At 41.3% G+C, this 57671-nt stretch carries 58 protein-coding genes (1 of these 58 running past the window's edge); 21 read left to right on the forward strand and 37 right to left on the reverse strand.

What is annotated here, in order from left to right:
• Positions 1–274 precede the first annotated feature (274 nt).
• From NE848_RS15835 to NE848_RS15850, 4 genes are all read right to left on the reverse strand, one after another.
• Entirely contained in the window at positions 275–739 is a 465-nt protein-coding gene (locus NE848_RS15835) for a hypothetical protein (RefSeq protein ID WP_252115516.1), read from the reverse strand.
• A 1-nt stretch (position 740) separates the two neighbouring features.
• A complete protein-coding gene (locus NE848_RS15840; RefSeq protein WP_252115518.1) occupies positions 741–917 on the reverse strand; it encodes a hypothetical protein in 177 nt (58 codons plus the stop codon).
• A 9-nt stretch (positions 918–926) separates the two neighbouring features.
• Positions 927–1472, reverse strand: coding sequence for a hypothetical protein (locus NE848_RS15845; RefSeq protein WP_252115520.1), 546 nt, complete (start codon positions 1470–1472; stop codon positions 927–929).
• Between the two features lie 289 nt (positions 1473–1761).
• On the reverse strand, positions 1762–3072 hold the full coding sequence (locus NE848_RS15850; protein ID WP_252115522.1) for an aminotransferase class V-fold PLP-dependent enzyme: 1311 nt from the start codon (positions 3070–3072) through the stop codon (positions 1762–1764).
• Positions 3073–3450: 378 nt separating this feature from the next.
• Between NE848_RS15850 and NE848_RS15855 the strand changes: the two genes are divergently transcribed.
• Positions 3451–3801, forward strand: coding sequence for a hypothetical protein (locus NE848_RS15855; protein ID WP_252115524.1), 351 nt, complete (start codon positions 3451–3453; stop codon positions 3799–3801).
• A 97-nt stretch (positions 3802–3898) separates the two neighbouring features.
• Positions 3899–4615: a TerC family protein gene (locus NE848_RS15860; RefSeq protein WP_252115526.1), complete on the forward strand. Its 717-nt coding sequence runs from the start codon at positions 3899–3901 to the stop codon at positions 4613–4615.
• Here NE848_RS15860 and NE848_RS15865 read toward each other — a convergent pair.
• From NE848_RS15865 to gntA, 6 genes are read right to left on the reverse strand one after another with little or no spacing between them, the layout of a single operon-like run.
• Positions 4612–5193 (reverse strand): DUF1989 domain-containing protein, encoded by a 582-nt coding sequence (locus NE848_RS15865; RefSeq protein ID WP_252115528.1) that lies wholly within the window; start codon positions 5191–5193, stop codon positions 4612–4614. The genes NE848_RS15860 and NE848_RS15865 overlap by 4 nt on opposite strands.
• A gap of 1 nt (position 5194) precedes the next feature.
• Positions 5195–6115 (reverse strand): non-homologous end-joining DNA ligase, encoded by a 921-nt coding sequence (gene ligD, locus NE848_RS15870; RefSeq protein ID WP_252115537.1) that lies wholly within the window; start codon positions 6113–6115, stop codon positions 5195–5197.
• A 1-nt stretch (position 6116) separates the two neighbouring features.
• Positions 6117–7175 carry a non-homologous end-joining DNA ligase gene (gene ligD, locus NE848_RS15875; RefSeq protein WP_252115539.1) on the reverse strand — a complete coding sequence of 353 codons (1059 nt, stop codon included), beginning with the start codon at positions 7173–7175 and terminating at the stop codon, positions 6117–6119.
• The gene (locus tag NE848_RS15880; protein ID WP_252115541.1) at positions 7111–7722 is read right to left on the reverse strand and encodes a DNA polymerase ligase N-terminal domain-containing protein; all 612 of its coding nucleotides are present in this window, start codon (positions 7720–7722) and stop codon (positions 7111–7113) included. Before NE848_RS15880 ends, ligD (NE848_RS15875) begins: the two co-directional genes overlap by 65 nt.
• A 12-nt stretch (positions 7723–7734) precedes the next feature.
• Positions 7735–8352 carry an FMN-binding negative transcriptional regulator gene (locus NE848_RS15885; RefSeq protein ID WP_252115543.1) on the reverse strand — a complete coding sequence of 206 codons (618 nt, stop codon included), beginning with the start codon at positions 8350–8352 and terminating at the stop codon, positions 7735–7737.
• A 5-nt stretch (positions 8353–8357) separates the two neighbouring features.
• Positions 8358–9050 (reverse strand): guanitoxin biosynthesis heme-dependent pre-guanitoxin N-hydroxylase GntA, encoded by a 693-nt coding sequence (gene gntA / locus NE848_RS15890; protein ID WP_252115545.1) that lies wholly within the window; start codon positions 9048–9050, stop codon positions 8358–8360.
• A gap of 167 nt (positions 9051–9217) precedes the next feature.
• On the opposite strand from gntA, the gene NE848_RS15895 reads away from it, so the two are divergent.
• Together NE848_RS15895 and NE848_RS15900 are read left to right on the forward strand one after the other, a co-directional pair.
• Positions 9218–9931: a glycerophosphodiester phosphodiesterase gene (locus NE848_RS15895; RefSeq protein WP_252115547.1), complete on the forward strand. Its 714-nt coding sequence runs from the start codon at positions 9218–9220 to the stop codon at positions 9929–9931.
• Positions 9932–9987: 56 nt separating this feature from the next.
• Entirely contained in the window at positions 9988–11196 is a 1209-nt protein-coding gene (locus tag NE848_RS15900; RefSeq protein WP_252115703.1) for a BaiN/RdsA family NAD(P)/FAD-dependent oxidoreductase, read from the forward strand.
• Here the strand turns inward: NE848_RS15900 and NE848_RS15905 are convergent.
• Positions 11186–11665, reverse strand: coding sequence for a TspO/MBR family protein (locus NE848_RS15905; protein ID WP_252115549.1), 480 nt, complete (start codon positions 11663–11665; stop codon positions 11186–11188). The two genes, NE848_RS15900 and NE848_RS15905, sit on opposite strands and share 11 nt — an antisense overlap.
• A gap of 97 nt (positions 11666–11762) precedes the next feature.
• Between NE848_RS15905 and NE848_RS15910 the strand changes: the two genes are divergently transcribed.
• From NE848_RS15910 to NE848_RS15945, 8 genes are all read left to right on the forward strand, one after another.
• Positions 11763–12857, forward strand: coding sequence for a diphosphomevalonate decarboxylase (locus NE848_RS15910; RefSeq protein ID WP_252115551.1), 1095 nt, complete (start codon positions 11763–11765; stop codon positions 12855–12857).
• Between the two features lie 12 nt (positions 12858–12869).
• Positions 12870–13220 carry a four helix bundle protein gene (locus NE848_RS15915; protein WP_252115553.1) on the forward strand — a complete coding sequence of 117 codons (351 nt, stop codon included), beginning with the start codon at positions 12870–12872 and terminating at the stop codon, positions 13218–13220.
• 38 nt (positions 13221–13258) lie between these two features.
• Positions 13259–14197, forward strand: coding sequence for a mevalonate kinase family protein (locus NE848_RS15920; RefSeq protein ID WP_252115555.1), 939 nt, complete (start codon positions 13259–13261; stop codon positions 14195–14197).
• Positions 14198–14206: 9 nt separating this feature from the next.
• Positions 14207–15112, forward strand: coding sequence for a geranylgeranylglycerol-phosphate geranylgeranyltransferase (locus NE848_RS15925; RefSeq protein WP_252115556.1), 906 nt, complete (start codon positions 14207–14209; stop codon positions 15110–15112).
• A gap of 80 nt (positions 15113–15192) precedes the next feature.
• Positions 15193–16077 (forward strand): pseudouridine synthase, encoded by an 885-nt coding sequence (locus tag NE848_RS15930; RefSeq protein WP_252115558.1) that lies wholly within the window; start codon positions 15193–15195, stop codon positions 16075–16077.
• A gap of 276 nt (positions 16078–16353) precedes the next feature.
• Complete coding sequence (locus NE848_RS15935) at positions 16354–17757, forward strand: arginine decarboxylase (RefSeq protein WP_252115561.1); 1404 nt, start codon at positions 16354–16356, stop codon at positions 17755–17757.
• Positions 17758–17797: 40 nt separating this feature from the next.
• Positions 17798–18673 carry an agmatinase gene (gene speB, locus NE848_RS15940; RefSeq protein WP_252115563.1) on the forward strand — a complete coding sequence of 292 codons (876 nt, stop codon included), beginning with the start codon at positions 17798–17800 and terminating at the stop codon, positions 18671–18673.
• A complete protein-coding gene (locus NE848_RS15945; RefSeq protein ID WP_252115571.1) occupies positions 18666–19637 on the forward strand; it encodes a deoxyhypusine synthase family protein in 972 nt (323 codons plus the stop codon). The genes speB and NE848_RS15945 overlap by 8 nt, the downstream gene beginning before the upstream one ends.
• 61 nt (positions 19638–19698) lie before the next feature.
• Here the strand turns inward: NE848_RS15945 and NE848_RS15950 are convergent, their stop codons facing one another.
• From NE848_RS15950 to NE848_RS15970, 5 genes are read right to left on the reverse strand one after another with little or no spacing between them, the layout of a single operon-like run.
• Positions 19699–21144, reverse strand: coding sequence for an MptA/MptB family glycosyltransferase (locus NE848_RS15950; RefSeq protein ID WP_252115573.1), 1446 nt, complete (start codon positions 21142–21144; stop codon positions 19699–19701).
• 31 nt (positions 21145–21175) lie between these two features.
• A complete protein-coding gene (locus tag NE848_RS15955; protein ID WP_252115576.1) occupies positions 21176–22651 on the reverse strand; it encodes a cellulose synthase family protein in 1476 nt (491 codons plus the stop codon).
• On the reverse strand, positions 22648–23340 hold the full coding sequence (locus NE848_RS15960) for a glycosyltransferase family 2 protein (RefSeq protein ID WP_252115578.1): 693 nt from the start codon (positions 23338–23340) through the stop codon (positions 22648–22650). The genes NE848_RS15955 and NE848_RS15960 overlap by 4 nt, the downstream gene beginning before the upstream one ends.
• Positions 23341–23397: 57 nt before the next feature.
• Positions 23398–24981 carry a 4Fe-4S binding protein gene (locus NE848_RS15965; protein WP_252115579.1) on the reverse strand — a complete coding sequence of 528 codons (1584 nt, stop codon included), beginning with the start codon at positions 24979–24981 and terminating at the stop codon, positions 23398–23400.
• A gap of 46 nt (positions 24982–25027) precedes the next feature.
• Complete coding sequence (locus NE848_RS15970) at positions 25028–26314, reverse strand: NAD(P)/FAD-dependent oxidoreductase (RefSeq protein ID WP_252115581.1); 1287 nt, start codon at positions 26312–26314, stop codon at positions 25028–25030.
• Positions 26315–26421: 107 nt separating this feature from the next.
• Here NE848_RS15970 and NE848_RS15975 point away from each other — a divergent pair, with 107 nt between their 5' ends.
• Complete coding sequence (locus NE848_RS15975) at positions 26422–27420, forward strand: glycoside hydrolase family 113 (protein ID WP_252115583.1); 999 nt, start codon at positions 26422–26424, stop codon at positions 27418–27420.
• A 21-nt stretch (positions 27421–27441) separates the two neighbouring features.
• On the opposite strand, the gene NE848_RS15980 is transcribed toward NE848_RS15975, so the two are convergent.
• The 8 genes from NE848_RS15980 to NE848_RS16015 all read right to left on the reverse strand — a co-directional run bounded on the left by NE848_RS15980 (position 27442) and on the right by NE848_RS16015 (position 33523).
• The gene (locus NE848_RS15980) at positions 27442–28128 is read right to left on the reverse strand and encodes a TIGR04283 family arsenosugar biosynthesis glycosyltransferase (protein ID WP_252115585.1); all 687 of its coding nucleotides are present in this window, start codon (positions 28126–28128) and stop codon (positions 27442–27444) included.
• 7 nt (positions 28129–28135) lie between these two features.
• Positions 28136–28936: a DUF547 domain-containing protein gene (locus tag NE848_RS15985; protein WP_252115588.1), complete on the reverse strand. Its 801-nt coding sequence runs from the start codon at positions 28934–28936 to the stop codon at positions 28136–28138.
• A 133-nt stretch (positions 28937–29069) separates the two neighbouring features.
• Positions 29070–30038, reverse strand: coding sequence for an arsenosugar biosynthesis arsenite methyltransferase ArsM (gene arsM, locus NE848_RS15990; RefSeq protein ID WP_252115590.1), 969 nt, complete (start codon positions 30036–30038; stop codon positions 29070–29072).
• Positions 30039–30161: 123 nt separating this feature from the next.
• The gene (locus tag NE848_RS15995) at positions 30162–30974 is read right to left on the reverse strand and encodes a purine-nucleoside phosphorylase (protein ID WP_252115592.1); all 813 of its coding nucleotides are present in this window, start codon (positions 30972–30974) and stop codon (positions 30162–30164) included.
• Positions 30974–31579, reverse strand: coding sequence for a TIGR04282 family arsenosugar biosynthesis glycosyltransferase (locus NE848_RS16000; RefSeq protein ID WP_252115594.1), 606 nt, complete (start codon positions 31577–31579; stop codon positions 30974–30976). The genes NE848_RS15995 and NE848_RS16000 overlap by 1 nt, the downstream gene beginning before the upstream one ends.
• Positions 31580–32074 carry a rhodanese-like domain-containing protein gene (locus tag NE848_RS16005; RefSeq protein ID WP_252115596.1) on the reverse strand — a complete coding sequence of 165 codons (495 nt, stop codon included), beginning with the start codon at positions 32072–32074 and terminating at the stop codon, positions 31580–31582.
• Positions 32075–32084: 10 nt separating this feature from the next.
• Positions 32085–33140, reverse strand: a complete 1056-nt coding sequence (gene arsS, locus NE848_RS16010) for an arsenosugar biosynthesis radical SAM (seleno)protein ArsS (protein WP_252115598.1) — start codon at positions 33138–33140, stop codon at positions 32085–32087.
• Positions 33141–33187: 47 nt separating this feature from the next.
• Entirely contained in the window at positions 33188–33523 is a 336-nt protein-coding gene (locus NE848_RS16015) for an arsenosugar biosynthesis-associated peroxidase-like protein (RefSeq protein WP_143411608.1), read from the reverse strand.
• A 538-nt stretch (positions 33524–34061) separates the two neighbouring features.
• Here NE848_RS16015 and NE848_RS16020 point away from each other — a divergent pair.
• The 5 genes from NE848_RS16020 to NE848_RS16040 all read left to right on the forward strand — a co-directional run bounded on the left by NE848_RS16020 (position 34062) and on the right by NE848_RS16040 (position 42682).
• Positions 34062–35114 carry a helix-turn-helix domain-containing protein gene (locus NE848_RS16020; RefSeq protein ID WP_252115600.1) on the forward strand — a complete coding sequence of 351 codons (1053 nt, stop codon included), beginning with the start codon at positions 34062–34064 and terminating at the stop codon, positions 35112–35114.
• A 176-nt stretch (positions 35115–35290) separates the two neighbouring features.
• On the forward strand, positions 35291–36361 hold the full coding sequence (locus NE848_RS16025; protein ID WP_252115602.1) for a carbohydrate-binding family 9-like protein: 1071 nt from the start codon (positions 35291–35293) through the stop codon (positions 36359–36361).
• A gap of 8 nt (positions 36362–36369) precedes the next feature.
• The gene (locus NE848_RS16030) at positions 36370–37482 is read left to right on the forward strand and encodes a putative glycoside hydrolase (RefSeq protein WP_252115604.1); all 1113 of its coding nucleotides are present in this window, start codon (positions 36370–36372) and stop codon (positions 37480–37482) included.
• Between the two features lie 398 nt (positions 37483–37880).
• A complete protein-coding gene (locus tag NE848_RS16035) occupies positions 37881–40970 on the forward strand; it encodes a SusC/RagA family TonB-linked outer membrane protein (protein ID WP_252115605.1) in 3090 nt (1029 codons plus the stop codon).
• Between the two features lie 11 nt (positions 40971–40981).
• Positions 40982–42682 carry a SusD/RagB family nutrient-binding outer membrane lipoprotein gene (locus NE848_RS16040; protein ID WP_252115607.1) on the forward strand — a complete coding sequence of 567 codons (1701 nt, stop codon included), beginning with the start codon at positions 40982–40984 and terminating at the stop codon, positions 42680–42682.
• A gap of 69 nt (positions 42683–42751) precedes the next feature.
• Here the strand turns inward: NE848_RS16040 and NE848_RS16045 are convergent, their stop codons facing one another.
• A complete protein-coding gene (locus NE848_RS16045; RefSeq protein ID WP_252115609.1) occupies positions 42752–44230 on the reverse strand; it encodes an SLC13 family permease in 1479 nt (492 codons plus the stop codon).
• 136 nt (positions 44231–44366) lie between these two features.
• Here NE848_RS16045 and NE848_RS16050 point away from each other — a divergent pair, with 136 nt between their 5' ends.
• Positions 44367–44825 carry an SRPBCC domain-containing protein gene (locus NE848_RS16050; protein ID WP_252115611.1) on the forward strand — a complete coding sequence of 153 codons (459 nt, stop codon included), beginning with the start codon at positions 44367–44369 and terminating at the stop codon, positions 44823–44825.
• A gap of 91 nt (positions 44826–44916) precedes the next feature.
• Here NE848_RS16050 and groL read toward each other — a convergent pair whose 3' ends face one another.
• The 7 genes from groL to miaB all read right to left on the reverse strand — a co-directional run bounded on the left by groL (position 44917) and on the right by miaB (position 51711).
• Entirely contained in the window at positions 44917–46557 is a 1641-nt protein-coding gene (groL, locus tag NE848_RS16055; RefSeq protein ID WP_252115613.1) for a chaperonin GroEL, read from the reverse strand.
• 115 nt (positions 46558–46672) lie between these two features.
• A complete protein-coding gene (locus NE848_RS16060) occupies positions 46673–46948 on the reverse strand; it encodes a co-chaperone GroES (RefSeq protein ID WP_108170633.1) in 276 nt (91 codons plus the stop codon).
• Positions 46949–47099: 151 nt separating this feature from the next.
• Positions 47100–47444 (reverse strand): preprotein translocase subunit SecG, encoded by a 345-nt coding sequence (gene secG / locus NE848_RS16065; protein ID WP_252115616.1) that lies wholly within the window; start codon positions 47442–47444, stop codon positions 47100–47102.
• A 2-nt stretch (positions 47445–47446) separates the two neighbouring features.
• Positions 47447–48337: a hypothetical protein gene (locus NE848_RS16070; RefSeq protein ID WP_252115618.1), complete on the reverse strand. Its 891-nt coding sequence runs from the start codon at positions 48335–48337 to the stop codon at positions 47447–47449.
• Complete coding sequence (locus tag NE848_RS16075) at positions 48337–48840, reverse strand: LptE family protein (protein WP_252115619.1); 504 nt, start codon at positions 48838–48840, stop codon at positions 48337–48339. The genes NE848_RS16070 and NE848_RS16075 overlap by 1 nt, the downstream gene beginning before the upstream one ends.
• A 93-nt stretch (positions 48841–48933) precedes the next feature.
• The gene (locus NE848_RS16080) at positions 48934–50196 is read right to left on the reverse strand and encodes a sigma-54 interaction domain-containing protein (RefSeq protein WP_252115620.1); all 1263 of its coding nucleotides are present in this window, start codon (positions 50194–50196) and stop codon (positions 48934–48936) included.
• A gap of 69 nt (positions 50197–50265) precedes the next feature.
• Positions 50266–51711, reverse strand: coding sequence for a tRNA (N6-isopentenyl adenosine(37)-C2)-methylthiotransferase MiaB (miaB, locus tag NE848_RS16085; RefSeq protein WP_252115621.1), 1446 nt, complete (start codon positions 51709–51711; stop codon positions 50266–50268).
• A 143-nt stretch (positions 51712–51854) separates the two neighbouring features.
• Here miaB and NE848_RS16090 point away from each other — a divergent pair, with 143 nt between their 5' ends.
• Positions 51855–53081 (forward strand): LVIVD repeat-containing protein, encoded by a 1227-nt coding sequence (locus NE848_RS16090; RefSeq protein WP_252115622.1) that lies wholly within the window; start codon positions 51855–51857, stop codon positions 53079–53081.
• A gap of 55 nt (positions 53082–53136) precedes the next feature.
• Here NE848_RS16090 and NE848_RS16095 read toward each other — a convergent pair whose 3' ends face one another.
• The 5 genes from NE848_RS16095 to NE848_RS16115 form a co-directional block, all read right to left on the reverse strand.
• The gene (locus NE848_RS16095) at positions 53137–54714 is read right to left on the reverse strand and encodes a carboxylesterase/lipase family protein (RefSeq protein ID WP_252115623.1); all 1578 of its coding nucleotides are present in this window, start codon (positions 54712–54714) and stop codon (positions 53137–53139) included.
• Between the two features lie 38 nt (positions 54715–54752).
• Positions 54753–55049 carry a TIGR03643 family protein gene (locus NE848_RS16100; protein ID WP_252115624.1) on the reverse strand — a complete coding sequence of 99 codons (297 nt, stop codon included), beginning with the start codon at positions 55047–55049 and terminating at the stop codon, positions 54753–54755.
• Positions 55050–55160: 111 nt separating this feature from the next.
• Complete coding sequence (gene rpmA / locus NE848_RS16105) at positions 55161–55421, reverse strand: 50S ribosomal protein L27 (RefSeq protein WP_252115625.1); 261 nt, start codon at positions 55419–55421, stop codon at positions 55161–55163.
• Between the two features lie 26 nt (positions 55422–55447).
• Positions 55448–55972 (reverse strand): 50S ribosomal protein L21, encoded by a 525-nt coding sequence (rplU, locus tag NE848_RS16110; RefSeq protein WP_252115626.1) that lies wholly within the window; start codon positions 55970–55972, stop codon positions 55448–55450.
• Between the two features lie 115 nt (positions 55973–56087).
• The gene (locus NE848_RS16115) at positions 56088–56552 is read right to left on the reverse strand and encodes a DUF4199 domain-containing protein (protein WP_252115627.1); all 465 of its coding nucleotides are present in this window, start codon (positions 56550–56552) and stop codon (positions 56088–56090) included.
• 171 nt (positions 56553–56723) lie between these two features.
• Between NE848_RS16115 and NE848_RS16120 the strand changes: the two genes are divergently transcribed.
• A protein-coding gene (locus NE848_RS16120) for a M16 family metallopeptidase (protein WP_252115628.1) crosses the window boundary here: on the forward strand, positions 56724–57671 show its 5' portion. 378 nt of this gene lie beyond the right edge of the window; the window shows 948 of its 1326 coding nt (coding positions 1–948); the start codon lies at positions 56724–56726; its stop codon lies beyond the right edge, outside the window.

Genomic DNA, 57671 nt, shown 5'->3' on the forward strand with positions numbered 1-57671 from the left:
GTTTAGTTTTCCTGTGGTAAGTTCGTCTAAAATTTTGAGTTTGAAAGATTCCGAATACCGTCTGATTACTTTGTCATTTTTGTACATAACTATTTAAAATTATGTAGCCTTTATTCAGGACGGGTCAATATGCTTCACAACGGTTTCGCTTATCGCAAGTTGCGGGAGTAGGGACGCGGACTTGTCGGCTTACCAGTTTGATTCTTGGTTTCTAAATTTACACTTTTTACTCAACTACCCGTTATTTGCGATGAAGCGGTGTTGCCAAAAGTTTTTATTTTACTATTTGCATAAAATACCAATCTGCAATTTTTTTATCAGAAAGTTCATTATTTGATATATTCTCCCAATTAGAATATAGTTCTATCCATTTGCTTTTTCTTTCTTGATAGGTAGATAAAAAATCATCATTCATTTTTGTTGGGAGGCCTTTTTCTTTAAGCCTAGACCTTGTATCCAAATGTCTATCTAGTACTTCAGTCCAATCTTCTTCAGTTCCTCTTCCCGCCATTGAAAAATCAATTAATTTTTTAATGAAAAGAGCTCGTTGCACTATTTCATTATCGTCCAAATTTTCCGAATCTAGATACTCTTTAAATTTGGATAGCCTCTCATTTTCATCTAACTCTCTTTCAATAGTTTTATCAAAATGAAAATGAGATGTCAAGCTTACTAATTCAGATTGTATTTCTAATGGAAGCTCATTTATCCAATTTAAAATTTTATTTAAGGGATCCATTTTATCTAATTTTTTCTAAGTCAGTTATTATATAAGTTTCCATTCCTTGGCCTAATCTTTCAAAATCACCATAACCACATACTGCGTAATTATTTTTAATTTCAAAAACTTGCATTACTCCCTTTTTAGCATCTATTTCAGGGTTTTTATGTTTTACTCTATCTCCTTTTTGTACCATATTCTATTTTCAATCTATTAATTTTCTCTGTTGTATTTTTAAATGTTCATAAGATGTCTTTGCGTAATCTAATAAATCTGTTGGGTAATTTAAGAGTGAAAGATGTTCTTCATAATTCTTATCCTTCCATTGTTCTATAACTGGTTTATAAGACTCATAATGTGCGCATAAGTCTCTTAAAGGTTCTGGAAATTCATTTTCAATGAACAAATCTCCATTTTTCAAAACCATAGTATATATTTCTTGATTGATTGGATGAAATACGGTTGAGATCCAAGTTCTCCATATTTCCTTTTCTTTTTCCGATGGTGGATTATTAGGATTAAAATAACTTGGAGTGTAATTTCTATAGGTATTTCTAAATTGTTTCCAAGAGGCATCTGAAGAGGAGGTTAAACTTAAAAGGGGACCATATAATTCTTTTAATTGTCTATTAACTCTTTCAAGTTTATCTTTTCTTTTAGTAATTCTTAAATCATTAAAATATTTAGCAATGTATCCTATAAATGCTAATGTTACCGTAACTACTGTGGTTATTATAAATTTATTATCCATATAAAAATTATTGGCAACTGGTTATACCCCTATAAATACAACCTATCAAAATGCTGCAGGCCGGGGTACCACCAAATTCCTCATAAATCTAAGGCATTTTTAACAAAACCACTCTTAGGTGTAAAATTTATTTTTAAAGACATAAGAATGGTCTTTTTAGAAAGAACAAATCTAAAATACACAGCGTCCTTATAAGGGATTGTTAATCAGTATTTTGTCAGTCAGACAATAAACAGCATAGGCCGGGAGCTATAACCACCGGGCCTATATAATTAAAGTTACTAAAGATTTAAGCCAGTTCTTCCAGGGCCTTAAGACATTGCCTAACCTCCTCCTCGGTATTTATAACACTGGGAGTAAGCCTGGCATAGCTCTTCCGGTAAGGAGAGCTGCTCGCTATGATCTTCTTTTCATGAAGTTTTTTTACCGTCTCGTCCGGGCCCAAGCCATCCACTTCAAAGCAGTTGATGGCCTCTGAATATTCATCGGATACCGGGGTTAGCAATCTTACATGGGCCATCCCGCTCATGCCTTCCTTAAGCATCGTATTGAGCTTTTTGCTCCTCGCGGCGATATTTTCCTTGCCCGTGTTCATATGGAGTTTAAAGGCCTCGTCAAGCGACCAGCGGTGTTCGAAGGCATGGAAGCCCCCGGGGGAATTCAAATAACTAAAGTTAAGCTGGTCCTTTGGGATTACGCCCAGCCATTCCGCATACGCGGGCGAAAAGGCCGGGATCACGGGAACCACCATGTCATGGGCGTCCTTCTTTGCATATAAGATCCCCGTCCCCCGTGGGCCGAAAAGCCATTTATGGGTGCCCGCCGCTAAAAAGTCACAGCCAAGATCCTGGATATCTATATTGTCAAGGCCAAAGGCATGCACCCCGTCTACCGCGAAATAGATACGCTCTTCTTCTGCCCGCGAGCTGTTCAGCTCCTTAATGAGTCCGCTTATCTTCTTTACGGGCAGTTTTACCCCGGTACAGGAATGCACCCAGGTAACCGCCACAAGCCGGGTTTTGGGAGTGATGTTCTTTTTGATCCTGCTGAGTATCTCATCGGCCGATACTTTAGAGGGCTCATCATAGAGAGCTATCCTGTTGATCTTAGCACCGCTTCTCTCTGCCCCGAACTCCAGTGATTTTTCGGTGGAGTAATGATCGTGGGTGGTGGTAAGTATCTCCTCGCCTTCCTTAAGTTTAAAGCCCGTATACAATATTCCCAGGCCCTGGGTGGTACTGTCGGTAAGCGCGACCTCAGAGGGATCGGCATTTATATATTCCGCGGCGGCGGCTATCACCCTGGGTTCCGCGGTCATAAAATTATTCTCCCAGTACTCTGCCGGGTTATTATTAAAATTTTCCCTGTGCCTGGCGATCGCGTTCTTCACCGGCCGTGGATGGGAAGCCAGCAGCATAAGGGCCATATGTATCTTGCCCGGTTCCAGCTGGAACATATCCCTGAGATCGCCCCAGCTTTCCGGGATTTCGCGATCAAATATTTCACGCGGAGTAATGCTTTCAAAAGCGCTTAGGGTGGGGAGGCCAATTCCTGCCCCCATGGCGATTCCGGTACGGTTTAAAAAACTGCGTCTGTCCATAAGAAAAGTTTAAAAAAATAAGCATTCAATTTAGTGAATTGAAAGTAGAGAACCTACAAAAAACACCTGGTAAATATGTATAAACATTTGATTTAAAGGATTATATAAATAAAATAGCAGACCCTGATAGCCATTTTATTCCTCCCGGTGATTTATTTTAGCGCTTCACAATTCCCAATTATGACGTATCTTCATAAGCCTTTCAGAATGAACCTGTAATAGCCCCAATGTGGTCCCCGTGAAATGAAAAGACTTCTCTTCCTTTTTCTACTGCTGCTCCCGCTACAAGGATTCTCCCAGTACTGGCTTACCCGGGATGAGGATTACTTCTTTATAAGCGCCGGCGTGGATGTTCGCAACGCGATCTTTGGCGGCACGGTGAACGACGCCTCCTACGACGGCACCCTGAGCGTGGGCTACCGGAATGCCGGTTTCAGCATCCTGGCCTATTACGAGACCTTCGCTGCTATAAGATATGAATCTATGGGCATAAATCCCGGCTTCGTGGTAAGGCCCGGCAAGATACTTATCCCCGTGGCCGACATAAGCCTTTCCTTTATTCGCCGACCCTGGAAGACCTATCCCTCCATCGCGCTTAACACCCGACTGGAATACCATTTTGACCGTTTCTTTATCTATGGCCGCGCTGAATACCGTTGGCGCACCGACTATGATTTCTTCCAGGTTTCGGTATATGGCGGGGTCTCCTATAAGTTCGGTTTGGATTAACAGTATTTTACCGAAGCCACACCCTTCCTTTGCAAAATTTTAACCGAAAAGCGTTGGTTTTTCCATAATTTAGCGGCTTAGCAACCAACTTTCTAATATGGAGATCTTCTTACAACCCGATACCTGGGTGGCCCTGCTCACCCTTACTTTTCTGGAAATAGTCCTTGGGATAGACAATATCATCTTTATCTCGCTTGTAGCGGCAAAGGTCCCAAAGGAAAACCAGAAAAAGGCCCGGCTTGGAGGACTAACCGTCGCGCTGGTAATGAGGATACTCCTGCTTTTGAGCATCACCTGGATCATTGGCCTTACCGAACCCATACTAACCGTCGCGGACTTTGAGCTTAGCTGGCGGGATATCATTCTTATCGCCGGTGGTATCTTCCTGCTGGTAAAGTCTACTTTGGAGATACATCACAAAGTGGAAGGCCAGCATGAAAGTGAAGATGGACAAAAAGTAACCAAGACCATGAGCTTTACCACAGCCATCGTACAGATAGTGTTGCTGGACCTTGTGTTCTCATTCGACTCCATACTTACTGCCGTGGGCCTTACAGACCAGATCATTCTCATGGTGATCGCGGTGATCGCGGCCATTATAGTGATGATGATTTTCGCCAAACCGGTAGGAGAGTTCGTAGACAAGCACCCAACCATACAGATACTCGCGCTGTCTTTCCTTATCCTGATAGGAGTGATGCTTATCGTGGAAGGGGCGCATTACCATGTGCCTAAGGGTTATATCTATTTCGCGGTCTTCTTCTCACTTGCCATTGAGATGCTGAACATGAGGTACCGCAAAAAGAACGCTTAGTCCATGATCTCGTAGTGGATAGGCTTAAAGCTGCCGCCATTGCTGTCTTCGGCCGAGCATGCAGTAAGGCCTACGATAAGGTCCATCTGGGCTTCAAAGAGCACATGGTCGCCGGCTTTGCTTAAAGGCGGTTCCACGCTCAGCTTTCCGTCCGGCTCAAACTGAACGTTCATAAAGATGTTGAATGCCGTGGGAATATCATCTGGCTCTATCCCGTACTGCGCCAGACTGGTGTACAGGTTCTCAAAACAGCTGGGATGATATTCGTTGTTGTTGTACATGATCTTAAAGGTCTCGGGGCTGCAGGGCGCCAGCAGGAAATCGTTCCTGCCATTGGTATCCTCGAGGATCTTCATCATCTTATTGCTGCGGTTGCTCCATAGAAAATCCCCTTTTGTGATAAGTATACTTTCCTCGAAATCCAGGGTCTTGCCACTGGAGATCTTTTCCCTTTTATCTTCGGCGTTGAATAGCACCATATCGCTCACCTGCCCGCCCTCGGGATCTGTAACCTTTAGTTTCTGTCCTTTTTTTATTCTGAAAGCCGTTCCGCTTTGTTTTTCGATCACCTGCGTCATTCTAATTTTCCTTGAAAATATTATTGAGTTCCTTTTTGGCTGAAGTAAGGCTTACGGCTGAAGCGGCCATGTCTTTCCATGGGTCTTCCTTACTGCCCAGCCGTTTAAAGATGTTCTTTATGTTATAGCTCTGTGCTGAAAGTGAAGAACGTCCCAGCTCGTCCCAGTCCAACGGGGTCGCCACCGGCGCCCCTTCAATTGGCCTTACCGAATAGGGAGCCACGCCCGTTTGCCCGAAAGCATTCCTTCCAACATCCAGAAAGAGCTTATCTTCCCGCTTGTTCTTCCTTGCCGCCGTTGTCATGGTATCGGGATATTCCTGTTCCAGGAATCTCGCCGCCTTCTGCGCAAATTTGCGAACCTCATCAAAATCCCGGGTACGTTTCATGGGCACCACGATATGCAGGCCCCGTGAACCGGTGGTCATAAGATAAAGCGGTAGCCCCAGTTCCTCTCCCAGCAGCTTCCTGATCTTTTTCGCGGCATCCTTTACCTCGCCAAAATCATCATGGGAAGGGTCCAGGTCTATGATCATCCTGTCGGGGAATTCCAGCCTGTCCTGCCGGCTAAGCCAGATATGCGGAGTGATGCAGGCCTGGTTGGCCAGGTACACCAGCGTCTCCTTATCATTGCATACCACATAATTGGTGGTACCGCCCTCCTGTTTCTTAATGGCCTTTGTCTTTATCCACTTCGGGAAATAATCGGGCGCGTCTTTCTGGTAGAACTGCTTGTCTTCTATCCCGTTAGGAAACCTTATCATGGTAAGTGGCCGGTCCTTGATATACGGCAGCATGGTATCGGCTATCTTTTCGTAGTAATCTATCAGGTCGCCCTTGGTATAGCCTTCTTTTGGAAAGAAGACCTTGTCAAGGTTGCTCACCTCGAAACTGTGTTTCCCAATTTTTCTTTCCTCTCCCATCTTATGCTTCTTTTACTACATCTTTTGCTTTCTTGTCCCTTCTCAGGCCCAGGTAGCGGGGATGCCTTAATTTGTTCGTCTTTGTCCACTCGGTAAAGGCCACCTCGCCCACCATCTCGGGTTTGAGCCAGTGTACGTTCTTATCGGGCAGATCGCCGTTCTTCGCGAATGCCGGTTCGTCTACTTCTATCTCTGACATTTTCGCCTGAAGCTCTTCCAGCATCTTATCGGTATAACCAGTGCCTACCTTTCCGGCATACTGCAGCTTGTCGTCCTCATAGAATCCCAGCAATAAAGCCCCGAAGCCCTTTCTTTCTCCCTGCGGATCGGTATAGCCGCCTATCACGAATTCCTGCTGATTCTCGCATTTGAATTTAAGCCAGTTGGAAGAGCGACTGTGGGCGTAGCTGCTGTCTGCCTTCTTCGCGATAAGGCCCTCCCATTTCTTTTTGCAGGCTTCCTTATAGAATTCCTCGCCCTTCTCGTTGCGGTGAGCAGTAAATCTTAATGGATCCTCAAAACTTATATTGTTGTTGAGCAGCTTCTTTCGTTCGGTAAGCGGTAGTTTGGTAAGGTCATGGCCTTCCAGGAACATCAGGTCAAATAAGTAAAAATAGACCTTTGTTTTGCTGTTCTTTACCTCTTCCTCCTTTTTAAGGTGCATGCGCTTCTGAAGTTCAGCAAAACTGGTGACCTTTCCCTTGAAGGCCACCATCTCGCCATCGGCGATAAAGTTACCCGTCTTCTGCTCTTTCAGGGCCGAAACTATCTCTGGATAGACTTTATTCAGGTTCTTCTTGTTTCGAGACATGATGTTCACCTCTTTGCCCTTCTTAAAGATTAGGCAGCGCTCCCCGTCAAGCTTTCTCTCAAAGATCCAGTCCTCATCTGAAAACACCTCATGGGTAAGTTTTGCCAGCATAGGCGACATCCAGCCTGGCTGCTTTTTCTTTTTCAGCTTCTCCTGAAGCTCTTCCGGTATTTCCTTAAGCGCATCAGTCATCTTTTTCGCCTTCTTTTGCGATCTCTTCCATGCTCCTCCCAGTAAGCACCGATTCATTCTCGGTACTCACGGGATTCCGGCGGGCATCGGCTTCCTCGTCATCCACTTTTTTCAGGAACCATTTTTCATCATCTCCTTTAGAGGTTCTAATGAGAGTATAGGCGCCTTTGAGTTTATGTCCACGAAGAATAAAAGTTGTATGCCCATTCTTTATCTGTTCTCCCATCGGGATAAGATTCCCGTCATCGTCCTTCTTATCGTTGTCGAATTTCCCGGCATCCCAAACCATCACCGTTCCCCCGCCATACTGACTCTCGGGGATCACACCTTCAAAGTCGGCATATTCCAGCGGATGGTCTTCGGTGCGAATGGCCAGTCGTTTCACCTTTGGATCGGTGGAAGGGCCTTTGGGAACCGCCCAGCTCTTCAGTACCCCGTCTACCAGCAGCCTGAAATCGAAATGCAGGTTGGTGGCATCGTGCTTGTGTATCACGAAGATCTGCTTGTCCTTATCCTTCTTTTTGCTTTCATCGCCGAAAGGCTCAGAAGAGATATCGAAATTTCGCTTTTCGTGATACTTCTCTAAAAATCCTTTCTTTCCCATTTTTCAAAAGATTTAGTCTGTATTATTCTCCTTCCTTATGGCAGCACCCAGTTCCCGATCGCGGTAAGAGCCGGAATCGTCCAGCTTTTTAGTGACCGCCTCGATATCATATTTAGGATAGGCCTGGTGTAGTTTTGCAATTCCTTCAATTTTAAAAGGCTCCAGCCAGAAACCGGTGATAAGAGGCAAATGTTCCTTAAGCATAAGTTCAGGGATATCCTTATAATAAAGCGGACTTTCCTGCTTCCTTTCAAAGCGTTCCACCATTGTTTCAAGCGAGGTTTCCAGTTCTTCGGCTGTTTGCAATCTTATCCTGGCATTCACATGAACGGCGGTATAATCCCAGGTGCTTATGTCCTTTTCCTTATACCAGGACGAGGAAACATAAGCGTGCGGGCCATGAAAGATGATCAGCGCCTCTGCCCCGTCCTTTAGAAACGTTTTCTGTTCATTATGATTGGCGATATGCGAATACAGCCTGAAGTTTTCCGAATTGCCTTCGACCAGCACTGGAATATGGGTTGCGAGCAGTCTTTCGCCTTTGAGGATAAAGCTCGCAAAGGGATTCTCTTCTATAAATGAGAAGATGAACTCCTTATCATCTTTCCGGTATTTTGGTGGTCTGTACATATAATTTATTTGCTATGGTGAAAGGGACATTTCCATTCTTCGCCAACCTTTCTTCCACTATATTGCCTCGCTTCACTTCTTTTTCCAAAATCTTCCAGCATGGGGTTTATATTCCCCTCCAATTCCTTATCACGCTCCCTTATCTTATCCCGAACGTTCTCATAGGTTCCCATTTCCCTTAACTTCTCGAACTGCCAGTGCAGGTTGAATGCGATGGCCGTGTAAGGGCTCTGCCTTGCCTTTCTTGAGGCTCCGGGATGCATGCCTACGATATAGAATGCCCTTCCTGCTATGCTGAAACTGAAATGTTCGCTTTCAGGATCTGAACTTACCCGAGCATCCCAGTCACAGCTATCAGCTTTATTCAGCGCTTTCAACTGTTTCCAGAGCCGCTTTTCGAATTCAATTTCGGAATATTTTGGCGAATCCGGAAATACGGCCAGGAATGTCCTGAAATCGTTAGACTCAAAATCGTAGTTGGCCACATATTCTTCCAGGTCCTTTATCAGCTTCCCTGCCGCTTCCGCAGAGCCAAAATCCTTATAAGCATGCAGCTCTACCTGCTCCATACTAAAGACGGTCTGCGCCATGACACATGGATGGTCGTTCTCAAGTACAAAATTTTTAAAGGCCCTTCTAATTTCGAGATTTGCCCTGTTCCTAGTTTTCTTAGCCGGGGCTTCCTTCGTCATTTTCATAAATAAGTCTCCTTGGATTTTCTGGTTAATTATTGGTTGAATCCCTAAATTACATAGCCTTTCAGCCAAATAAATGTTAAGCAATCATAAGCCTTTGTAAATTTTAAAATCCTCTGACTAATAGCGTTAATAGATGGTTGGAATGAATTAATTGAATAAATTTGAATATGAACGATTTTTTGATGATCGGGCATCGCGGTGCGAAAGCCCATATTGCCGAAAACACACTGGAAAGTATTCAGAAAGCACTGGATATAGGTGTGGATATGATAGAGATAGACGTTCACAAATGTGCCAGTGGCGAACTGTGGGTAATCCATGATTTCACCCTGGACCGCACTACCGATGGCAGCGGTGAGATAGCCAAACGCCCCGCTGTAGAGATCAGAAAACTAAAAGTTGAAGGTTACTATAAGGTACCCCTGCTTACAGAAGTACTTGACCTCATCGAAGGTAAATGCGATATCAATATTGAACTGAAAGGGCTTAATACCGCCGCGCCTGTATGCAGGGAAGTTCAAAAAAGAGTGAGTTCGGGAAAATGGGAGTATTCCAATTTCATTATTTCCAGCTTTCAGAAAAATGAGCTTTTCCAGGTAAGGCAGTTCGATGATCATGTTCCTCTTGGAGTGCTGAGCAAGGCCAGTGTGCCGGAAGCCATCGAGCTCGGCAAACTTCTGAATGCAACCGCGATTCACCCTTCCCTTGGGATCATTACCCGGGACAATACCAAACTCTGCCAGGCCGAAGGCTTTAAGGTGAACGTATGGACGGTGAACGAACGACAGGATATTCTAAGGATGATCGATTTTGGAGTTGACGGGATCATTTCAGATTACCCCAACCGTTTGCATAATCCGCTGTTGGAACTTCATGAGTAAAGTAATTTCCGCTTCAGCATTTATCTACCTATTTTTACAGCCTTAATTGAATGGATTTGGAGAAATATGACATCATTGTAGTGGGCGGCGGAGCAGCCGGATTCTTTACGGCCATCAATGCTGCGGAAAATAACCCACAGCTAAAGATCCTTATCCTTGAACGCGGGAAAGAGGTGCTTACCAAGGTGAAGGTTTCAGGAGGTGGCCGATGCAATGTCACCCATGCCGAATTCATCCCAGCGGAACTGGTAAAAAGATATCCACGTGGCGAAAAGGAACTGCGTGGCCCTTTTCATAAATTCATGACCGGAGACACCATCGCCTGGTTCGAAGAGCGAGGTGTGGAGCTCAAGATCGAAGAAGACGGCCGTATGTTTCCGGTGACCGACAGTTCCCAAACCATCATAGACTGTTTCAAAAAAGAGTGTAAACGCCTGAATATAGAGGTCCTGAAAGGCCATAGCCTGAAGAATTTTAAACGAGACGAAGAATTATGGAAGGTTGAAACCAGCAAAGAAGAATTTGAATGTCAAAAACTGATGCTCGCTACCGGCAGCAATACCAAGGTTTGGAAGCTGCTGGAAAGAATAGGGCATACCATAGTTCCCGCGGTGCCTTCACTTTTTACCTTCAATATCCAGGATCCGAGAATAAAAGGACTGGCCGGGATCTCCACCGAAGCCGAAGTGAATGTTTTAGGAGAACAGCTTGAAAGCTCGGGCCCGCTTCTTATCACCCACTGGGGAATGAGCGGCCCCGCCATTCTGAAACTATCGGCCTGGGGCGCCAGGGAACTGAACAGGCTTGATTATCGTTTTAAGATAAAGGTGAACTGGCTGCCGGGACATTCGGCCAACGAAATGCTGGAGGAACTGAAACAGCTTAAATTCTCCTCGTCAAAACAGCAGGTTTTCACAAGGGCGCAGTTCAATCTGCCAAAGCGACTGTGGCAAAGCATAGTTAAGGCTTCAGGAATTTCAGAAGAAACAAGATGGGCCGATCTTAGTAAAGACCAGCTAAAGAAACTATCAGATGAACTTACAGGAGCCATTTTCAGGGTGAATGGAAAAAGCACCTTTAAGGAAGAATTCGTAACGGCGGGCGGGATAGACCTGAAAGAAATAGACTTCCAGACATTTGAAAGCAGGATACATAAAGACCTTTACTTCGCAGGGGAGATCCTGAACATCGATGCCATTACCGGTGGTTTCAACTTTCAGAATGCCTGGACGGGAGCTTTTCTCGCAGCCCGGGCTATGAGTTAAGTCGCCAGATCTCGAAATTATAGACGATGGTTAACAGCACCCAGATCGCATAGGGTATAAGGAGGTAAGCCGCTAGAGTATTGACTATTCGGAACCATTTAATGGTAAAAAGTATCATTATAAAAAGCACTGCCAGGTCCAGCAAAGCGATAAAAGGTTTTTCAAGCGCGAAGAAAAGCAGGAACCAGAATCCGTTAAGGAAGAGCTGAAAGCCAAAATGGTACAGGGCCGTCTTGACCCATTTATGATAAAAACCCTTGCTCCAAACTATTCCTGCGGCCAGCCCCATAAGGATGTACATAAGGATCCATACCGCACTAACAATATCTACATCCACACTAAATCGTGGTTTGGTAAGCGCCGGATACCACTCTGCAATTCCTGTTTGAGTCGCCACCGTTCCCATAAACCCAAATATGAGGCAGATCAGAACAGCAAAAGAACTCCTTATTAAAAGTTTTTTCGTCATAACTGGCCGGTTGATTCCACTAAAATAGGAATTTATTTGGATTGTTTAGAGAGGAAACAAATGCATAAAAGTTTAACTTTGGCAAAAATTTTTGAGGATGACCCAAAAGGAATTTATCCCTAAACGAAAGACTGAAAATATCGAGACGGGCGAAGTGACCTGGCAGTCACCAAGCAATATCGCTTTAGTGAAATACTGGGGCAAAAAGGAGAACCAGATCCCTGCCAACCCTTCCATAAGTTTCACACTTGATCACTGCAAAAGCACCACCAGCCTGAAGTTTTCAAAAAAGGCGGAAAGCTCGGATGATTTTGATTTCAGCTTTTATTTTGAGGGTAAGGAAAAGGAAGATTTTAAACCCAAGATCCAGAAGTTCTTCGAAAGGATCGAAGATTACTGTCCGTATCTCAGGGATTATAAATTCGAGATCCACAGTGAGAATTCCTTTCCTCATAGCAGTGGGATCGCATCCTCGGCCAGTGGAATGAGCGCCATGGCACTTTGCATCATGGACCTTGAACGCAGATTATATCCCGGTATGGACGAGAATTTCTTTAACAGAAAGGCATCCTTTCTGGCAAGACTTGGTTCCGGCAGCGCAAGCAGAAGCATTGAAGGACCTCTGGTTGTTTGGGGTGAACATGAAAGCATTGAAAAGGCTTCCGATCTTTTTGGAGTCCCTTTTCCTTATGAGGTTCATGACATATTTAAGGATTATCGCGATACCATACTGCTGGTAGACAAGGGAGAAAAACAGGTAAGCAGCAGTGTTGGTCATAACTTGATGCACGGGCATCCCTTTGCGGAAAAACGCTTTGAACAGGCCCATAATAATCTGGACAGACTTATCCCCGTACTTAAATCGGGTAACACAGAAGAATTCATAAAGATAGTCGAGAGCGAAGCCCTTACTCTTCACGCGATGATGATGAGCAGCGAACCTTATTTCATCCTGATGAAGCCAAATACACTGGAAATAATAAACAGGATCTGGGCTTACCGTGAGAAAACCGCGATCCCTGTTTGCTTTACGCTGGACGCGGGAGCTAACGTCCACCTGCTTTATCCCTCAGTTAACGAAACTAAAGTTTTAGAATTCATTAAGAATGAGTTAGTTGCGTATTGTGAGAATGGGCATTATATTTGCGACTTAGTTGGCGAAGGAGCTAAAAAATTGACAATGGAAAATTGACAATTGACAATGATGAAAGAGAATATTATCAAAACTCGCAGTTTTCTATTCTCGGTAAAAGTTGTTAATTTGTACAAGTCTCTAAGTTCCGAAAAGAAGGAATTTGTAATGTCCAGGCAATTGTTAAGATCTGGAACTGCAATTGGAGCACTGGTGAGGGAAGCGGAACATGCTGAAAGCAAAGCGGACTTCATCCATAAATTGTCAATAAGCCTCAAAGAAGCTAACGAAACAGAATACTGGCTTGACCTACTAAATGCCTCAGATTATTTAGAGGAAGGTCAATTTCAGGAATTCAAAAAAGATATTAAGGAAATATTGAGTTTACTGGTAGCGATCATTAAGACTTCCAAACAAAAGTAATATTCAATTTTCCATTATCAATTGTCAATTATTGACCTATGAAAGGACCTCTATTTTATTCGAAAATCCTCCTTTTTGGAGAGTACGGGATCATTAAGGATTCCAAGGGTTTATCCATTCCTTATAACTTTTATAACGGAGCGCTGAAACTGGATGAAAATCTCAGCGATGACTCAAAGCGATCTAACGATAATTTGAGACGATTTGCCGATTATTTAAAAAGCCTGGAAGAGAATAATCCTGAGCTGGTCCAATTCGACCTTGAAGCATTACAGAAAGACATAGATAATGGCATGTATTTCGATTCCAGTATTCCGCAGGGATACGGAGTTGGAAGTAGTGGTGCTCTCGTAGCTGCGATCTATGATAAATATGCGAATGATAAGATCACGGTACTGGAAAACCTTACCCGGGACAAGCTGTTAAAACTGAAAAAGATCTTTGGGGAAATGGAATCTTTCTTCCATGGGAAATCTTCAGGACTTGACCCTCTTAATTCTTACCTAAGCATCCCGATCCTTATCAATTCAAAAGAAAATATAGAGCCGGCGGGTATTCCATCCCAGACGGAAAATGGCACCGGAGCCGTGTTTTTACTGGATAGTGGAACCACCGGGGAGACAGGTCCTATGGTAAGCATCTTTATGGAGAACATGAAGCAGGAACCTTTCAGAAAAATGCTGAAAGAACAGTTCGTGAAACATACCGATGCCTGTGTGGAAGATTTTCTTAAGGGTGATGTAAAATCGCTGTTCAGCAACGTAAAAAAACTGTCTCATACCGTTCTTGATAATTTCAAACCTATGATCCCTGCTCAATTCCACAAGCTGTGGCAAAAAGGGATCGAAACCAACGATTACTATCTTAAACTTTGCGGTTCCGGTGGTGGCGGATATATTCTTGGGTTTACCGAAGACATCGAAAAAGCCAGAAAAGCTCTTAAAGGTTATAATCTAGAAGTAGTCTATAACTTCTAAATTAAATTCATGGCGGCCATTGCTAACAAGCGCTTGCTACTGAAAATATTCAGCCTGTTTTCGGTAGTTAGAGGTTATAATATTCTGGTAGTGGTAGTTGCCCAGTACCTGACCTCAGCTTTTATACTGGCCCATGAAAAACCTCTCAGGGAAATTCTATTTGACCCCAATCTTTTCTTCCTGATACTGGCTTCTTCCAGTGTGATCGCTTCGGGCTATATCATCAATAATTTCTACGACAGTGAAAAAGACCTGATCAACCGGCCCAAGAAGACCATGCTGGATCGTGTGGTGAGTCAGCGTACCAAGCTTTCGGTGTATTTTATCCTGAATTTTGCCTCTATCTTTTTTGCCAGTTATGTATCGTTCCGGGCTGTTGTATTCTTTTCTATATACATATTCGTTATCTGGCTTTATTCTTACCGGCTTAAAAGGATACTCTTCCTGGGAAACCTGGTAGCCTCCATACTTACCATCACCCCATTCTTTATCGTTTTTGTGTATTATAAGAACTTTGAAACGGTGATATTCATTCATGCCACATTTCTGTACCTCATGATCGTGATGCGAGAACTGGTGAAGGACCTGGAGAACATGCAGGGAGATCTGGTACAGGATTATCATACGATCCCGCTGGTATATGGTGAAAAATGGAGCAAATTTTTCCTTGCGGTATGTGCTTTTCTTACCATTCTGCCCATATATCTGCTGGTAAGCAAGTTTGAGGTGGGCTATATGGATTATTATTTCTATGCCTCCTTCCTCCTATTGATCATATTCCTCTTGCTCCTTTACTTCAGCAATGCGAAATGGCAGTACCTGTTGCTTCACAACATCCTGAAACTGATCATCGTTGCAGGGGTATTCAGCATTCTTCTTATAGATATTGATGAAGTGATAAACAGGGTTTTTTAGGTAACTTTCTCATTCTAAAACTTTTCTCAAATACTTGGCTTCCTCGTAAGCTATACCCTATCTTTGCAAAAAATTTAGCGATGAGCAGGCACGACAGATCTTCAGGCAAAAATAAGAAAGCTTCAGGAAGCAGAGGAGACCGATCTTCTGGCTCAAGACAAAGCGGAAGACAGGGTGGCGGAATGAGAAAAAAATCCTATGCCAGAGGAAATGCACCCATCAAAAAGAAAATGGAAAAGAGCCCATTTTCTAATGCTGACGGGATAAGACTGAATAAGTACATCGCAAACTCCGGAGTATGCTCACGCCGCGAAGCCGATATGTATATCGCTGCCGGAAATGTGACCGTAAATGGAGAGACCATTACCGAAATGGGATATCGCGTAAAGCTGGAAGATGATGTACGCTTTGACGGAAGACGCCTTAATCCTGAAAAACCTGAATATATCCTGCTCAACAAACCTGCCGGATTTTTCGTAACCGGGAATCCCGAAAAAGGTGGAAGAACGGTAATGGAACTGGTTTCCAAAGCTACCCAGGCTAAGGTTAGTCCTGTAGGCAAACTGGACAACCAGGCTAAGGGGTTACTGCTATTTACTAACGATGGCACCCTGGCGAAAAAACTTGCCAAGCCAAAGAATGGAATCCGCCAGATCTACCAGGTTACCTTAAATAAAAACTTTAGTCAGGAAGATATGGACGCCATGCAAAAAGGAGTCTATATAGAAGGATCTAAAGTTATAATCACCGATGTTAGTTTTATCGATAACCGTCCGCATACTGAGGTGGGTATAGAACTCAACAGCATCAAGGAGCATATAGTCACCAAGATCTTCAAGAGTATGGGATATGAGATTGAGAGCCTGGACCGCGTAGTTTTTGGCGGACTAACCAAGAAAGACCTGCCTCGGGGAAGGTTCAGGAATCTTACTGAACAGGAGGTAATTAACCTGGGAATGCTCTAGTAATTTTTTAGGTTTTTCCTTTCATTTTTTTAATACATTTACCGGGTCAAAACAGAAGTCAGTATACTGGCTTCCAGTCGATTTTTATGTAATTGAAAAAGATCTCTTTTTTATGGCCTGAAGCTTCTTCGGCCTTAAATCACCGCAGGGCTCAAAGAGCATTCTTTGACAGCCATCTGTCCCCCCACAATCTATTCTTAACATTAATTTACCAATCGATTCTTTTGACCCTATAAATTATTCTCTAATTTTTAGCCTTTAAAATTTTTTCAAAAATTGAATACCAAGTACAGCGACCTGATTGACCAGACCTATTACTTCCCGCAGGAAGAATTTACCCTAAATGGTAGCCAGTTAAAATTTCATGATATAAACCTGATGGAACTGGTAGAGAAGTATGGAGCTCCACTGAAGTTCACTTATCTTCCAAAGATCTCAGATAATATTAAACGTGCGAAAGGCTGGTTCAGGAATGCCATCGAGAAATACAACTATCCGGGTTCCTATAATTACTGCTATTGCACCAAGAGTTCTCATTTTGAACATGTTCTCAATGAAGCCCTGAAAAATGACATTCATATCGAAACCTCTTCGGCCTTCGATATCAATATCGTGGAAAAGCTGAAGCAGTCTGGCAAGATCACCGACGAAACCTGGGTGCTTTGCAATGGTTTTAAAAGGGATCAGTATATAGAGAATATCAGCAGACTTCTGAATCAGGGACACAAGAACTGTGTTCCTATTATTGACAATTACGAAGAACTTGATCTTCTTTCAGAAAATATAAACGGAAAATTCCAGGTGGGTATTCGTATCGCCTCTGAGGAAGAACCAAAATTTGAATTCTATACCTCAAGGCTTGGAATTGGCTATAAGAACATTGTACCATTCTACAAAAAACAACTGGAAGATAACGAGCAGGTAGACCTGAGAATGCTTCATTTCTTTATCAATACCGGGATTCGTGACACGGCCTATTACTGGAATGAACTCAACAAATGTCTCAAGGTTTATATCGCCCTTAAAAAGATATGCCCTACCCTGGACAGCTTGAACATTGGTGGCGGTTTCCCTATCAAGAATTCCCTCGCTTTCGAATACGATTACCAGTATATGGTTGAAGAGATCATCAACCAGATTCAGCTGGCCTGTGAAGAAGCCGAGGTTGAAGCACCACATATCTTTACCGAATTCGGAAGCTTCACCGTGGGTGAAAGCGGCGGAGCGATCTATGAAGTGCTTTATCAGAAACAGCAGAACGACAGGGAGAAATGGAATATGATCAATTCATCTTTCATCACTACCCTACCCGATACCTGGGCCATAAGCAAGAAATTCGTGATGCTTGCCATCAACCGATGGAATGATGAGTATGAAAGGGTTCTTCTTGGCGGATTAACCTGTGATTCTGATGATTATTATAACTCTGAACAGCATACAAACGCTATATATCTTCCTAAGTTCAAAAGAGAGAAACCTTTGTATATAGGCTTCTTTAATACGGGTGCCTACCAGGATACCATTGGAGGTTTTGGAGGACTTCAGCACTGTTTGATTCCGCAGCCAAAACACATCCTGATAGACCGGGATGAAAAAGGTGAGCTTACATATCGCCTTTTCAGCGAACAGCAGGATGCTGAGGATATGCTGAATATTTTAGGTTACAACAGAAACAATTAATATTTTATAACTTTAAAAACAACTAATCAATTTATTAGCCATGAGCAAAAAGAATTATGCCGGGATACCCGATAAATATGCTCGTATAGACGAAGCAAAAGTGGTATTGATTCCTGTTCCCTACGATGGTACCAGTACCTGGCAAAAAGGCGCCGATAAAGGCCCTGATGCTTTTTTGAACGCCTCCGAAAACATGGAGCTGTTCGATATTGAGACCCGAAGTGAGGTGTACAAGAAAGGGGTTTACCTTGCACCTCCCGTGACCGAAGATTCTTCTCCAGAGAAGATGGTGGAGGCTGTTTACAAGACGACCAAGAACTATATTAAACAGGATAAATTCGTAACTCTTTTTGGTGGCGAACATTCCATTTCTATAGGAAGCATCAGAGCATTTAATGAGTCTTTTGAAGATCTTACCGTAGTACAGATAGATGCTCATGCCGATCTAAGGCCCGAATATGAAGGTTCCAAATGCAATCATGCCTGTGCCGTTCACGAAGCCAGCAAGACCACTAACCTTATCCAGGTTGGGATCCGCTCCATGGATATTTCAGAAATGGACCATATGGATGAGAATCAGGTATATTTTGCTCATGACCTGTATGAAGACTGGCAGGATGATGCTATTGGCCAGATGACGCCAAATGTTTTTATCACTATAGACCTGGACGCCTTCGATCCCAGTATTCTTCCATCAACTGGTACTCCTGAACCGGGAGGACTGTTCTGGTATGAAACGCTGGAATTTCTGAAAATGATGTTCAAAAAGAAGAATGTGGTTGGTTTCGATATCGTGGAGCTTTGCCCGAATGAAAATGAGAAATCATCAGATTTCCTGGCGGCAAAACTCTACTACAAGATGCTAAGCTATAAATTCAAATATCAAAATTACAACGAAGACGACGAAGATGAGTAAAGGAAGTATATCTCAATTCATAGAAAAATATTATCTGCATTTTAACGCGGCTGCACTTGTTGACGCTGCCAAAGATTACGAAAAACAACTTGAACAGGGCTCGAAGATGCTCGTTTCCCTTGCCGGCGCTATGAGTACCGCTGAACTTGGGAAGATCTTTGCCGAAATGATACGCCAGGATAAAGTGCATATCATCTCCTGTACAGGCGCAAACCTCGAGGAAGACGTGATGAACCTTGTGGCTCATTCACATTATAAAAGAGTGCCAAATTACAGAGATCTTACTCCGCAGGAGGAATGGGACCTTCTGGAAAAAGGCCTCAACCGTGTGACCGACACCTGTATCCCTGAGGAAGAAGCTTTCAGAAGGATACAGGGCGAAATCTTCAAGATTTGGAAGGAAGCCGAAGAAAAAGGAGAACGCTACTTCCCTCATGAATTCCTATACAAGCTTCTTTTGAGCGGTGCGCTTGAAAAGCATTACGAGATCGATCTTAAAGATTCCTGGATGTATGCAGCGGCAGAAAAGAACCTGCCTATCGTGGTTCCGGGCTGGGAAGACAGTACACTTGGTAATATTTTCGCCTCTTATGTATTGAAAGGTGAACTAAAAGCCAGTACCATGAAATCTGGGATCGAATACATGACCTTCCTTGCCGACTGGTATACCGATAATTCGAAGAACGGAATTGGTTTCTTCCAGATTGGTGGAGGTATCGCGGGAGATTTCCCGATATGCGTAGTACCAATGCTTTACCAGGATATGGAAAGAACCGACACTCCTTTCTGGAGCTATTTCTGCCAGATCTCAGATTCTACCACCAGTTACGGATCCTATTCAGGTGCTGTTCCAAATGAAAAGATTACTTGGGGTAAACTAGATATCAACACCCCGAAACATATTATTGAAAGCGACGCAACGATAGTTGCTCCCCTGGTCTTTGCGTATCTGTTGGATATGTAGAGAGTTTGACTTTCAATAAGGAAAGCTGTCCGCTATTAGTGGGCAGCTTTTTTTATTTCCACTAAACCCTGAAAAAAGCTGAATTCCCTTTTTTCTTCAAGAACATTTCCCAGATCAAGTATCCAAACACAAGCAGGTACTCAGCCGTTATAAACCACAAATTCTCCTGGTACTCGGTATTAGAATATGCAAAATAACTTAAAAAGACCACCGCAGTCCAGGCTATCACATACCTGAATTGGGTAAATACCGAAAGCACCAATGCAATTGTAAGATACCATGGGTGAACTGTAGTTGAGAGAAAAAGATAGGCTGTAATAGCAAAAAGCATACTGGTGATTAGCTGTTGAGTATTGTTATTTTTTCTGAAAAGACTCAATGCCATAATTATCAGAAAAGTGATAAATGGCAGTACCACTCCCGCGGTCCCAATAATATTATAACCTTTCACCTGGTAACCTATCCATCTTACTATATAATAAATACTGGCATTGAACTCGAATTTTCCGAACCAGAGTCCGATGCTTTGGGTAAAGTTCTGAATGACCCCGGAAGAAAAGAAAGGAAGGAATGAAATGATCACGACAGCAAATACCAGTAAATAATAAATTATCAGTTTCCAGAAACCCTCTATTCTTATACTTGGCTTAGGATGACTTTTTTTTGCATCACTCAATCTGGTTTCGGAATGATTCTCTTTTGCCTGGCTAAGCGGAGCCGAAGTCTTAAAATACCTGAAGAATAAGGGCAGGAACATAAGGGGTAGTAATTTCACAGAAACCGATAGCCCAAATAAGACCGCACTCCAAAGCCATTTCTTTTTATGCAACAGGTACAGCGACCACACCAGGAAAAAGACCATCACTCCTTCAAAATGCAGGTTCCCGGTAAGTTCAATAATGATAAACGGATTCAGGATATACCAGAAAATACGATGATCGGGAAGACGCATAGCCCTCAACAGCTTTGTTCCAAAATATAAGGTTCCAAAATCTGCAAGAATGATGACTATTCTGAGGAGAATTACTGAAAAAAGCACACTTGAAGGCGCAAGCCAACCGGCTATGGCGAAGATAAACTGGTTAATGGGTGCATAATTGGTAAAATTACCTCCACTAAGGCTTCCCATCCCGTGAAACAGCTCTCTGGATTGAGCTATTATGAAATCTGGCGATCTTATCAGTTCAGCCGGAATGTATTCATACGGGTTCCAGCCATTGGCAAGTAATCGGCCATCCCAGATAAAACGAAAATAATCCTGGGATAAATTAGGAATGGCAACCATAAAGAGCAGCCTAAAAATGAGAGCAAGAGAAACCAGGATCCAGAAGTTGTTCTTCTGTACCTGGATAAGTTTAAAGCTCATAAAGAACAAAGCCCCATAGAGCCCGATAAGTTTTATAAAATCACTCCTGTCAAGGTCATAAGCAAAAGAAAGGTAGAAGGCGATGCACCCGATACTAAAAATAATCGGGGTCTGGTAAAGTTTTAATTTCCGGAAATCCATAGAAAATCAGGTCAGCTTCCCGCTAAAATAATCAAACTTCCGGTTTCAGGCTTTTAAAAACCACAAATCCGAATCCGCTGAAAAGCATCAGGTGAAAGATGAGCAATCCAAATTCATTCAGTTTAAAGGCACTGAAAATAGCAAAACCAAAATAGAGAAAGAGCAGGGCTTCAATAATAAGGTTAGCCGAAATTTTGTTGGTAAGATACCTGTTCCCTTTCCAGCTATCCTTCAGCGAATTGATATTGAATTTCGGGGTACGGATGAACTCCGACTTCTTTCCTAAATGACCTTCCAGAACAGCCAGCGAATTATGAACCGAGAATCCCATGGCGATGGAAAAGAAAGTAAAGAACATACCAACGAACCTGAAAAAGGTCTTTATCCCTTTTCCATGGATCTTCGCGTAAGCCACATAATAACAGGCAAAGAAAATGACAGTACTTACGGCAAATGCAGCCAGCACATTGAAATACCAGCTAAAATCAGGGTTCGTGTTTTTTATGTATAAGACTGGCACGCTCATTACCGCCAGTAATAAAACGATAAGAAACATGCTCGAGTTCAAAAGATGGAAAAATCCGTGGAATTTTGTGCTGAAAGAAACCGAAGGATCTTTCAGAAGTTTCCCGTAGTTCTTCCTGAAATTCTCGGCTGCACCCTTGTTCCACCGGAACTGCTGACTCCTTGCCGCGCTTATCACTACAGGTAATTCAGCAGGGGTTTCCACATTTTCGAGATATTTGAATTCCCATTTCTTCATCTGGGCACGGTAGCTAAGATCAAGATCCTCAGTAAGCGTATCGCCGCTCCAGTTACCCGCATCGATGATACACTCCTTACGCCAGATACCAGCCGTTCCATTAAAATTGATGAAATTGCGACCGAAATTGCGACCTGTCTGTTCCAGTATAAAATGAAAATCGAGAGCAAAGGCCTGTATCCTGGTGAGCAGGGAATAATCCCTGTTCAAATGCCCCCAGCGGGTTTGGACCACTCCGATCTTATCATTCTTAAAATAAGGCAGTGTTTGTAACAACCATTTTCTGCCAGGCATAAAATCGGAATCAAAAACAGCGATAAACTTGCCTTTGGCCACTTTAAGGCCTTCTTTTAAAGCACCAGCCTTAAAACCGGTCCTCTCATTTCTCCTTATATGCTGAATATCGAAGTCACGGGATTTGAGTTCCTCAACAATGTCCCTTGTTCTTTCTACAGAATGATCGGTAGAATCATCCAGGACCTGGATCTCTAATTTATCTTTAGGATAATCTATGCGCGCTACATTTTTCAGCAAACGCTCCACCACATAATATTCATTGTATAAAGGCAGCTGAATGGTCACGCGGGGCAATTGGTCTCCTGCTGAAAAATCATATTTTTCGGAATCATCGGTTGCTTTTGTAGCCTTAAGATAATTTACAAGTAAGTGAAGCTGGGAAAGGCTGTATATAAAAATAACGAGTAAGGCAAGAGTATAAATTGTAATTACCGCTAAATCTATCATTTAAAACTATATTTAAAAATCCAGCCGAGGATCTTTACTCCCGCAAAGATAGCACCTTTCATCGTTCCTGAAACTTTTGAGAAGCCAATGCGATTTTTATAATGTACAGGCACCTCGGCATAGCTTAGGTTTTGTCGTAAAGCCTTGAGCTGCATTTCAACCGTCCAGCCATAAGTTTTGTCCTGCATATCCAGCTGCAGTAGTTTTTCATACTTAATCGCCCTGAACGGACCAAGGTCGGTAAACCTGGAACCAAAAAACAGTTTCATAAGAGTTGTGGCAAGCCAGTTTCCAAATATCTGCGGGAAGGTCATTGAGCCTTTTTCTCTCCACTTCTTTACTCTGGCCCCTACAACAAAATCCTTATTGTCTTCAATGATCGGCTTCAGGATCCCGTCCATTTCCTGCGGATAATCTGAATAATCCCCATCCAGAAATACGATGACATCTGGCTTCATATTTTGAGCAGCGATATACTCCATTCCTTTTAAACAGGCATAACCATATCCCTTCCTGGGCTCAGTTAGAACCCTAGCACCGGCTTTTTTAGCATTCTTTTCGGTATCATCGGTAGAATTATTGCTCACCACGATCACCTCATCCACATAGTCGGGGATATCCTTAATGACAGGTGCAATAGAATCTTCTTCGTTAAAGGCGGGGATTATAACTTTTATAAGATTGGACATGAAGTCGTTTCTGTTTTTGCGAATTCTGAGTGCGCAAATTTAGAACAAGCTTAGAATTTATTTACTACTCTCCTTAATTATATCCATCAGATCTACATTATCGCCCATTACCGGTTCTTCAGATCTAACCCTGTCATTTCTTGATCCGTTTTCCAGTTTCAGTACACCCCTTGGACACACAGCAGAGCAGATCCCACATCCAACGCAACTTGAGCGAACGATATTCTGACCTTTCTGAGCATAGGCACGAACATCGATACCCATCTCACAGTAAACTGAACAATTCCCGCAGGAAATACACTGTCCGCCATTAGTAGTGATCCTGAACTTTGAGAAAAGACGCTGCTGCATTCCCAGGATCGCTGCCATAGGACAACCGAAACGGCACCACACACGGCTTCCGAATATCGGATAAAAGCCAACACCTATAACTCCGGAAAAAGCAGCTCCAATCAGGAATCCATACCATTGTCTAAGTAAATAGGCATCAAAGAAAAAGATCTTATAATTCCCGCTGAAGTAATTGATCCCGATGATCGCCATTATGATCACAAAATAAGAGACGGCTCCCAGCTTCGCATCTTTAGCAAGTTCTTGCCTTTTAAAGATCATGATAAGAGCAAACACTATCGTTAGCAAGAGGGCGCTACCCCAGAGAAAGACATCCTGAGTGAACCAGAAATTCTGAGAATCGTTTCCTAAGAAAGAATACACCACGGCAATGGTCATCACCGTCACAAAAACAAGAACGCTATGAATCACCCAGCGCTCCACCTTCCAGGCGAAAAGCGATTTATCTGAAAGGTGGCGATAAGGATCGCCGGCGGTTTCGGCAAGTCCACCACAACCGCACACCCATGAACAATACCAGCGCTTTCCATATCTGTAAGTAAGAACAGGTGTGATCACAAAAATAGATGCAACGCCAAAAATAAGCATGAACATCCCCAGGTTCCCGGCAGAGAGGAATTCCTGTATCTTGTATCCGGCAAAAAGATCATAGTTTAATGGCCAGATATTTTTGAAATCATAATATGGTTTATTTAACCTGATCAGAATTTCAGGGATCAAAAAGGCAAAGCCCAGTTGAAAGAACATCACCGAAAACGTACGTATCACCTCATACCGGTTATGACGGTATTTAAGAATGAACTTATATCCAAAAGCAAGAATAGCAAGGGTGTAGAGCGTGCCATATACGAACCACTGACTCGCAGGCCCACCATTAATCAACTTGCTCAGAGGATCAAACAGTGTTATTATACCCGTGTTCTCTCCATCTGAATTCAGTCCGAGGTACTGAGGGAACCAGTAAAGTACAATATAAAAAAGTGTAAGGGCAATCCCTGCGATCCAGGCCAATAAGCCGCGACTGGTCATGGATTTGAACCAGACCCCGTCATTCTTTATTCCCATATGCTTTCCCAAATAGGCATCATTGGCAAAAATGATGGTCCCAACTGCGATTAGCCCAAGTGAAAGACTAAGAAATAAAGGTTTATTTGGGAAATTAATATTGAAAAGGGCAAGAAAAAGTATAAACAATCCAGTAAGACCCAGGCCAGTGGCCAGCTTCTGTTTTCCCGAGAGCGCAGCCGGTGCATCTCCTGTCATCGCCATATTATGTTCTAATCTGCTCATATAATTTTATTTTAGACCTCACAGGTTTTGAAAACCTGTGAGGTTTTTACATTAGCTGTAGATTATTCTTAAAACTCCTGAAAATCTCCTTTTCATAACGGTCGTAGAACTCGGGATCAAAATTAGCCAGCTTCAGATTGGCCAGGACGAATTCTATGCTCTTCTTTTCTGTAAGCCATCTATCCAGCACCTCATGTCGCATCCTGATCCCAAATGTATTTATACCAAGAAATTCTCCCGATTCCTTATTATAAGCAATGGTAATTGCCTTTGGTTCTTTTTGATGCTGCCAGTAAAAGTGTGATTCTTCCTCTTTGGGTTCAGGCCATACCCAGCCATAAGTCTGGTATTCTATATCAAAGAATTTAGCCGAATTGAACCAGTTCCCCGGCTCATATGCAGTACGTTTCCCCGTAAGGCTTCGGGCTACAGTTTCACCCATGATCCTTCCGGTATACCATACGGCTTCCACCGACTTACGCTGACCGATCTTCTCCCGGTGCTGAACACAATCCCCAATGGCATACACATCAGGCATATTGGTCTCCAGGTATTCATTTACCAGGATACCTTTTTCGGTATCGAGTGAAGTATTCTTCAGAAATTCGATATTTGGTTTCACGCCTGTACAAAGCCCCACCAACTGACATTCGATCTCTTCTCCCTCGCTGGTTCTAACAGCTTTTACCCTTCCATTCTCATCAGGAATGATCCTATCCAGTTCAGTGTCATGTTTCACCTCGACTCCATGAGAACGAACATGTGCAGATATCATTTCAGCCTCAGGGAGAGGCAGCACATTATGCCAGAAAGCTTTTTCACGAATAAGGAAAGTAACGTCTATCTTTCTCGTTCTAAGCATCTCGGCAAGTTCCACTCCAATGAGTCCACCGCCCACGATCACCGCCTTTTTTGTAAATTTCGTATTCTCCTCCAGCAACTCAAGATCCTGCTTGCTCACCAAACCCTGAACTCCGTCAAGGTCTTCACCTTCCCAGCCAAATTTGTTGTAGACAGATCCTGTAGCCAGGATAAGCTTATCATAATTCATGGACTCACCCTGAGAAAACTGCAATTCCTTTTTTTCAAAATCGATATTCTCCGCCCATGCTTTTTTGAGTTCAATCCTGTTCTTTTCCCAAAACCAGTCTTCGTAAGGCTTCAGATGCTCCCACTTCATATGCCCCATATAGACATACATAAGAGCCGTGCGAGAAAAGAAATAATCAGATTCGGCAGAGATCACTGTGATCTTATTATCAGATCTTTTCCGGATATGCCTGGCGGCCGTGATGCCCGAAATGCCATTTCCAATAATTACTATGTGCTCCATTAATTTTTCATAATTTGGCAAGGCTGATTATGCCAAAACTGTATTCGAGTAAAGTAAGCAGAAAATAGCCAGAATCCCAAGTACGGAGTTCAAATTATAGCTGAGACATGGCCTTATTAAAAAAGTATTTCAAATTATTGGCTTTTCTTACCGGAGTATTCTTATGTTCCTGTCAGGCTGATCTACCCCTGAATTCTAAAAAGCTGAACGGACTAAGCCTGGTTGCTTCAAGAGACAGTCTTACTCAAAATCATGTAGCAAAAATAGTAGATATTAACTCAAATGCAGTAGCTCTGATGCCGTTTGCATTTATGAGGGATAATAATGAACCTGAACTTTATTTTAATCTTGAGCGGCAATGGTTTGGAGAAAGGGTACAGGGAATAGAACAGGCAATCGAACTGCTTCATGAGAAGAAACTGAAGGTGATGCTGAAACCTCAAATATGGATAAGGAACGGGCAGTTCACAGGTGATCTGAATTTCAAAACCGAAAATGAATGGCTGGCTTTTGAGAATTCTTACCGGGAGTACATACTACTATATGCTTCAGTTGCCAGCGAATATAATGTTGAACTATTTTGCATTGGAACCGAACTATTCAATTTCGTTAATGAACGACCGGGATTCTGGAAAGACCTGATCGCTGAGCTAAGGAGAACTTATAAAGGGAAATTAGTCTATGCAGAAAACTGGGATAAAGTAGACAAAACTGAAATCTGGAAGGACCTGGATTATATAGGGGCTGATGCTTATTTCCCCCTAAGTGAAAAAATATCTCCAACCCAGGAAGAAATTCAGAAAGGATGGAAGCAGCATAAAGAAATGCTCAAAGAACTTTCCTCTACCTATCGTATTCCAGTCATGTTTACCGAATACGGTTACCGAAGTATTGATTTTGCATTAAAAGAACCCTGGAATTCTGACAGAGATATCAGCAGTGTGAATCACAACATACAAGCAAAAGCTCTATCTGTGCTCTATGAGGAATTCTGGACCGAGAACTGGTTTGCCGGAGGTTTTTTATGGAAATGGCATCAGCATGAGAAAGCCGGAGGTATTGAGAACATCGGTTCACTCCCCAAAACAAACCGGCCGAAAAGGTGATCAGGGAATATTATAGAAGATTCAGGAATTAAGCCTGTTGTAGTAATGTGCATATAGCTCCTCGGCGGTTGCCCCAAACCTTCTTTTCCAGTAAATCTCCACAAAAAGTAACTGTGTATTCCAAACTCCCATCTTTTCGTATAATCGGGCCGAAGTGGTTAACCAGTTTTTTATTATTGTGAACTGCTTTTGTTCATAGAGACGTTTTACGATCTCATTATCTTCGTAAACCTTGTACGACTCATCAAAACCGTCTATCTGCTCAAAAAGCTCTTTGCTCACGAAAAGGGATTGATCACCGCCCCGGCAGGAAATATGGTTGACTTTGGTAAGCCAGCCCATCAGATTAAGCCACCAGTGATCCTTATCGAACCTCATCTGAAAACAACCCGCTTTATTGCCTTTTTCAACTTCTTCAAGTATCAACCTATCAAAATTTTCAGGCGGGAAACTATCGGCGTGAAGAAAATAGAGCACCGGCGATCTGGCAATTCTGGCGCCGGAATTCATCTGTACAGCCCTACCTTTCTCGGAGCTTATAATTATGGTATTTTCAAAATCCCCCTCAATTTTTGTGCTTTCATCCGTACTTCCTCCGTCTACTATGATTATTTCTGAAATATAACCTGATGAACAACTCTCAAGATGACTTAAAAGTATCGGCAATTGCTTTTCTTCATTATAGACCGGAATTATAATGCTGATCATCAATCAACTATTTTGCTTCATTGAGATTCCAGTCATACTCCTTATAAGAAATAGTGGCTCCCGGATCAATTTTTATATTAGCGTAACGATTAACATATCCTATTAAGGTTTCACCGTTTTCAGTAAAATCACCCTTATACCAATCGAAAATCGAGGAAAGTTTAGCTGAGCCGGACGATATCTCGTTCTTATCGGAATTAATGAACTCCCTGGTGGCTCTTTCAAGCTGTTCTTCTATGTTCTCTGCATTATAAGCTTCATTCATCAGCTTCGGGCAGGAAATAGAAGCGCAATTGATCGCGAAATGTATTCGCGGTTCTTTCATTTTGCGGAGAATACTATTTTCCAGTCCTCCCAGGGATATCCTGGTGTCACCCACTTTAATAAACTCTTTGGTCCACGGTGAATCTATATCTTTAATGCTGTTCACAGGATAATTTCGAAGGATAAGATCTACCGTATAGGCATTGTAGAGATTGATATAGTAGGCCAGCAGTTCTGCCGTTGACCAACTTTCATCAGGATTCTGGTCAGACAACATTTTCAGATATTTATCGAGCTTTTCCCTGTCTTTTTTAAATCCCTGATAATCTACCATTCCCTCATCAGTAACATATTTCTGAAGAAGTTCATTCCAGGTGCTATGATCCAGTTTTACCGCCGATTCTTTATCTGTCAACACCTCATTGTTCACTGCAGGAGTAGGAAGCCCCTTGCTGTTAAAGCCCGCACTGGAAATAAGGTTACAGGAGGCAAAGGCGAAAACTCCCGAGATTAGGATTAAAAGGTTTAGAATAAGCTTTTTCATAGTTATTGTTTTGAATGTTTAGTTAATCCTGATCTATTTTCAAGGTATGGTTAAACAAACCTGAGGCGTTTAGTCAAAGCTTTCGACTGCGCCCAGCCTGACAGTAGTTTCTTCGAGCGGAGTCGAGAAATCTTTAACAACAGCCGCCACCATCATAATGCCAGGTTGACTCACTGATGAAAATATCATCCCGACCAAGGGCTGCTAAAGCACCTGCTGTTTTATCACAGATAGCCAGAGGCTGATTCTTCAGCAAAATATGCCCCTTTCCATCATCAAAATGATCCTGATCTCCATAATAAATCGCGGCTTTCCCGGTGAATATGCAGGGTCCATCCTCGGGCATCGGATCTTTGATCGCGGCAACTTCAATAGACTCTATATATACGAGATTTTTAGTAGGATAGTTTTTTGGATCCAGGATTCTATAAGGTTTTCTGGCCCTGATCTCTATTGTTCCGAAGCCTGCATCGGTTAAGGCTTTTACATATTCTTTTATGGGAAGGCTACCGCTAAGGCATAGTGCACGCAGTCTCTCATCATTTCTTAGCTCTTCATTCATCTCCTGCTCACAGGTTGGATCGCTCATAACCAGACGTCCGTGAGGCTTTAACACACGGTACATCTCCTTCAGGGCTTGAGTAAGTTCTTCGGTCTTGAAAATATTAAAAAGGCAATTCTGCGCGGCCACATCGATTGAATTATCCTCCACCGGAAGATCGGTAGCATCCCCCTTCTTAAGGTCCACAAAATCCGATCTGAACCAGGGATTCAATTCTTCAGCTTCCCGGAAATTCTTTCTTGAGGCTTCCAGCATTTCAGCCACTACATCAACACCTACAACCCCCGATTTCTGCCTTGAAAAATATGCGAACTGAAGCAATTCCATTCCGCCTCCTACCCCTACATAAAGGATTTTAGGATTATTGGTAAGATCCCTCGCATGTACGGTGGTCCCGCATCCGTAATTCATCTCCTGCATGATCCTGGGGATCTTAAGACCCGGTAATTCCCAGATTGGGTTGGTGGTACAGCACAATCCCACATCGGGTGTTAAAGCCGCCTCGCGGTAAACATCTTTTGTTGTCTCTAAATAGCTCATCTATTAATTATTTAATTAGATAATTTGAAGATTTGAAAATTAATTTTGCCAAATCCTCCAGGTTAAGGTCAAGGCCACTTAAAAATTATAAGATCAATTAAAAATCTTTATATCTTGTTTTCATTAAACCTTTTCCAGTACTCGTTTAAACAATTTAACCATATCCGGCTCGGCCTTTGCAGCCATAGCAAGTATGTCTTTTATGTCAACCTTTTCAAGGTTATCTGGATCTCCCTGATCTGTAATCACCGAAATCGCCGAAACGGGGATTTCCAGATGATTCGCGACGATCACCTCAGGCACAGTGCTCATTCCCACTGCGTCTGCTCCAATGATCTTTAAATACCTGTACTCGGCACGTGTTTCCAGTTGTGGCCCCAGAACCGAGGCATATACTCCCTTATGCAAGGTGATATTATACTCTTTGGCCGATTCTTCAAAAAGTCGGTTCATCTCAGGATCGTAAGGCTCACTCATATCTACAAACCGCTCTCCCAAACGCTCCACCCCATTGAATGCCAGGGGCGAACCTCCCTGGAGATTTATATGATCATCTATAAGCATCAATTCACCTTTTTTGAAATCAAGGTTAATGGCTCCAGAAGCATTTGATACCAGCATATGTTTTATGCCAAGTCTCTTCATTACCCTTACAGGATAGGTTACATCAAAAAGGCTATAGCCTTCATAGAGATGAAATCTTCCCTGCATCACCACTACATTCTTTCCCTGTAATTTCCCATAAATAAGCTTCCCTTTATGGAATTCTACAGTAGCGGTTGGAAAATAAGGGATATGATTATAACTGGTTTCCACTTCAATTTCAATATCGTCCAGTAATTGTCCGAGCCCGGTTCCCAGGATGATGCCTACTTCGGGTTCTCCAAAACCGCGGGCCTTAAGATATTCTACAGATTCGTCTATTCGGTCGGTCATTAGTTTAGAAATTTTTGAAAGTCCGGATGATCCTTAATATCATCCAGTACATCTATGTCATTTTGGGTTGATAGTAATTTGACTTTTGAGCCCTCCATATCTTTCAGTGTATCACGAAAAACACTGGAGGTACTCCATGCTTTATTTTTAAAGACCTCCGAATTTAAGGAATTCATCCCTAATAAATAATAACCGCCATCATTTGCAGGCCCCAGAACATAATCATTATCTTTTAAGTGACTGAACGCCTTCTCAATATCTTCAGTTTTAAGTTCATAAAGATCGGTCCCTATTATCACTATTCTCTTATAGCCTTCTTCAAATCCTTCCAGGAAAGCGTTCTTCATTTTCTCGCCAAGATCTCCTCCTTTCTGAAGTCTTTTATCAAAATCGCCATTATTCCACTGATCATTAGCGGCAATATTTTTCGAATAGTACACATGTTTGGTCACGGTTAAAGGAGCAGTGACCGTATATGAGTGCTCCAGAAGGAACTTATAGATCTCAAGAGCCTTATCCTCTCCAATGTCTCTGGAAAGTCTTGTTTTTACCTTACCCTTAACCGGGTTCTTGGTGAAAATTATAAGCAGATCTTCCTTGTACACCTAATAAACTTTTTCAGCGTTATTTAACCATTTGGACCAGTGCCTGGAGTAAGCGTGGACCTTCTCCGTTTCTTCTCCTTCAGGATTCACCACTTTATAGCCCTTGTTTTTCCAGGAAAAGATACCTCCATACAGATTCCAGACATTTTTAAAGCCGGCTTTCTGAAGTTTATTTCCTATCTCTTCAGATCTCACTCCAAGAGAACAGTAGACCACGATCTTTATTTCCTTAGGATATTCGGCCAGGTATGAGATATCAAATTCATTATAGCCAATAAAAGTGGCATGTTTAATATGGCTTACTTCATATTCTTCAGGCTCCCTCGCATCCAGGATAAGCACATTGCTATCCAGCTGATACATTCTTAATTCTTCCACAGAAATATAGGGAACTTCTCCCGAGTTATATTTTTCCAAAAGCTCGCCAACAGACTGCTGGGAATGAACATGAGGCATCATAAAATTTAAAATAAGAAGAACTAAAGCAGACTTCACAATTGATCGATTATGCAACACTCCCCTGGCAACTACTTCCGGCCCCGGCCGTACAGCCATAACAATGCTGAGAAATTATAATATTTCTGTCGTTGAGGACATCCTCGTTATATTCACTAATATGCTTCACCTTACTGTTTACCTTAAGGTCCAGCATCTGATTGAAATCGCAGTCATATAGCCAGCCATCCCAGCTAATAGAAATGGTATTGGTGCACATCACGTTTTCCACCGCTGCAGGATTGTAGGCATCAACCAGCGCATACATATAATCTTCATAATTATCTGAAGCGATCAGGTATTCCAGAAACCGGCTTATAGGCAGGTTTGTAATTGCAAACAGACTATCGAAATCTATATTAAAATCCTCTTTCAAAGCTTTTTTAAAATCACTTTGCATCGCCTGCTGGTTCGTTGGTAAAAATGCACCCGCAGGATTATAGACCAGGTCCAGTTTCAGTCCGGTACCTTCCTGTGCATAACCCACTGCATTAAGCATCTGAAGAGCTTTTATGGACTTATCGAATACTCCATTACCTCGCTGTTTATCGGTTCTTTCCCTCTTATAGAAAGGAAGCGAGGAAACAACATGCACATTATGTTTCTTAAAGAACTCTGGCAGGTCGTGGTATTTTTTGTTAGCCAGAATAATGGTAAGATTAGAACGCACAATAAAATCTTTTATCCCAGCTTTAGAGGCCTCTTCCACAAACCATCTGAAATTTGGATTCATCTCTGGTGCTCCCCCGGTGAGATCAAGAGTATGAGCTCCTGTATTTTTTACCACCTCAAGACACTGCTTCATGGTCTCGATGGTCATGATCTCCTTCCTGTCTGGCCCGGCATCAACATGACAATGTGAACACACCTGGTTGCACATATAACCTAGATTGATCTGTAAAATTTCAAGTTTTTTAGGTTTTAAAGGGAAGTTCCCTGTTTGGGCAATCTTATCCTTAAATAAAGGAAGCTCTCCTTCTTTAAAGATACCATTTCTTAAAAATTCCAGTTGATTTGCAGGGCTGGAAAGGTCATCTTTCCTCGCTTTTAGAGACTTAATAGACATAAAGGGTTTTAAAGTGATATGAGTTAGTTCAATTTTTCTGAAATAACTTACATACTCAATTTTTTGTATTTATTCATCATTTGCACTCCATGAACAAGAGTAGCTCCACTTTCTATAGCGGCGCCTGCATGTACGGCTTCCATCATTTCCTCCTTGGTAATCCCACGCTGCAGACCATCTTTAGTATAGGCATCTATACAATAAGGACATTTTACAACGTGTGAAACAGCAAGTGCTATCAGGGATTTTTCACGGGCAGACAATGCACCCTCCTCAAACACTTTCCCGTAATAATCAAAGAATTTATTACCAAGTTCTTCACTCCATTCGGTTATTTCACCGAATTTTCTCAAATCGGCAGGATCATAATAATTTTTAGACATAGCGAAATAATTATGCTTAAAGCATTTTAGATATTTACGAAAATTTTAGGCGATCAGTTTTACAAAGGTACAACGCCCGTAATGGCAAGAATGATAAGTAAAAAAACAATAACAACGAGTATAACAATCCATAATTTTGATCGGGACTTATCAGTTCTGGTTTCTGTTGATTGATTTTTTCCATCTTCCGACTCATGATGTTTGGTTGGAACTGGCGAAGACCTGTCTTTTTTTGCACTCATAATACTACTTTTCCTGAATTTAAAATAAAAAAGGCCTATTGAGAAGTCTCAAAATATATTTAACAAATTCTTTTCATTCCCGGTTTTTACCTCTTAAATACTGAAGTAGTACTAAAATCGGGCTTTGGGAGATTACGAATAACGTTTTTCGCATTACAATTATCTCAAAAAAAGATATGTTTCGGTGTAATTCTTAATTTTTTCACACAAATTATAATTTTACACCTTCATTTTTTTAAGATAATTTGTTAAAAACGCTTAACTTTAAAAAGGCGTTATTTGCACCACCACCGCATATGAGAATAAATGTAAAAACCTTACCGGTAAATGAGATTCTAGAGGACATTGCTAATTGTTTGAACACCGATTTAAAAGACAACAGCGGTGAGCTAACCATTAAAATTCCTTCTGAGATTGGAGAGGGCTATATTCGAGGATGTAGCTTTGACTCCGGTATTGGGTTTGTTACATATAACTGTAAATTCTTTGAAGACGTAGAAATACATTTTTCTATCAATACCGTACATCCGCTTAAGTTCATATTCTGTTCTGAAGGAAATATTGAACATTGTTTTCAAAAAAGTGATAAGATCCATAAAATTGATACTTACCAGAACATAGTGGTGAGTAGTAGTGGTTATGATGGACACATACTTTACTTTAAAAAGGATGTGGCCACACATGTTTCGAGCTTGGAAATTATAAGGTCTATTTTTGCTCACAGGTCAAATTATGATTTTAAAGATCTGGATCCCACCCTTAAAGAGTTGTTCAAGGATTCTGTGTCTAAAAACCAATTCTTCTACCAGGGAAATTATAGCATCAAGGCTGCCGACCTTATGGATGCCATAAACACCAAAGATTATACAGGCTTTTTAAGAAATCTATTCCTGGAAGGAAAGGCCTTTGAAATGATGGTTATTCAGATCGCCCAGTATGAAGATGATGAAAATGGTGAAAACCTGCCAAAGATCCTCAGAAAATCTGACATCAAGAAAGTTGATTATGTTGCAAAACGCATACAGGGGGATCTAAGTACAAATCCAACCGTGGAATCGCTGGCCAAGGAAGCCGGCACCAATGTAAACAAACTTCAGGAAGGTTTTAAGTATGTATACAATCTCACGGTTAATAAATATATGCAGCATGTAAAACTTGAAGCTGCTAAGGAAATGCTCATGCTTTCAGAGAAAAATATTTCAGAGATCGTAACCGCCATAGGCCTGAACAACCGAAGCTATTTCTCAAAGATCTTTAAGGAAAAATATGGGGTAAGTCCTAAATACTTTTTGAAGAGCAAAAAATACCCTAATGAAGATGAACAGGAAAAAGTAAAGTCAGCTAATTAAGCTTTACTTATTCCTACAGTCAACTAGCTTATAACTTTCTATTCACAACAACCTATCTAATCTATACTGCGTAAGTAGCTTGGTATACTTTCCATCTAATAAAAATTTCAAAATTCTACTTTAGTAAAATTTTTATATTAGTATATTAGTTTAAATAAAAAACTAATTATAAGGAGATGGGATCATTAAACTTTTATAGAAGTATTCTTTTTATTTTGTTGATCTCATTTGGTGTTACAGCCCAGAAATCCAACACTCCCAGAACATATATTACCTATAAGACAAATCAGCCATTAAAAATAGATGGGCTTGATAGTGAAGATGCCTGGCAAAAAGCTACGTGGAGTCAGGATTTTATTGACATTGAAGGAAAGAAAATTCCTGAGTTTAAAACCAACCTAAAGATGCTCTGGGATGAACAATACCTCTATTTCTTTGCAAAATTGGAAGAACCTCATGTTTGGGCGACCTTAAAACAAAGGGATACGGTAATTTTTTATAACAACGATTTTGAAATCTTTATAGATCCCGATGGTGATTCTCATAATTATATGGAATTAGAAATGAATGCCCTGAACACCATCTGGGACCTCTTCATAGTAAAACCATACAGAGAACCTGCTCCCATTATAGACAACTGGGATATTAACGGCTTAAAATCGGCAGTAAATATAAATGGAACTTTAAATGACCCTTCTGATACTGATAAAGGCTGGAGTGTAGAAATAGCCATTCCCTGGGCTGCACTTAATGAAGCAAATCCTCATAATAGAATTCCTAAAGACGAATTCTGGCGAATTAATTTCTCAAGGGTGAACTGGGATTTCCAGCTTAAGAACGGCACATATTCAAGAAAAAAAGATTCCAGTGGCAACTTTTTACCTGAATATAACTGGGTTTGGTCTCCGCAGGGAATAATTAATATGCATGAACCTGAACATTGGGGTTATGTATATTTTTCACCGAAAGTAGTGGGGCAAAAAGACAGTTTCAATATTCCGCAGGATGAAAAGATAAAATGGTTTCTCTATAAATTGTATCGTAATCAAAAGTCCTTTCATAATGAGAATGGAAAATGGGCAACTAAAATTGAAGATATATTATCCCAAAGAGTCCAGATTGAAGGAAAAAAGATTGAACCTGAACTTGAAAATCATCGGAGCGGATGGAATATCTCAGCAGTAAGTCCATTCACTAACAGCATCTATATAATTAAGGAGGATGGAGATTTAATTAAAATAAAATAAGCTTTTGTATGAAAACCAACCAGCTCTTTATCGTTTTACTATTATTTGTCCTGGCTTCGTGCAGGGAAAACAAGTCCAACGAAGAAGTCGCAAACAAAGAAAGCATAGAAAAGAAACTTTCGGATGATTTCAAATTTTGGGTATGGACTTCTGCCAATGAAAAAAAAACAGACTCATCTTATATCCAGGAATTCAAGAAATATAGTGAGAATGGCATTGACGCTGTTTTGATTAACACCAATACAGATCCAAAACTATTATCAAGGGTTGCGCCTCTTGCAAAAGAGGCAGGCCTGGAAGTTCACGCATGGATCATGGCGATGAACCGACCCGGAGACAGCATAGCACTCCAGCATCCAGACTGGTATGTGGTGAGCAGAAATGGAAAATCCACATTTGATACAAGACCCTATGTAGATTATTACCAATGGCTTTGCCCTACCCGGGAAGACTCCAGGAACCATGTGCTTAACCTTGTTGAAGGGCTGGCTAAAGTAGAAGGCGTCTCGAGTGTTCATCTTGATTACATCAGATTTCCAGATATTTTTCTGCCAATTGGCCTACTACCAAAATATGACCTCGAACAGGAGGAAGAATTGCCACAATTCGATTTCTGTTATTGCGAGGTATGTGTAAGTGAATTTGAAAAAATACATCATAAAAACCCATTGGAATTTGAAAACCCTGCATTGGATATGGAATGGAAACAATTCCGGTTAAACAAGATCAAAGCAGTGGTTGATGATGCCTACGAGATCGCTCACTCAAATGATAAAGAACTAACGGCTGCCGTTTTCCCCTATCCTGAAATGGCTGACCATATGGTGCGCCAGCGTTGGGATAAATGGAAGATAGACGCTGTACTACCCATGATATACCATAATTTCTATAACGAAGAAATCGATTGGATTGGATTTGCAACAAAACAGGGGATGAAAGATCTAAGCTTAGGAAATACCCAATTACATACCGGGGTATTCGTTCCGGCTATGGATGCTTCTGAACTTGGCAAAGCCATACAGCTTGCCAAAGAAAATGGAGCAAAAGGAATATCATTTTTCGACGGAAACGCCCTTACCGAAGAACATCTTAAGATGATAAAAGAGGCTCAGCACAAATAACTTATCACCAGTTTCTTAACATTCCGATTGTAACCCTTCAACCTTAAAACACCAATAAGTATTTAAACATCAGAGCGATGCAATCCCTCATCAATAAGGTCTTCCGAGGGATTGCCTTCTTCCCGACCACAGACGGATTAAAAAATTTTCTTAAAAGCAAATTTTAATTAATTACTTCTTTGAATAATAAATAATTAAATTTTTTATTTAAGTTCTAAAAGTTCTTATTATTTTAGCTATAACGTTTTCGATAGAGTCACTGTTTTAGAGCAGTTTAACACAGTCTAACGAAAATTTTACAAAACGATTGACATAGCATTCAAATTTATTAAGTGCAACTGTTAAAAAATTTTAAGTATTGTTCATCAAATTCTAACCAAAAATTAAAATTAAAACGTATGGGTAAAAAATTATTTTTCCTGTTAAGCGTGATGTTGTTATCATTCAGTCAAAACATCACGGCACAGGAACAAACTGTAACGGGAACAGTTACCGATGGAGAGAATGGCCTTCCATTACCGGGAGTTACCGTTCTTGAAAAAGGCACCGCTAATGGGGTAGCTACCGATTTTGACGGAAACTACTCCATAACTGTAGCGGAAGATGCCGTTCTCGTATTCTCTATGATAGGATTTGGAAGTCAGGAAATCGAGCTGGAAGGTAGATCTACTTTGGATGTAGTAATGTCGGTTGATGCCGAAGCCCTTGACGAGGTTGTTGTAACCTCACTGGGTATAACGAGAGAAAAGAAATCTCTGGGGTATGCAGTTACAGAGCTTGAATCTGAAGAAATCAACACCGTTAAGAACTATAATGTCGCCAGTTCCCTTGTTGGTAAGGTAGCCGGACTTGTAGTAAACCAGTCAAGTGGGGTTGGATCGGGTTCCAGAATAACAATTCGAGGTAACAACACGCTTACCGGAAATAATCAGGCACTTATAGTTGTTGACGGTATTCCAATCGACGCTTCAGGAACCGAATCAGGAGGTAGTATTTACAACAGTACCGTGACAGGGGGTGGTATTACAGATATAAACCCGGCTGACATTGAGTCGGTATCTGTACTTAAAGGACCTAATGCTGCAGCCCTATATGGATCAAGAGCTGCCAGTGGGGTAATACTGATCACTACTAAAAAAGGTACAAAAGGTAAAGGACTAGGTATTTCAATAAACTCAAATATCTCTATTGAAGAGCCTATGTTTTTACCGGAATTTCAAAATGAATATGGACAGGGTATTAATGGAGCTCCATATGCCGATTTAGAGAACTTCGGCGGATCATCCTGGGGATCCAGGCTTGATGGTTCACAGCAGCTTTATTATACCGGAGAAGAAAGACCTTATGTTGCTCAACCGAATAATATAGAAGATTTCTTCGAAAATGGAATCCAAAGTATCAATACCCTTTCAATGGATAAAGGAGGGGAAGATTATAGTTTAAGATTTTCTTACACTAATAATGCAACAACATCGGTTATTCCAAATTCCGAACTTCAGAGTCACAACTTTAACCTAAGAGGGGTGGTTGACCTGTCAGATAAATTAAGTCTGGATAGCAAAGCTACTTATTTCACACAGGAACTTAATAATCGTGTGAATTTAGGAACAGAGGGTGTTCTTGCTTTCGTCTACAGAATGCCAAGAAACGTAGCGATTAATGACCTGAAAAAGTATAAGCCTTCCCTTTGGGCAAATCCGGAAATGTTCGGTGATGAATATGCATCCATTAGTTATGCCGGACAGAACAAAAGTATCGGTAACCCTTACTGGATGCTTAATGAAGACACTAATGACGAAAGAAGAGATCGCTTTTTAGGTTTCACTAAACTTAATTATGAATTTAACGATTGGCTTTCAGCCTTTGCAAGAGTGGGTGGCGATGTAACGAACATCCGCACTGATTACATCCAGGATTACGGTCATCACTTTTTCTATGACGGGCGTCTTTCCCTAAGCACCAGAAAGAATACCGAGATCAATGCCGATTTTCTTTTAACAGCTGACAAAGATCTGACCGAAAAATTGAATCTGGTAGCTAACGTAGGAGGTAGTTTATCTAAAAGGACCTTTGAAACAATGAATGTTTCCGGATCTCAGTTTAGATTACCTTCACGTTCATTCCTTAACAATACCAATGTTCAATCGAGCAGCCACACTCCACTAGGAGTAAAAAAGATTAACTCTCTTTACGGATCGTTCAGCTTTTCTTACGATGATCTTATGTATCTGGACCTTACTGCCAGAAATGACTGGTCTTCTACTTTAAGCGAGAATAACCGTTCGTATTTTTATCCCTCGGTTAGTTACTCGCTTTTAGCTGACAGGTTTATAGATCCAAACAAAAGTGTTTTCAACATGTTGAAACTAAGAGCCAGCTGGGCACAGGTTGGTAACGACACTGGCGTATATCAGCTGTATCAAACCTTCAGCGTACCTCAGGACGGGTATCTGGGACTTACTGTTCTTGAAGGACCAAGCGTAAAACTAAATCCTGATCTAAAGCCAGAGAGTGTAACCTCTACAGAAATCGGTCTGGAATTCAACATGTTCCAGAACAGGATTTATGGGGACATTTCGGTTTATGATATCACCACAACTGATATGATCTTTAATGTACCGGTTCCTTTTGCAACAGGATACAGCTTCTTTAAAGAGAACATTGGAGAAGTTCAAAACCAGGGTATTGAAGCAATGATTGGCGGGGTTCCGGTCAGAACCGAAAACTTCAGATGGGATATAAGCGCTAATTTCTCTAAAAATGAGAATAAACTAATTGAACTAATTGAAGGTCTTGATTACACCGTACTTAACTCACTAGGCGGGCTTTCAGTTAGGGCCGAAGTCGGCGGGGGAATTGGAGACATGTACGGTTCAACCTGGAAAACCAACGAGAACGGAGAGCGCCTCGTAAATGCTGAAGGATTTCCACTTGCTTCCGTAGAGCGGGAGAAACTTGGAAATGCCCAACCAGATTGGATAGGAGGACTTAGCAACACTTTGACGTACAAGAACTGGAATTTAAGGTTCCTTATTGACGGAAGATTTGGAGGCGAAATTTATTCAGCTACCTCTTCTTACCTTGACGCGGCCGGGGTTTCTGAAAGAAGCCTTCAGTACAGAGAAGAAGGCATTGTTATAGACGCCATAAACGAAGAAACAGGAGAGCCCAACACCACAGCGATAACCGCCCAGGAATATTGGGGCAGTTACTCTGGCATCACATCTAATTATATCTATGACCAGACCAATGTACGATTAAGGGAGTTTTCATTAACTTATAGATTCCCGGGTGAATTTACCGATAGTATCGGGCTAAATTCAGCTTCTGTTGGACTAATAGGAAGAAACCTGTTCTTCCTTTACAAGGACGCTGAGGATATTGATCCGGATTCCTCTATTGGTACCGGTCTTTCCGGTCAGGGTATCTCACTGAACAACGCACCAACTATTCGTAGTCTGGGATTAAATGTTAATATTAAATTTTAATGAAAAAAATTATGAAAGGAATATTGAAAATCTTTAGTACGACTTTGCTGTTGATTTTTTCATTATCGAGTTGTTCAGATTTTGAAGAGATAAACACCAAGCCTGATGCCTTTACTTCAGAGGAAGTAAGTGCAAAATACTTTCTAACAGGTATACAGATAGAGCTATACGCACCTAATCGCTATCCTTACTGGAGAGCACAATTAATACATGCCGATCGCTTTGCCGGAATGTTCACCTTTGGTTTTAACGGGTGCTGGTGGAATGATGGTCTGGCTTATTCTTATAGCGGGGGATACACTGATGCTTCCTATGACTGGATGGCCAGCTATGTAAGTAAACTAAGCGTTTATCAGAATTTTGTAAAAGAAGGAGGAGATCTGGAAAATGAGAATTATTATGCTTTAGGTCTTATAATGAAGGGACTTTATTATCAAATGTATACCGATACTTTTGGTATGGTTCCTTACACCGAGGCTTCAAACCCAGATATCATTACTCCTAAATTTGATACACAGGAGGAAATCTATAGAGGTGTGATCGCCGATCTGGACCGTGCAATGGAGATTATTGGTAGTCAAACCGAAACAGGAACCGGGGTAGAGCTTTTAACCAGTAATGACCTTTTCTTTAATGGTAACCTTCAGCAATGGAAGAAAATGGCCAACACCCTTAAATTAAGAATGGCCTTACGAGCTCAGGGTGCAACGGGTGCCGATTTTGCTGAAACTGCAATCTCAGAAGCTCTTTCAAACCCTTTGCTAAGCGAGGAAGATGATAATGCATTACTTCCAAAAGATATAGAAATCAGTCAATGGGCGAATGCTGCCTATGGTGATGTATGGCATAACTTCGGTGGTAGAGGTTCTAAATGGAAAGTAGGCAAAACAGTTGTAGACTATTTGCGAGACAATAATGATCCTAGACTACCACATTATGCCGAACCTATTATGGGAGGTGAAGTAACATTCACAAAACCAGCAGAAGGTTCTGGGGTGGCTTTATTCGATAAGTATGTCGACTTCATATTAGAACAACTTGATAATGCCGGAGTTTCTTACACAAGAACAGATTCAGGAGATGAAGTCGTGATCAATGTATCAGACGAAGAACCATATTATGTGGGGCAACCAACCAGGCTGAATGGCGACATTTATCCTCACGTGAAGTATGAATTGTTCTCCGCCCCCGCTGAATGGATTGTGAATCCAAAGAATTCTGGTGAGCCAATCTTTCCTGAAGTGGTAATGACGGCTGCTGAAGGGAACTTTCTTCAGGCAGAAGCCATCGTTAAAGGCCTTGGAAGTGGTGATGCTCAAACTTATTACCAGAATGGTATAGCTGAAGCCATGAAAATATGGAATGTAGGTCAGGATGAAATAGATAACTTCCTTGCTACTGAAGACATGTCCCTGCTCAATGGATCCATGGAAGAGAATCTTGAGAAAATTGCTATCCAAAGATGGCTGGCTGCATATACTGATGGCTTTGAGGCCTGGGCTATTGTTCGTGACACAGGATACCCGGTTGAATTAGCCAATGGAGTATCTGATTATGACCTATATTCTGCTGGAACCTTAAATGGTGAATATCCACAAAGAATGCGTTACGGTAATCAGGAATACAATACCAATGGTGCAAATCTTGAGGCTGCAATTCAAATTCAGGGACCTGACGAACAGGGAACTGAACTCTGGTGGGCTCAAAATTAGATTTCATCATTGTTTTATTTGAAATAGTTTGTGAAAAAAAGGAGGTTTATCACCTCCTTTTTTTATTTCCTATACGGGTATTTCAAATTTTTCAGGAATGATTTCCGGGTCAAAATCCCAGATTAGTGGCAGGGCAAAATATACCACCAGGCTTATAATTATGATAGACACTATATTCATCCAGATCCCGGTTCTAATCATATCAGGGATATGCAAATGACCAGATCCAAAAACAACTGCATTAGGCGGAGTGGCCACTGGAAGCATAAAGGCACATGATGCCGCTAATGTAGCTCCAACCATCAAAAAGTAGGGATGCAGATCCAGTGCGATGGCCATGGGCGCCAGTATCGGCAAAAGCATGGCGGTTGTCGCCAGATTGGAGGTAACCTCTGTTAAGAAATTCACTGCGGCAATAAGCACTACCACTAATAGAAAGAGCGGAAGGTTTTCCAAATTAGCCAACTGCTCTCCTATCCAAACTGCCAAACCGGAATCACTAAATCCCTTTGCAAGGGCCATGCCTCCCCCAAAAAGTATAATTATTCCCCAGGGAATCTTCACTGCTTCTTCCCAGCTGATTAGTTTTGTCTTAGGTTTTCCCGAAGGAATTATAAAAAGAACAACAGCAGCAGCCATTGCAATAATAGTATCGTCTATAAATGGAAGGAATGGCTGTATCAGAAAACTTCGGCTAATCCAGCAAAAGGCAGTAAGAATAAAAACCAGGAGCACTCTTTTTTCCTGTTTGTTCAGTTTTCCTAATTGCTTCAGCAAACGCTGTATTTCTTCCTTTCCTCCCGGAAATTTACTCTGCTGAAAATTAAAAGCTTTTACCGTTAAATATTTCCAGCATAAAAAAAGTAAAGCTACAGAAACAGGTAACCCCAGCATCAGCCATTTGAGAAAACTGATCTCAATACCATAAAGTTCCTGAACAATTCCTGCCAGAACAAGATTGGGCGGGGTTCCTATCAAAGTTGCCACTCCCCCAATAGAAGCACTATAAGCAATCGCAAGCATTAAGGCTTTTCCAAAAATTTTGTTTTCATCTTCAACTGTATCCGGATTATCCTGTAATTGTGAGATTATAGCTGTTCCTATTGGAAGCATCATTACAGTTGTAGCGGTGTTGGAGATCCACATAGACAAAAAGGCTGTAGCTACCATAAACCCAAGAATGATCAAACGGATATTGGTCCCTATGATATTGATTATAGTAAGCGCTATCCTTTTATGCAGATCCCATTTCTCGATCGCAACGGCAAGAATAAAACCTCCAAGATACAGAAACACATATTTATGCCCGAAAGCAGCCGTTGTCGTTTCAATATCAACTGCTCCAGTTAGAGGAAATAGAATGATCGGTAAAATTGCTGTGACCGCAATTGGAATCGCTTCAAAAACCCACCAAAGAGCCATCCAGATCGTAACACAAAGAACATCAAACGCTTCGTGGGACATGGAAGAAGGTTTCCCTAATATTTGTAGTATAACAAAGATCATTGGCCCCAGAAGAAGAACGAGTCTCTTAATATTTTGATTCATATCAGGTCGGTTTTCATAGCCAAGATAAATAAAATAATAAGTGTTTACCCCAACCGGGTTAATCTCATCATTAAGGCTTAAAATTCAGTAAATGAATAATTTTTACGAACTTTAACCTTATACCTAAACAGATCTTATGACTCAGCTTGAAATTAATACAGCACTCCAGATTCATAAACCCATTAATGAAGTATTTGATGCCATAATAGACCCGGCTAAAATGTCTAATTATTTCATTTCAGAAAGCAGTGGAAAAATGATCGAAGGAGAAAAGATTACCTGGAAATTCCCTGAATTTGATGAGAAATTCCCTATCGAAGTAATAAAAATCAGCAAACCTGAACTAATAGTTTTCGAATGGGAAGGAGCACCCGGAAAAAAGCTAAAAGTAGAAATGAGACTCGAATCAAAATCTGAAAACGATACTCTTTTAAGAATCACAGAGGGGAAAATGGACACCAGTGATGAAGGCATTCGGTGGCTTGGAAGAAATTCTGAAGGATGGGCTAACTTCCTGGCATGCCTTAAAGCATATCTGGAATTTGGAATCAACCTTCGCAAAGGAGGCTATGACTTTATGAAAGAACCAAAATAAATCTAAGCCAGGCATAAAAATAAAAACCCTGCTTCGACTTCGAAGCAGGGTTTTTTATTAAGCAGTTTAAATTTAAACTCCAATGTCTATCTTACATCATTCCTGGCATTCCGCCACCCATACCTTGTGGCATTCCACCACCACCGGCATTTTCTTCAGGAATATCCATCAGTGCACATTCGGTGGTAAGGATCATTCCAGCAACCGAAGCAGCATTTTCAAGAGCTACTCTCGTTACTTTCTTAGGATCGATAATACCGGCCTTCATCATATCTACAAACTGATCGGTCTTCGCATCGTATCCGAAGTCCTTTTTACCTTCAAGTACTTTATTGATCACAACAGAGCCTTCACCTCCTGCATTCTCTACAATGGTTCTCAGAGGAGACTCGATAGCTCTGGCCACGATCTGAATACCTGTTGCCTCATCGGCATTTTCAGCCTTTATTTTATCAAGCACGGCCTTAGCTCTAACAAGAGCCACACCACCACCGGCAACAATACCTTCTTCAACGGCAGCTCTCGTCGCGTGAAGGGCATCATCTACACGGTCTTTTTTCTCTTTCATTTCAACTTCTGAAGCTGCACCAACATAAAGTACGGCTACACCTCCTGCAAGCTTAGCAAGACGCTCCTGAAGTTTTTCTTTATCGTAATCTGAAGTAGTAGACTCTATCTGAGCTTTGATCTGATTTACACGATCTTTGATAGCCTGATCTTCTCCAGCACCGTTCACGATAGTTGTATTATCCTTATCGATAGCTACTTTTTCAGCAGTACCAAGCATATCGATGGTCGCGTTCTCAAGAGTGAAACCTCTTTCCTCAGAGATCACTGTACCTCCTGTTAGGATAGCGATATCCTCAAGCATTGCTTTTCTACGGTCACCAAATCCTGGAGCCTTAACGGCAGCGATCTTAAGTGATCCGCGCAGTTTATTAACTACAAGTGTAGCAAGGGCCTCTCCATCTACATCTTCAGCTATGATCAATAATGGTTTTCCAGACTGAGCTACTGGCTCAAGTACAGGAAGCAGATCTTTCATTGAAGATATCTTCTTATCAAAAAGAAGGATATAAGGATCTTCAAGATCGGCAGTCATTTTTTCTGAATTGGTCACAAAATATGGAGAAAGGTAACCTCTGTCGAATTGCATACCTTCTACCACGTCTACGTGAGTTTCAGTTCCTTTGGCTTCTTCAACGGTGATCACCCCCTCTTTTCCTACTTTTTCGAAAGCCTGGGCGATAAGATCGCCTATTTTGTCATCATTGTTTGCTGAAATAGCTGCAACCTGCTTGATTTTTTCCGAAGAATCTCCAACCTCTTTGGTTTGCTTGGCAAGATCGGCAGTTAATGATTCCACAGCCTTGTCGATTCCTCTTTTAAGATCCATTGGGTTAGCACCAGCGGCAACGTTCTTCAGACCTTCTTTTACTATAGCCTGGGCAAGAACTGTTGCGGTTGTAGTACCGTCACCGGCAAGATCGTTGGTCTTGGAAGCAACTTCCTTCACCATTTGAGCTCCCATATTCTCAAGAGCATCTTCAAGCTCGATCTCTTTAGCCACAGTAACACCATCTTTGGTTACTGTTGGAGCACCGAATGATTTACTAATAATAACATTACGCCCTTTTGGACCCAAAGTCACCTTTACGGCGTTTGCAAGAGCATCTACTCCACGTTTGATCCCGTTACGGGCCTGGATGTCAAATTTTATATCTTTTGCCATTTTATTAATTTTTTAATTTTCAAGAGTTCTATTAAGACTTTTGAAAAGATGTGGTTAATTATTTTTTACTTGATTTATTCTCCCGCGAAAAGGGAAAAGTTTATTGAAGTGAAACTTATACTATTGCTAGTATATCATCTTCCCGCATAATAAGATAATCTGTACCCTCAAGTTTTAGCTCTGTACCGGCATATTTACCGTAAAGCACCATATCGCCTTCCTTAACGGTCATCTTGTGGTCTTTTGTTCCCGCACCAACTGCTACAACTTTACCTTTTTGTGGCTTTTCTTTAGCAGTCTCAGGAATAATAATACCAGACGCAGTCTTATTCTCTGCAGCAACAGGTTCAATAACAACCCTGTCTGAAAGCGGTTTAATGTTTAGTCCCATTTTTTAGAATTTTATTTTTAGGTTAATCAATTTTTAAAGTCGGTAAGGGATATTTCTAAAATTATGCCATCAGCTTATTTCTGCCAATACCCAATAAAAAATGCCAGCTTGTCATAAGCTGGCATTTTCAAATTATAATATTTTCTTAAATCTACTGAGCGCTGTCAGTTTCCATTGGCTGCTGCGTCGGAGTTTGAGTAGCAGGAACTTCTGTTTCTACAGGTTCATCACTTTCAAAAACACCAGGTGTGGCTTCTCCCGGAGCATCCATAATGGTAACATTCGAAAGAAGGATAAGAACCAAAAGTAAAGTAGCAAGTGTCCAGGTACTCTTGTCAAGAAAATCTGTGGTCTTCTTAACACCTCCCAATTGCTGGCCACCACCTCCGAAAGAAGAAGAAAGTCCTCCTCCTTTTGGGTTCTGAACCATTATCACAACTACCAGCAAAAATGCCACGATAATTATTAAAGCTAAAAAAATAGTGAATGTGCTCATTCTTATTCGTTATTATTATCTTGTAATTTCTCTATTGCCCGAATTTGGTCTGCAAAGAAACCACTTTTTTCGGGATTTTTCAAAATTAATATTTTATATGCCTGGATGGCTTTTTTATAATTTTTCTGTTCCAGGTAAACCTTCGCCAATGTCTCTGTCATCAGGGATTCCGGTGCAGCCATACTTTGCTCTGCGAGGTTCACCTTGTTCGCCGTTTTACCAGGTTTTATTTTTGGATTCTTAGAAATGAACTCCTCGATCAATTCAAATTTTCGTGAACGACTCTCATCGGTTTCCTCCTCATCCTCATTATCGTCATCTCTTCTTTCAATTGGCTGTGCTTTGGTAAGTTTCAACCATTCTGAAAATGAATGAGATTCTTTCTGGTCAAATTCTAAAGGCTTACCTATTCCTAATTGTTCTTCTGAAGACTCCTTTTTATTTTCTTCTTCAACAGGCTCTTCTTCGATTTCCGATTTTTCAAGCTTTTCAAATAACGCAGGATCCATCACCCTTTCAGATTCCGATTGCTTCATCCTGATAGCCTCATTGATATCTATGCTCCTTCTTCCATGCACCTCTTCAGGCTCATATACGGTGATATCCTTAAGCCGCTCTTCCTGGTCCCTGATTTGTTTAGCTATCTGGTTCTGATTGAACTCTTCGGAAGTAATAAAATCGAAAAGTATGCTTCTATCTGTTGTATAGGCTGCCGTTTTTTTCAATGCCGAATTATAGCTGAATTCCTGATGTTCTTTCAAACCTTTTAACCTTATGGCTCTGGCCGCCTGAAAATAGGGTGCCTCCATCAGGAGCTTTTCTATTTCCCGTGTTTGATCGGCAGTGATCTCTCCCGGATTCTCCAGCAAATATGTGAGAGTCTTTACATCCATTACCAATCGGTTAAAGCTGCATTGAAAATATCCTGTGTTAAACGAGTGTATATTTCATCGAGGGCAGTTTCAAGATTTGCTCCTACCAGCTGGGTAGCGGCAGGATAATCATAAAAAAATGAAAAACGCCTGTCAAAATCCTTTTCCGGTTCCAGTGTATTATAATAACGGACATTTACAGAAATTGTAAGCCTGTTTTGTGCAGCGGTATTCTGGGCGGTAGCCGACATTGGAGCAATATAATATTCGGTTATCTCTCCTTCAAAGACAAGATCTCCATTATTGTTAACAAGACTCAGGCTCGTTTGATTCTGGATAAGGTCCTGCAATGAATTGGTAAAGGCCCTGTCTATCCCAGGTTCCACCAGATCTGCATTATTCTGAAAGAAATTCACCTGAAAGGTTTCGGCTTCCCCGGTATCGGCACCTGTAAATGAGTAGATCCCACAAGATTGCAAGGTTAAAAGTAAAGCGGAGCAAAATATTAAAAAAGGTTTCTTCATAATTAAAAAGCTATAAGCTCTAAGTGTTAAGCTTTAAGCCACCCAAAATACTAAATTCTGTAAAGCTCAAGGCTTAAAGCTGAATGCTTATTGCTACAAGTTATATTGTTTGATCTTCCGGTAAAGGGTTCTTTCACTTATGCCCAGTTCTTCTGCCGCAGCCTTTCGTTTCCCGTTATGTCTTTCAAGGGACTTTTTGATGAGTTCCAGTTCTTTGTCTTGCAAAGAAAGGGTTTCTTCTTCCTCAATCTCTTCGGCAAAATAATACTTGTCTTTTTCCTCCTGCTTCTGAGGAGCATTTTGCTGAGGGATTTGAAGCACTTCCAATTTATCCTCATCTATGTCAGCTTCATCAATGTCATTCCCACTGTTTCCATAGATCTTCTGAATAAGACCTTCATTCTCGTCCTGCACCTGTTTGGTGTCACCCTCCTGCATTAGTTTCAAAGTAAGCTTTTTCAGGTCATTAAGATCGCTCTTCATATCGAACAGCACTTTATAAAGGATCTCTCTTTCATTACTGAAATCCCCTTCCTTCTTTTTATCAGCGATCACGGCGGGCAGGTTGCTTCCCACATCAGGAAGATAATGCCTCAATTCTTCAGCACTGATACTCCTGTCCTGTTCCAGAACAGAGATCTGTTCAGCGATATTTCGAAGCTGGCGAATATTTCCTCCCCAGCGATATTTCTTTAGAAGTTCCACAGCTTCGTCTTCCAGCTTAATGGTAGGCATCTTATATTTCAGCCCGAAATCTGAAGCAAATTTTCTGAACAGCAAATGAATATCATCCTTTCTTTCACGAAGAGGAGGTAGATTTATCTCTACCGTACTCAAACGATAATAAAGATCCTCACGGAATTTCTCTTTTTTGATAGATTCGAACATATTGATATTCGTTGCCGCAACAATCCTCACATTAGTCTTCTGAACTTTTGAAGAACCAACTTTTATGAACTCGCCATTTTCAAGTACACGCAGCAGCCTTACCTGGGTTGGCAATGGCAATTCACCTACCTCGTCTAAAAAGATCGTACCGCCATCGGCCACCTCAAAATAACCGCTACGGGTTTGGGTAGCACCGGTAAACGCACCTTTCTCGTGACCAAACAATTCACTGTCTATAGTCCCTTCCGGAATGGCACCGCAATTAACCGCTATATACTTTCCATGTTTTCTATGTGAAAGAGCGTGGATGATCTTAGGAATACTTTCTTTCCCGACTCCGCTCTCCCCGGTTACAAGGACCGAAATATCGGTAGGGGCCACCTGTATTGCTTTTTCTATAGCACGATTAAGTTTGGGGTCGTCTCCAATGATCCCAAACCTTTGTTTTATTGCCTGAACTGATTCCATCTACAAATATTCCGTATTCAGTAAACAGTCTTCAGTTAAAAATCCAACTATATACTGTAATTTTTTAATTTAATTATTATCGCTGTATCCCACAGGAGTACCAATAAGGGTAGCACTTGTACAGTCTTGGATCGTCACATTCACAAAATCTCCTACCTTGTAATTCTCCTTTGGAAATACCACTACCGTATTTTGGGTATTTCTCCCACTCCAATGGGCATTAGATTTCTTTGATTCCTTTTCTATAAGCACCTCAACGGTTTTTCCCAGGAATTTCTCGGTATTATATTTACTGTGCTCCTGCTGAAGATTTACAATTTCAGTAAGCCTTCTCTTTTTAACATCTTCAGGAACATCGTCTTCAAATTTTCTCTCGGCCATGGTTCCAGGCCTTTCAGAATAAGCGAACATAAAACCAAAATCATATTTCACGTATTCCATCAATGAAAGGGTATCCTGATGATCTTCTTCGGTTTCTGTTGGAAATCCTGTAATGATATCATGAGAAATTCCGCAGTCGGGAATTAACTTTTTGATATTATCGATTAATGTGAAATACTCTTCCCTTGTATGCAGACGGTTCATTTTTTTCAAAATACGATCGCTACCACTCTGCACAGGTAAATGAATATAGTTACAGATATTCCTGTACTTCGCCATCACTTCTATCACGTCAAGAGTCATATCCTGGGGATTGGAAGTAGAGAAACGAATTCTCATTTTAGGCTGGGCTTCAGCAACCAGTTTTAAAAGTCCCGCGAAATTCGTTGCCGTTGCTTTCTGAATCTCGGTAGCATTTTTGAAATCCTTCTTCAATCCACCTCCATACCAAAGATAACTATCCACATTCTGCCCCAAAAGTGTCACTTCCTTGTAACCTTTATCAGCCAGATCGTTTACCTCTTCCACAATACTTTGCGGATCACGGCTACGCTCCCTCCCCCTGGTAAAGGGCACCACACAGAAGGTACACATATTATCGCAGCCTCTTGTGATTGAAACAAATGCCGAAACTCCGTTGGTTTGCAACCTAACGGGCGAAATATCGCCATAAGTTTCCTCCTTACTTAGAATAACATTTACGGCATTGCGTCCTTCTTCAACCTCATTGATAAGGTTTGGAAGATCTTTATAGGCATCTGGTCCCACAACAAGATCTACTATCTTTTCTTCTTCCAGAAATTTGCTTTTCAATCGCTCGGCCATACAACCAAGTACCCCGACTTTCATTCCCGGATTTATTCTTTTAACCGCATTGTATTTCTCAAGACGCTTTCTAACGGTTTGTTCAGCCTTCTCCCTGATGGAGCAGGTATTCACCAAAACCAGATCGGCCTCCTCAAGATTCTGAGTGGTATTAAAGCCTTCTTTAGAAAGAATGGAAGCCACAATTTCTGAATCACTAAAGTTCATCTGGCAGCCATAACTTTCAATGAAAAGCTTCCGGCCATTTTCAGCCTTAGGCTCCATTACCAAAGAGTTTCCCTGTTTTTTCTCGTCTATTATCTTCTCCATAATTCTTTAATAACCTTTCGGTTTTTAGATGGGCAAAGATAGGGCTAAAGTGAGTTCTGACAAAGTGACAGAAAAAAATTTATACTAGCCGGCGCAACCTTTTTCTTTTTTTCACATCTAATAGATAACTAATTGACCCGGAAATGAAAAAAATACTATTTCTTCCCATACTAATTGTGCTATTAAGCCTCGTATCATGTAACGAGGATGAAGACTACAGATTGTCTACCGTGGCTGTTCCCGTTACTCAATCGGTCGCCGATTTTAGAGCTTCCGTAAAGATACTGGAGCCTCGAAACATCGCTGAGTCGGGGAAGATTTATGCCTGGAAAGATTATATTTTCGTGAACGACAAGAATGAAGGCGTTCATATAATAGACAATACAGACCCGTTTAATCCGGAGAATATAAAATTCCTGAAGATACCAAGGAATATGGATATCGCCGTTAAAGACGAAAAACTCTATGCCGACAACGGAATGGACCTGGTAGTATTTGATATTAGTGATATGAATAACATCAAAGAATTAGCCCGTGTAAAGGATGTTTTTCCTAATTACTATACCTCAGCCCCGGAAGGGGTTAATTATATAGATTTTGAAGGTTTTGATCCTGCAGAACAGGTGATCGTGGGATACCTAATGGAAACCAGAAGGATAGAATATGCCGTTGATGACTGGGTAACTTTTGAATCAGCCTCAGATGCTGGCGGAGGCAATATAGGCACCGGAGGAAGTATGGCCAGGTTCAGCATAAAGGACAATTACCTTTATGTAGCCGATGAAGCCAATTTATCGACCTTCGATATTTCAAATCCTTCAGCACCTAACCGGGTAAATGCCGAACAAGTAGGCTGGAATATAGAAACCCTTTTTAATTATAAAGATCATCTTTATCTGGGGAGCGACCGAGGCATGTATATCTACAGCATAGAAAACCTGGCTGCTCCGCAACAAGTGTCTTATTTACAACATGTACTTGGCTGCGACCCGGTGGTTGTGAAAGATGATTATGCCTATGTTACGATTCGCGGCGGAAACCTTTGTGGACAGAACTTCAACCAGCTTGATGTGGTAAATATTTCAGATAAAACCAATCCATTCATTGAGAAGACATATGAAATGAACAATCCGCATGGATTAGGCGTTAAAGATGACTGGCTGTTTGTTTGTGATGGCGATGCCGGATTGAAGGTATACGATATTCAAGACACCCCCGACCTTAGGTTAATAGATCAATTCAGCAACATTAGCACCTATGATGTTATCCCACTTGAGGATAAACTTCTGATGGTCGGGGATAATATACTCTACCAGTACTCCTATAAGGGTAACGAGATTAGTTTAATTAGCAGTTTTGCTTTGAATTGATTTCCCCTTTTTGTTTGGTTTTTTGAAAATCCCCGGTTGCCCGGGGATTTTTTCTTTAATCATTCCCAAAATATTTATCAAGAAATCTATATCTATCATCCTTTTCGGCTGGAACAACTTCGAACTCCGAATCCATAATTAAGATTGGAGGACTAACATCCTTATCCATTGCCGATGGCCATGGCACAAGACCTTTGGAATTTGGGTCTCCAGTCTTGATGAAATTAGCAAGATATACCTGGATTGTAGATGAAATGCGGTAATCTTCTTCCGATAAATTAGGGTTTTCAATAAGCCTTAAATTACCCATAAAATATTCTATTTCGGAAGCATGAGGAGCACCTTCAGGCTGATATTCGGGATCCTCTTTAGCCTGGGGCCGTATCCTGCTAAACAGGTACCTGTAAACTGGTTCTTCTGAATTTTTCCGGTGAAGGTCGAACCACTTCCAGGTGCTATATGCTATAAATCGATCTGAAGCCAGGGCCGTTGCTGATTCCCTTATCTCTGCAGGGGAACCCGCTGGATACAATTCCAGGACTTCTTCAAAATTATCTTCATATTCCTCCTGCAGCCGCTTCAGATAATTCTCTTTATTCATTTCCTTTACCTGCATAAATCCACCTGAACCCATTTCGGCAGAATTCCAACCTACCAGTAATGGAATCTGAGCCTGTTCACCAGCTTTAAAAATTTCAGGGACCGGTTTAGGCAAAAAATAAGAGTCTATAACAGTGGGAAAACCGAATCGTCCAGATTCATTATAAACCCTGAAAAGTTCATCGGTATTCAGGGCCCGTAATTCCGCAAAGGAAGCAAACCCGGCTTGCTCAACAAATTGCTCTCCTATTTTTTCGGCTTCGGTAAGCGGAACTGGTGCCAGAGTAGGTTTTATGGAAGCCCCGCTTTCTCCAATAGCTCCTGCGATAATATCTTTAGATAAGGGGGAAGCCATATGAGCACTTACGGAAATTGAACCTGCAGATTCTCCCGCGATGGTTATTTTCTCCGGATCTCCGCCAAATTCCTCGATATTTTCATAAACCCATTTTAGCGCAGCATTCTGATCCAGCAAACCATAATTTCCGGAGGCATGATATGGCGATTCGGCACTTAAGGTGGGATGGGCAAAAAATCCAAAAACATTAAGGCGGTAATTTACAGTAATCGTTACTATTCCTTTCTGAGCCATAGACGCACCATCATATCGAGGCTCTGAACCATCCCCGGCAACAAAACCTCCACCGTAAAAATAAAGAAGCACGGGAAGATCTTCACTTTCGTTAACTGAAGGTGTCCAGATATTGAGATAAAGGCAATCCTCACTGGTTCCTTTGCCCCTGTATATCATATCCCCAAAAACGTTTGTTTGCACTGCCGCAGGTCCAAATTCCTTTGCTTCTTTAATTCCATCCCAATCCTGGAGAGGCTGGGGAGCTTTCCACCGTAAATCTTTAACAGGAGGCTGAGCGAATGGGACACCAAGAAAAAGATCAAGATCTTTTGTTTCGTCATGAAAACCTTCTAAAACCCCGTTCTGAGTCTCAACCCGGACAGGCGTTTGACAAAATGAATAATTAAAAATGAGAAGAAATAGAAGACTTATGATCCTGTGAAATGTAAGAGGTCTCATTGGAAATATTTATAAGGAGGTTATTCCATAAATATAAATCAATATTTCTTCTTTGAGATACGGTTACCTGTGATTTGCCGTTGCATGGAACTTCTGAATCTGCCAACCTCAGCATTTTTTAGTTTAGCATGCTTGGTCTTTCTACCCTGTACCCTTGCCCTCCATTTTCTCCAGTTACGAGGATGCATCTGCTCCTGCATGAATTTGATCACCTGTTTCTCGCTTAGTCCAAATTGATATTCTATAGCCTCAAAGGTGGTTCTATCTTCCCATGCCATGGAAATTATTCTGTCTACCTGTCTTTCATTAAATCCAAATTGGTCAGCAATTTTCATCAAATGTTTAAGTTTTTTGTTTTAAAATTAAACATTTTTAGCATGAAGACATAAAAAAACCCTTTCCGAAATAATCCGAAAAGGGTTTTTTATATAATTAGAAGCTTCTAATTAAGCCTGGAAAGGCTCAATTGAAACATAAGACTTATCGTCTTTCTTCTTAGTGAATTTTACAACACCGTCTATTTTGGCGTGTAATGTATGGTCTTTACCGGCATACACATTATCACCTGGGTGGTGAGTGAATCCGCGTTGTCTTACAAGAATGTTACCAGCAACGGCAGCCTGGCCACCAAAGATCTTCACACCTAAGCGTTTCGATTCTGACTCTCTACCGTTCTTGGAACTACCAACTCCTTTTTTATGTGCCATCTTATTTCGTTTTTAGTAGTTTAAAATTAGCTTAAAGCAGCGATTAGCTCGGCTTTCTTCATAGAAGAGTAACCTTCGATTCCTTTTTCTTTAGCCATTTCTTTCAGCTCAACAACTGTGTGCTTGCTTAGATCTTCTGATTTATTATCAGATTTTTTTGGCTCCTGCTTCTTGGTCTCTTTTTTTGCTTCTTCTTTCTTTGGCTCTTCTTTCTTAGCCGAAGTTGCTTTTTTACCTCCTTTAAGATCGATTCCTTCGATCACGATCTCTGTTAAGGACTGACGATGACCGTTTTTTACACGGTAACCTTTACGTCTTTTCTTTTTGAAAACGATCACTTTATCACCTTTTAGATGACGGTTGATCTTAGCTCCTACCAGAGCACCTTCTATAGCCGGGGCGCCAACGGTTACATTGTCTCCATCTGCAGTAAGAAGAACCTTGTCAAAAGAGACACTGTCACCTTCCTTACCTTCCAAACGGTGAACAAATACCTTTTGGTCTTTTGCAACTTTGAACTGCTGCCCTGCTATCTCTACAATTGCGTACATAGCGTATGATTAATTAATTTGATACAATTACAACACTCACGATTTCACGCAAGCGGGTGCAAATATAATCCTAATTAATTAATTGACAAAGGTTTTTTATTTTTTCAGATAAGATCTAAAACGTGTGTTTTTTTCCTTCTTTAGTATTCCAGGAATCCTTGAACAATTGCATATAAGCCAGGGTAAGCACCAGGCTAGTTGCAAATCCCATAATGGCAACCACGAACAACACTATTCCTATATTAGTACTGTAATCGGTAATCCACATGGTAATAAGCTGATTTAAAAAATCGGGATTGAATTCTGTAGCATAGAATCCAAAGAAAATGGTGAATATAATGGTAGCATTAAAACCCGTTAAGAGGCTTGCCATGAATCCCTTCTGATACTTAAATTTATTTCCCTTTTCCAATCTGTAATGCTTTATCGCTTCATACATCCCATAAGCCATGATCACACTATTAAAAAGACTGTAAATAGGATTCACATGCAATCCAAAAAGGGAAAGTATTAAGAAATATGCGATCAAACCTGCCGCAATTGCAACTCCATATTTAATAGGAATACTAGATTTACCCATAGCATTTTAACTTTTTAGCTAAGTAAATTTCCAAAAAATACAGCGGTTTTTGCCTTAATAGCTTGTTAATTTTAACACATTTGACATTCGTTCATCATTCAAACAAAGAAATTGTAACTTTTTAGCAATGCAGCTTACTTATATATTACACAAATGAAAAACATTTAAAAGATGATCAACAAACTAAAACTAATTGCCTGCTTTCTGTTAATTGGCTCGGCAGGTGTTGCTCAGGAAGTAGAATTTACCGAATACGATCTGGACAACGGTCTGCATGTAATTTTACATCAGGATAACACCGCACCTGTAGTCACCATTGGAGTGATGTATCATGTGGGATCGAAAGATGAAGCTCCCGGAAGAACCGGTTTTGCCCACTTTTTCGAGCACCTCTTATTTGAAGGAACCCAGAACATAGATCGTGGTGAGTGGTTTAATATTGTAGCCGCGAATGGTGGAAACAATAATGCCAATACTACCGAAGATCGAACTTATTACTATGAAACTTTCCCCTCAAACAACCTCGAACTGGGTCTATGGATGGAATCAGAACGCATGTTGCACCCGGTGATCAATCAGATAGGTGTGGATACTCAGAACGAAGTGGTAAAAGAGGAAAAAAGAACCAGGGTAGATAATGCTCCTTACGGGAAGATAATTTACAACACTGGAATAGTTCCCTATATGTTTGATAAGCATCCTTACAAGCATTCGGTTATCGGGACCATGGAAGATCTTGATGCCGCCCAGCTTGATGAATTCAAAGGTTTTTTCGACAAGTATTACAATCCGAATAATGCCGCGCTTGTGGTTGCCGGAGATATAGATATCGAGAAAACAAAGAAAATGATCAAAGATTACTTTGGTCCGATTCCTTCCGGACCTGAAGTAGAAAGAGTAGATATTGAAGAGGAACCAATTGAAGAGAAGATAATTGCCACTGAATATGACAGCAATATTCAGATTCCTGCAATGATATATGTTTACCGAACCCCTTCAATGAAAGAAAGAGATGCCTATGTACTAGATATGATCTCTTCTATCCTTACCGACGGCAAAAGCTCCAGAATGTACAAAAAAATGGTAGATCAGGATAAAGAAGCCATACAGGTACTTGCA

The sequence above is a fragment of the Gramella jeungdoensis genome, assembly GCF_023805255.1.
GTDB classification, from domain to species: domain Bacteria; phylum Bacteroidota; class Bacteroidia; order Flavobacteriales; family Flavobacteriaceae; genus Christiangramia; species Christiangramia jeungdoensis.

Bases quoted from the DNA above. Each gene is read 5' to 3' on its own strand.
- NE848_RS15885 (WP_252115543.1), bottom strand. From the start codon at position 8,352: ATGTACAGACCACCAAAATACCGGAAAGATGATAAGGAGTTCATCTTC.
- NE848_RS15905 (WP_252115549.1), bottom strand. From the start codon at position 11,665: ATGACGAAAAAACTTTTAATAAGGAGTTCTTTTGCTGTTCTGATCTGC.
- NE848_RS15985 (WP_252115588.1), bottom strand. From the start codon at position 28,936: ATGAAAAAGCTTATTCTAAACCTTTTAATCCTAATCTCGGGAGTTTTC.
- NE848_RS15850 (WP_252115522.1), bottom strand. From the start codon at position 3,072: ATGGACAGACGCAGTTTTTTAAACCGTACCGGAATCGCCATGGGGGCA.
- NE848_RS15960 (WP_252115578.1), bottom strand. From the start codon at position 23,340: ATGTCCAATCTTATAAAAGTTATAATCCCCGCCTTTAACGAAGAAGAT.
- arsM (WP_252115590.1), bottom strand. From the start codon at position 30,038: ATGAGCTATTTAGAGACAACAAAAGATGTTTACCGCGAGGCGGCTTTA.
- NE848_RS15835 (WP_252115516.1), bottom strand. From the start codon at position 739: ATGGATCCCTTAAATAAAATTTTAAATTGGATAAATGAGCTTCCATTA.
- NE848_RS15845 (WP_252115520.1), bottom strand. From the start codon at position 1,472: ATGGATAATAAATTTATAATAACCACAGTAGTTACGGTAACATTAGCA.
- NE848_RS16075 (WP_252115619.1), bottom strand. From the start codon at position 48,840: ATGAAGAAACCTTTTTTAATATTTTGCTCCGCTTTACTTTTAACCTTG.
- groL (WP_252115613.1), bottom strand. From the start codon at position 46,557: ATGGCAAAAGATATAAAATTTGACATCCAGGCCCGTAACGGGATCAAA.
- NE848_RS15865 (WP_252115528.1), bottom strand. From the start codon at position 5,193: ATGACGCAGGTGATCGAAAAACAAAGCGGAACGGCTTTCAGAATAAAA.
- NE848_RS15915 (WP_252115553.1), top strand. From the start codon at position 12,870: ATGAAAGAGAATATTATCAAAACTCGCAGTTTTCTATTCTCGGTAAAA.
- NE848_RS16100 (WP_252115624.1), bottom strand. From the start codon at position 55,049: ATGAAAATTGCTGACCAATTTGGATTTAATGAAAGACAGGTAGACAGA.
- miaB (WP_252115621.1), bottom strand. From the start codon at position 51,711: ATGGAGAAGATAATAGACGAGAAAAAACAGGGAAACTCTTTGGTAATG.
- NE848_RS16025 (WP_252115602.1), top strand. From the start codon at position 35,291: ATGGGATCATTAAACTTTTATAGAAGTATTCTTTTTATTTTGTTGATC.
- NE848_RS15965 (WP_252115579.1), bottom strand. From the start codon at position 24,981: ATGAGCAGATTAGAACATAATATGGCGATGACAGGAGATGCACCGGCT.
- NE848_RS16045 (WP_252115609.1), bottom strand. From the start codon at position 44,230: ATGAATCAAAATATTAAGAGACTCGTTCTTCTTCTGGGGCCAATGATC.
- gntA (WP_252115545.1), bottom strand. From the start codon at position 9,050: ATGAAAATGACGAAGGAAGCCCCGGCTAAGAAAACTAGGAACAGGGCA.
- NE848_RS16095 (WP_252115623.1), bottom strand. From the start codon at position 54,714: ATGAGACCTCTTACATTTCACAGGATCATAAGTCTTCTATTTCTTCTC.
- NE848_RS15945 (WP_252115571.1), top strand. From the start codon at position 18,666: ATGAGTAAAGGAAGTATATCTCAATTCATAGAAAAATATTATCTGCAT.
- NE848_RS15895 (WP_252115547.1), top strand. From the start codon at position 9,218: ATGAACGATTTTTTGATGATCGGGCATCGCGGTGCGAAAGCCCATATT.
- NE848_RS15840 (WP_252115518.1), bottom strand. From the start codon at position 917: ATGGTACAAAAAGGAGATAGAGTAAAACATAAAAACCCTGAAATAGAT.
- NE848_RS16020 (WP_252115600.1), top strand. From the start codon at position 34,062: ATGAGAATAAATGTAAAAACCTTACCGGTAAATGAGATTCTAGAGGAC.
- NE848_RS15860 (WP_252115526.1), top strand. From the start codon at position 3,899: ATGGAGATCTTCTTACAACCCGATACCTGGGTGGCCCTGCTCACCCTT.
- NE848_RS15970 (WP_252115581.1), bottom strand. From the start codon at position 26,314: ATGGAGCACATAGTAATTATTGGAAATGGCATTTCGGGCATCACGGCC.
- NE848_RS15880 (WP_252115541.1), bottom strand. From the start codon at position 7,722: ATGGGAAAGAAAGGATTTTTAGAGAAGTATCACGAAAAGCGAAATTTC.
- NE848_RS15975 (WP_252115583.1), top strand. From the start codon at position 26,422: ATGGCCTTATTAAAAAAGTATTTCAAATTATTGGCTTTTCTTACCGGA.
- NE848_RS16050 (WP_252115611.1), top strand. From the start codon at position 44,367: ATGACTCAGCTTGAAATTAATACAGCACTCCAGATTCATAAACCCATT.
- NE848_RS16090 (WP_252115622.1), top strand. From the start codon at position 51,855: ATGAAAAAAATACTATTTCTTCCCATACTAATTGTGCTATTAAGCCTC.
- NE848_RS15910 (WP_252115551.1), top strand. From the start codon at position 11,763: ATGACCCAAAAGGAATTTATCCCTAAACGAAAGACTGAAAATATCGAG.
- ligD (WP_252115539.1), bottom strand. From the start codon at position 7,175: ATGAATCGGTGCTTACTGGGAGGAGCATGGAAGAGATCGCAAAAGAAG.
- NE848_RS16015 (WP_143411608.1), bottom strand. From the start codon at position 33,523: ATGTCTAAAAATTATTATGATCCTGCCGATTTGAGAAAATTCGGTGAA.
- rpmA (WP_252115625.1), bottom strand. From the start codon at position 55,421: ATGGCACATAAAAAAGGAGTTGGTAGTTCCAAGAACGGTAGAGAGTCA.
- NE848_RS16070 (WP_252115618.1), bottom strand. From the start codon at position 48,337: ATGGATGTAAAGACTCTCACATATTTGCTGGAGAATCCGGGAGAGATC.
- speB (WP_252115563.1), top strand. From the start codon at position 17,798: ATGAGCAAAAAGAATTATGCCGGGATACCCGATAAATATGCTCGTATA.
- NE848_RS15950 (WP_252115573.1), bottom strand. From the start codon at position 21,144: ATGGATTTCCGGAAATTAAAACTTTACCAGACCCCGATTATTTTTAGT.
- NE848_RS16060 (WP_108170633.1), bottom strand. From the start codon at position 46,948: ATGGGACTAAACATTAAACCGCTTTCAGACAGGGTTGTTATTGAACCT.
- NE848_RS15995 (WP_252115592.1), bottom strand. From the start codon at position 30,974: ATGACCGACCGAATAGACGAATCTGTAGAATATCTTAAGGCCCGCGGT.
- ligD (WP_252115537.1), bottom strand. From the start codon at position 6,115: ATGGGAGAGGAAAGAAAAATTGGGAAACACAGTTTCGAGGTGAGCAAC.
- secG (WP_252115616.1), bottom strand. From the start codon at position 47,444: ATGAGCACATTCACTATTTTTTTAGCTTTAATAATTATCGTGGCATTT.
- NE848_RS15980 (WP_252115585.1), bottom strand. From the start codon at position 28,128: ATGATCAGCATTATAATTCCGGTCTATAATGAAGAAAAGCAATTGCCG.
- NE848_RS16040 (WP_252115607.1), top strand. From the start codon at position 40,982: ATGAAAGGAATATTGAAAATCTTTAGTACGACTTTGCTGTTGATTTTT.
- NE848_RS15925 (WP_252115556.1), top strand. From the start codon at position 14,207: ATGGCGGCCATTGCTAACAAGCGCTTGCTACTGAAAATATTCAGCCTG.
- NE848_RS16030 (WP_252115604.1), top strand. From the start codon at position 36,370: ATGAAAACCAACCAGCTCTTTATCGTTTTACTATTATTTGTCCTGGCT.
- rplU (WP_252115626.1), bottom strand. From the start codon at position 55,972: ATGTACGCAATTGTAGAGATAGCAGGGCAGCAGTTCAAAGTTGCAAAA.
- NE848_RS15920 (WP_252115555.1), top strand. From the start codon at position 13,259: ATGAAAGGACCTCTATTTTATTCGAAAATCCTCCTTTTTGGAGAGTAC.
- NE848_RS16035 (WP_252115605.1), top strand. From the start codon at position 37,881: ATGGGTAAAAAATTATTTTTCCTGTTAAGCGTGATGTTGTTATCATTC.
- NE848_RS16080 (WP_252115620.1), bottom strand. From the start codon at position 50,196: ATGGAATCAGTTCAGGCAATAAAACAAAGGTTTGGGATCATTGGAGAC.
- NE848_RS15955 (WP_252115576.1), bottom strand. From the start codon at position 22,651: ATGATAGATTTAGCGGTAATTACAATTTATACTCTTGCCTTACTCGTT.
- arsS (WP_252115598.1), bottom strand. From the start codon at position 33,140: ATGTCTATTAAGTCTCTAAAAGCGAGGAAAGATGACCTTTCCAGCCCT.
- NE848_RS16115 (WP_252115627.1), bottom strand. From the start codon at position 56,552: ATGGGTAAATCTAGTATTCCTATTAAATATGGAGTTGCAATTGCGGCA.
- NE848_RS15930 (WP_252115558.1), top strand. From the start codon at position 15,193: ATGAGCAGGCACGACAGATCTTCAGGCAAAAATAAGAAAGCTTCAGGA.